This window comes from Paracoccus luteus, from assembly GCF_004522155.1.
Taxonomy (GTDB): Bacteria; Pseudomonadota; Alphaproteobacteria; order Rhodobacterales; family Rhodobacteraceae; genus Paracoccus; species Paracoccus luteus.
The window spans coordinates 54,350-111,308 of the sequence record NZ_SDEA01000007.1 but is presented as its reverse complement, the minus strand read 5'-3'; the positions used below and the strand labels follow the sequence as shown (position 1 = coordinate 111,308).

Below are 56,959 nucleotides of genomic sequence, written 5' to 3'. Positions count from 1 at the left end.
GTGGGTGGACCGGAACGCCTCGGTCAGGCCATACATCAGGTGGATCGCCACGCCGGGGAAGACCTGCGGCATCAGCGCCAGAATCGGATCGGGGATCTTGCCGCCGGTGTTGGTCACCCGCCGCAGCGTGGGCATCGGCGTCGGATTGTCGGCCAGATGGCGCACCACCTGTCCCCACAGCGGCGGCACGCAGGCAAGGCCGGTCGCGCCGTGGCGGTTGATCGCGGCCACGATCTCGGCCGGCATCGGCACGGGCTGGTGGATGACCGTGCCGCCCAGCAGCAGCATCGTCGTCAGCTGGTTCAGCCCGTAATCGAAACTATAGGGCAGGACGCTGACCAGCCGGTCGTCGGGGCCGAGCCCCAGGTATCGCGCGACGGCCCGCGCCCCGGTCAGGACGTTGTGGTGCGTCAGCATCACGCCCTTGGGCTGCCCGGTGGACCCCGAGGTGTAAAGGATCATCGCCAGATCGCTGTCCAGCACCGGCGCGACCGGCGGCGGCGGCCCGGCGTCGGCCCAGCCCTGCGCGCCGCGGACCAGCACCGGCGGGGCACCCTCGCCCAGCCGCCCTGCGGGCACGGGGCCGGTCAGCACCGCCGCCGCCCGGCTGTCGGCGATGACATAGGCCAGCTGTTCGGCCGTCCACTGGGCGTTGACGTTGACCACCACCGCGCCGATGCGCGCCGCGCCCATCATCGCCGCCACCTCGGAGGCGGATTTGCGCAGATGCACGATCACCCGGTCGCCCCGCGCCACGCCCTGCGCGGCCAGCCAGCCCGCGACGCCCGCCGCCTCGTCCATCAGCGCGGCATAGGTGACGGTGCGGTCGGGTTCCACGATGGCGGGGGCGTCGGCGCGGTCGGGCAGGTTGTCGGCCAGCAGGTCGTGCAGCGTCATTGCAAGCGGCGTCATCGTCACGACCCCCGGCTCAGCGGGCCAAGCCGCGGCATGATGCGCGCGGGCGATCCGACCGCGATGCAGTCGTCGGGCACGTCGGTCGTGACGGCGGTGTTCGCCCCGATGCGGACCCGGTCCCCGATGCGGACGGCCCCCAGCACGCACGAGTTCACGCCGATGAACACGTCGTCCCCGATCACCGGCGCGCCCGGTCCCATGTTGGTGCCGATGGTGGTGTTGTGCATGATCCCCAGCCGGTCCCCGATCACCGCGTCCGGGTGGATCGAGATCGAGCCTTCGCAATGGACGATGTGCAGGTCGCGCCCGATGCGGGTCTGCGGCGGCAGGAACACTCGCGTCCAGGGGGCCACGAAAAAGTTCAACAGCCCATAGGTCTTACCCGCGATGGCGCGCGACCAGCGCCCCCGGCGCGAGATCGCCCACTGGCCGTAACGGAACGTCGCCATCGCCAGGAACGCGGGCTCTGACAGGCGGCGGCCATGCACGACCCAGTCGCCACGGATCGCCGCGCGCAGGTCGGACAGGTCGGGCAGCGGGCGATAGGGCGGCGCGGCGCCGGGCCGCAGGGGGGCTGTGTCGTGGATCGGGCCTGTGTCGTTCATGCTGCCTCGGCCATCAGATCGAAGGTCGCCATCAGCTCGTCGCCGTCCACCGCGAAATGCCGGGCCGAGCCGGTGCCGATCAGGATGCCGTAATCCTGCAACCGCCGGTCCGTCATCAGCTTCAGCCCGCCGTTCACCCGGTCGGGCGGGTGGATCGTCAGCAGCCCGGTGCCGGGCGCCATCGCGACCAGGGCGTGGGCCAGCTGGCTGCCTTCGTTGCCGATGGCGATCCGGGCGCCCGCGCAGGCGGCGATGATCGTCGCCGCATCGTCGCGCCGGGGGTCCAGGATGGTGACGCCGCGTTCGCGGGCCAACCGGTCGGCCAGCGCCTGTTCGTCGGCCAGGATGCGCTGCATGCCGGTCGTGCCGCGCAGGACGAACACGCCCGGATGCGGGGTCGCGTCGAACCCCGCGATCAGCCGGCGGCGCTGTTCGGCGGCGCGGGCCTGCTGGCCGGGGTTGGCGCCGTGGTCGTCGAACAGGACCATTTCGTCGAACCGGCCGGTGGTCAGGTGGGCGGGGTCCATGCCCAGCCGCGACTGGTAATCGGACATATGCCCCACGGGCGGGGGCCGGGTGGTGACGATGGGGCTGTCGGCCACGCGTTCGGCCAAAAGCCAGGTCACGCAATCCTCGGCCAGCCAGTTGCCGAAATAGGTGTTGCCGATCCAGCTTTCGAACAGCGTCGCCCGCCCGGCGTCGGGCGGCGCGCGGTGCCATGCCGGGTGGCCGCGCTGCGCCTGCAGGTGCCGCGCCGCGGCCCCGGCATACAGCACGCCGCCGACCAGATCGACGTCGGTCAGCCGCATTGCCAGCGTCGGCGGCTGGGGCGAATCGAACCCGCCGGTGAAATGCTGCGTGACCTCGGCGGCGGAGGCGAACTCGGTCCCGCGCATCCGGTCCAGCATGCCGGGCAGGCACAGGACCGGGGGCACGGCCAGATCGCCGCCGGGTTCGACGGCGGTGATCTCGGCCATCGCGGCGATGTCGGGGACCGGCCGGCCCAGCCTGGACCGCAATGCGTTCAACCCGGGACGGAATGAAATCACGCAGCGTCCTCCTGCCTGTCGGGGCCAGTATGGTGGCGGCGGACGCTTTTGTCGAATGCTAAGCCCGGTGCAAAGCCTGCGACGGTCCGGTCCGCGCCGCATCAGGGAAAGGGCGGCGGCGCCGCGGCCAGATAGGCGGCAATCGTGGCCGAGATGGCGGCGTGGTCGGCCGCGGACGGGTGCCAGCCGCAGGCGGTCTTGTCCATGCGCGGCAGGCTGACCAGCGCCACGGCGTCGTCGCCCGCGTCTTCCCGCAGGTCCAGCGCGGCGCGGTGGGCGCGCATATAGGGGCGCCCGTATTCCGGCCAGACCGCCAGCAGGATCGCGGCATCCGGCGCGCGGTCGCGCAGACCGGCCAGGAAATCCGCCAGCGCCGGGGCAAAGTCGCGGGCGATGGCGCGGGGGCCGTCCCACCGCTCGTCCGGTTGCAGGGGCGAGGCGAAGTCGTTGGACCCGATCGCCACCACGATCAGCTGCGGCCGCCACGCGTCGGCGGGGTCCGGCGGCGCGACCGTGTCCGCCCACAGCGTGCGCGGATAGATCGCGGGCATGGTGCGGTCGGGCGCCGCGCCGCCATAGTTGCGGATCAGGCCCACGCCGGTCGCGGCGTGCAGCCGCAGGTCGGCCCCCAGCGTGCGCGCCAGTTGCGCGGGCCAGGCGGCGGTGCTGTCGCTCGACGCCTCGGTCGTGGCGGCATCGCAGTCGCGGCCGTCGTGCAGGATGCCGTGGCCGGTGCTGTCGGAATCGCCGATGACCTCGATCCGGCGCGGCGGCGGTGGCGGTGGCGGGCGGACGGCGGCCGCGTCGGGCACCAGCAGGCGCGGCAGGACGCCGGGTTCGCCGGGCGTCTCGCCCAGCGTCTCGATCAGGAGGCGGTGGGGGCCGGGGCCGGGGGCGTCGAGGTCAAGGGTGCCGGTGGCGGGGCGGTCCAGCGTGACCACGCGAGGGGCCGGGCCGCCGCCGTCGATGGTCACGCGATAGCGCGCCGGGCTGTCGGTCAGGGCCAGCGCGGCGGCGGGGCCGGCGAACTCTGCCTCGGCCCGGATGGCGGGCCACTGGTGCAGCAGCTTGCCGTCCCGCGCGGCGACCCGGCCCTGGATGCGCATCGGCGCCTCGGTCCAGCCCTCATGCCGCGCCGCCTGGGCGCGGGCCGCAGATGGCAGGGCCACTGCCAGCGCCAGCGCGAGCCGGATCGCGATCCCCCCGCGTCCCCGCGCGGCAGGCCGGGCCGCAAAGTCCGGGATCGCGCGCGGGACGATCATGCCACGGGCGGGACGACCAGACGCCACGAATACCACGCGCCCGCGGCAAGGACGGCGACGGTCAGGGCAAGCCGCGCCAGCCCCGCGGCCCGTTCCGCCGGGGTGGGCAGGCGGCGGGACACGGCGATGGCGCCGGTGCCCAGGGCCTTTTCCAGCTGGCGCGGGGTGCGCAGGATCGGGCGCGAGAACTCCAGCAGCAGCGCCAGCAGCAGCGCCGCGCCGCCGGTCGCGGCGACGCCCAGCACCGCCACCCGGCGGCGGTTGGACGACTGCGGCCGCTCGGGCACGGCGGCGCGTTCCAGGATCACCATGCGCTCGCCGTGTTCGTCCGAGATGAGGCCCTGGTCCAGCCGGGCCGCGGCCAGCCGCGCGGCCACGGCGTCGCGCTGGGTTTCCAGCCCGCGCAGCTGCCGGTTCAGCACGTCCAGCCGCTGCGCCACGTCGGGCATGCGGGCGATGGCGCGGTCGATGTCGGCCAGCCGGGCATCCAGCGCCGTGCGCTCATCCTCCATCGTGGTCAGCTGTTCGTCGATCAGCGCGACCTGCCGCTGAAGGCCGGGCGACAGGTTGCTGGCCCCGCCCCGCTGCAGTTCGGCGATGCTGTCCTGCAGGCGCTGCACCTCGGGGTGGTTGTCGCCCAGCCGTCGGCGGGCCTGCGCCAGATCCACGCGCAGCCGCCCGATCTGTTCGGACAGCGACACCGTGGTCGTGCCGCCTTCGGGGCCGCCGTCGCTGACCTCGATCGTCAGGCGCTCACGCTCCAGCGCCTGGATGCTGCGGGTGGTGGCCACGCGCTGGCCCTGCAGGGTGGTCAGTTCGGTCTGCAGCAGTTCCTGGTTCTCGGGCAGGGCGTCCATCTCGCTGCGGCGCACGGCGTCCACGTCGTCCTGCACGGCGTTGACCTGCGCCAGCAGGCGCTGATCCTCGTCGTTGAGGGCCGACACCAGGTCGCCCAGACGGCGCACGATCACGTCGCGGTTGCCCGCCACGATCTGGTCGGCGATGTCGTTGGCCAGCGCCGCGGCGACGGGCGCGGAACCGGCGTTGGCCGTCACCATCAGCGCCGAGACGCCGCCGTCCGGGCCCGGCACGCCGCCCGCCGACGGGATCAGGTCGATGCGCATGTCCTGCCGGAACCGCCACAGCCGGTCGGCGTCGGTCATCTGGGGCGTATCCTCGAACAGGTGATGGCGGGCGATCATCTCCATCACGTTGCGCCGCGTCATCACGCGCTGTTCGATCAGCCGCAGCCGCGCCGGCGCGTCGGCGGTCTGGGTGCCCAGCCCCGCCGCCTGCATGGCGGACGGCTGCAGCTGGATCGCCGTGATCGCCTGATAGGTGCGCGGCAGCGAGGTCGCGTGGGTCAGCGTGGCGACGATGCCCACCGCCAGCACGACCGCGATCAGGGGCGCGCGGCGCACCAGCATGGAAATCAGTTCGCGCAGTCCGACGATCGGTCCCATTCAGCCCTCGGCATCGTAGAGAAACAGGCCCAGCACCGGCCGCCGCGCGGCGACCAGCCGTTCGGCGCCGCGCACGGTCGCCGCGGTGTCCTGGGTGCCGTCGACGGCGACCAGCACGGTGTCCACCATCTCGATCGCGGCGATCCCGGCGTCGCCGGCCAGGATGGGCGGGACGTGGACGACCACCAGATCGGGCGCCAGCCCGGCCAGCAGGTCGGTGACATGGCGGTGGAACTGCGGCGCCAGCAGCGTCTCGGACCCGCGTCCGGGCGCCGAGGCAAAGCTGAGGATCGCGAGGTTCGCCTGCAGCCGCGACCGGCTGCTGCGGGTCGCGCCATCCGGCGCGGCCACGGTCTGGCCCAGCAGGCCAAGCACGGGCCGGCGTTCCAGGTCCAGGTCCACCAGCGCGACCCGCTGGTCCGGCCGCCGCGCGGCGGCCAGCGCCAGGTTCAGCGCGGTCGCGGCCGAGGCCGGGCCGGGGCTGGACTGCGCGACGCCAAGCCGCGTCCAGCCCGCGTCCGCAAGCGCATACAGCGCCCGCGTCCGCAGCACGTCATAGGGGTGGGTCGAGGCAAGGCCGCGGTGCGCCTGCGGGCCGCCGGCCAGCCGCCGCCGCAGGTCCGCGGCGTGGGGCCAAGGCAGCGGGGACAGCGTGGCCCACGCGTCGCCGTCGGGTCCATGCGCCCCCGTCGCGTGCAGGGCCGCGGCGCCCGGCGCCCCGGCGGAATCGGGCGGCGCGGCGGCGCGTGCGGGCGCCAGCGTCCGCGGCGTGCCGGAGGGCAGGGCGCGCGCGGTCGGGCGCTGATCCGCCCCGTCCTGTTCGGTCCCGCGCCGGTCCGTCCCGCCGCGGCCCGCGTCACCCCCGGCCACGTCGGTCCTATCCGCTGCCGGATGGGACGGGACAGCCTGCGCGGCGGCGGCCGGCGCAGGACGCCCCGGTTGCGGATCTGCCGCGCGATGGTTCTTTACGGTGCCGTCCACGATGTCCCCGGTCTGTTTCGTCTGGAATATTACGCGTCTTTGCCGCCGTCTCAACGACGATTGCGTGAATGCGGCCCCGCTTGGGGCGTTTATGTCGAACAAATGCTGGGCATTTTCGCCCGGCCTGTCTTTTCGGACAGGCTTGCCGCCGGGCCTGCGGCCCCTATGCTGCAGGCTTCGGAAAAAGGGGGCACGGGTGCATTCGCCGCTGGGCTTGATCGTCCTGACATTGTGGCCGGCGGTGGCGGCGCTGCTGTTTTCGCGGCTGGACCGCGCCAATGCGGTCATCTGGACGATCCTCGGCGGGTATCTGGCGCTGCCGCCGCTGGTCGGGATCGACCTGCCGATGGTGCCGCTGCTGGACAAGAACTCGGTCGCGGCGCTGGCGGCGCTGGCGGGGGTGCTGACCGTGGGCACGGGCGACGCCGGTCCCGCCCCGGCCATGCCCGCCTGGGTCAAGGCGATGCTGGCGATGGCGATCCTGTCGCCCGCGCTGACCGCGATGGCCAACACCGAGCCGCTGGTCGAGGGCGTCAGCTATCGCCGCGCGATGGGCCCCTATGACGGGTTCACCGGCTCCATCGCGGCGGCGATCGAGATGATCCCGTTCATCCTTGGCTATCTGGTGCTGTCGTCGCCGCGGGCGTTGCGGGCCTGGCTGCGGGCGCTGGTGCTGGGGGCGCTGGCCTATGCGCCGCTGATGCTGCTGGAAATCCGGCTGAGCCCGCAGATCAACGTCTGGGTCTATGGGTTCTTTGCCCATGATTTCGGCCAGATGATGCGCTATGGCGGGTTCAGGCCGATGGTGTTCCTGTCGCACGGGCTGTGGGTCGCGATCTTTGCGTCCTCGGCGGTGCTGGCGGCGGCGACGCGGCTGCGCGACCGCGCGGCCGACGCCCTGCGCGGGCGCCGCCTGTGGATTCTCGTCGGGCTGCTGATCCTGCTGGTGCTGTGCAAAAGCCTTGCCTCGATCCTTTATGCGTTCCTTCTGGTGCCGCTGATCCTGCTGGCGCCGCCCCGCGTCCAGTTCCGGGTGGCCGTGGTGCTGGCGGTGGCGGTGCTGTTCTATCCGCTGCTGCGCTGGCTGGATGCGATCCCGGTCCGGGCGGTCAGCGACTTTGTCATGGGGCTGGACACCGACCGCGGCGGATCGCTGGAGTTCCGCCTGATGAACGAGGACGTGCTGCTGGCCCGCGCCGCCGAAAAACCGCTGACCGGCTGGGGCGGGTGGAACCGCAACCACGAGGTCGATCCCTTCAGCGGCCGCGTCACCACGGTCACGGACGGGCGCTGGATCGTGCAGATGTCGGCCGGGGGGCTGATCAGCTTTGCCGCGACATTCCTGCTGCTGACGGGGTCGGTGGTGCGCGCGGCACGGGCGGCGCGGGCGACGGCCTCGTCGTCGGACGCGGCGGCGGCGGGGCTGGCGCTGATCGTGGCGGCGAACATGGTCGACCTGATCCCCAACTCGACCCTGACCTCGCTGACCTGGATCTCGGCCGGGGTGCTGGCCGGCTGGGCCGCGCGGCGGCAGGCCGAGGGCGGACCCGCCGCCGCGGCCGCCACCCCGCACGCGCGGCCCGCGCCGATGCGGGTGATCCTGTCATGATGCCCGCCCCGGCGGCGGCCCCCCTGGGCAGAGCGTCCGCGTGAATCCGGCATCGCTGACCTATCGCCCCGAGATCGACGGGCTGCGCGCCGTCGCGGTGCTGGCCGTGGTGCTGTATCACTTCGGCGTGCCGGGGCTGGGCGGCGGGTTCGTCGGCGTGGACGTGTTCTTCGTCATCTCGGGCTATCTGATCGGTGCGATCCTGTGGCGCGAGGCCGCGGACAGCGGCCGCATCTCGCTGGGCCGGTTCTGGCTGCGCCGCTTTCGCCGTCTTGCCCCCGCCTGGTCGGTGATGGCGCTGGCGGTGTGGGCGGTCGGCTATGCCGTGCTGCTGCCCCATGATTTCCGCGAACTGGGCAAGTCGCTGATCGCGGCGACGGTGTTCGCCGCGAACATCCACCAGTTCCGGCAGGCGGGCTATTTCGACGCCTCGGCCGAGGAAAAGCCGCTGCTGCACATGTGGTCGCTGTCGCTGGAAGAGCAGTTCTACGTCGTCCTGCCGCTGCTGCTGCTGGCGCTGGCGCGCCGGCCGCGCATTGCGCTGGCGGTGCTGGCGGGCTTTGCCGTGGCATCGCTGGCCGGGTCGGTCATCGCCACCCGCAGCCATCACGTCGCGGCGTTCTATCTGTTCCCCTTCCGCGCGTGGGAGCTGTTGGCCGGCGTCCTGCTGGCGGTGCGCGACCAGCACGCGCGCCCGGCGCGGCTGGGCTGGCCGGTGTCGGCGGCGGGGCTGGCGCTGGTCGTTGCGGCGGTCGTGCTGATCCGCCCCGGCGCGGGCTTTCCGGGCTGGGTGGCGATGGTGCCGGTCGCGGGGACAGTGCTGCTGATCCTGAACGGGCGCGACGACAATCCGGTCAACCGCCTGCTGGCGACGCGGCCGATGGTGATGGTCGGGCTGATCTCGTATTCGCTGTATCTGTGGCACTGGCCGGTCCGCAGCCTTGCGCTGTTCGTGCTGGGGCCGGATCTGTCGGCGCCGACCCGCGCCGGGCTGATCGCCCTGTCCTTTGCGCTGGGGTGGCTGTCGTGGCGGTTCGTCGAACGCCCGGCGCGCGACCCCGGCCTGCTGCCGCGCCGGGCGCTGGTCGCGGGCGTGGCCGCCAGCATGGCGGGACTGGTCGCGCTGGGGGCGTGGCCCTATCTGCGCGCGGGTCTGCCCGGCCGCTGGTCCCCGCAGGTGCTGGTCCATGCCGCCGCGGCGCAGGATTTCATCCAGGACTGGTCGCGCTGCACCACGCAGGCCGATGGCCCCTGGGCGGGGGTCGAGGTCTGCGCCCTGGGACCGGACGGCCCGCCGCAGGTGCTGGCCTGGGGCGATTCGCACCTGCGCGCCATCAAGGAGGGGCTGGACGACGCCGCCCACCACGCCGGGGTTCCCACCCTGCTGATCTGGCACGCGGGCTGCCCGCCGCTGTTCGGCGTCGACAAGCGCGAGACGGCCGCCACCCGCGCCGAGGATGCCGCCTGTTCCGCCGACAACCGCCAGATCGCCGAGGGGATCGCGGCGACCGACATCCCCACGATCCTGCTGGTCGGGCGGTGGAGCTATTACGCCACCGGCGCCGGCAGCGGGGTGGACGCGCATAACCGCATCGTGCTGTCGGCGCAGTCGGAAGGGCAGGCAGGGACGCAAGCGGACGGGCAGGCGGCGGCACGGCCGGGCGCGCTGGCGCGGGCTGAAGGGCAAACGGGCGCGCAAGCGGACGGGCAGGCGGCGGCGCAGGCAGAAGGGCCGGCCGGTGCGCAGGCAGGGGCGCAAGCGGACGGGCGGGCAGAGGCGCAGGCGGGCGGGCAGGCGGCGGAGCAGGAGAGGGCGCAGGCGGACGAACAGGCGGCGGCGCAGGAGAGGGCGCGGGCGGACGAACAGGCGGCGGCGCAGGCGGACAAGCAGATGGACGGGCAGGCGGGCGACGCGCCCTATCCCGCCGCCGTCGCCGGGACGCTGGATGCGCTGGCCGCGCCGGGGCGGCGGGTGTTCGTCCTGCGGCAGGTGCCGGAACTGCCCCGCTATCGCTCGGCCGAGGTTGCGCGCGCGATGGCGCGCGGTGCCCCCGTGGCGCCCGACGCGCTGTCGGTGCAAAGGCCCGAGGCCGAGGCGCGCGACGCCGCCGGCTTCGCCCCGTTCCGCGCGGCCGAGGCCGCGGGGCGGGTCGCGATCCTGGACCCGTGGTCCGGGCTGTGCGATGCGCAACAATGCCTTGCGCTGGGCACCAGCCCCGACCCGGAACAACCCTCGCCCGTCTATTTCGACAACAACCACTTGACCAACACCGGCGCGCGCGGCCTTGCCGATATTTTCGCGCCGCTGTGGGTGCAAAAGGATATTCCTGAATGAACACCGCCGCGGAAGACCGGATCTGGGACGTCGTCGTGATCGGCGCCGGGCTGGGCGGCGGCCTGTGCGGCCGCGCGCTGGCCGAGGCGGGGTTGTCGGTGCTGTTCGTGGATCGCGGCCGCGAGGGTCCGCGTCAGGCGGTCAACGGGCTGGACTGCCCCGAGGGCGATCCGTTCGCCCGCACCGCCTATGGTTGCTGGCCCACGCGGCTGCGCGGCAGTTTCGACGGCAAGCCCGTCACCGACTACGCGATGCAGGGGACGGGGCCGGGGGGCACCTCGGTCTTTTACGCCGCCTCGCTCGAGCGGCCCGAGCGGCACGACCTGGAATCGACCCCCGCGATGCCGCATCCGACCGGCGGCTGGCCCGTGGGCCATGACGAGTTCCGCCCCTGGTTCGATCGCGCGCAGACCCTGATGGCGCTGTCGGGCACGCCAGACCCGCTGCGCCCCGACCCCGTCGCGCCCCTGCGCCAGCCGCCGCCGCTGTCGCCGGCCGAAACCGGGCTGGTGGCACGGATGCAGGCGGGCGGGCTGCACCCCTATCGCACCCATCTTGCCATCCGGGGCGGGCCGGGCTGCATGGAATGCATCGGCCACAAATGCCCGCGCGACTGCAAGCAGGACGGGCGGTCGGCCGGGGTGGAACCGGCTCTGGCCACCGGCCGGGCGGTGTTTCTGGGCGACACCGTCGTGCGCCGCATCTGCGGCGGCCCCGACCGCGTGACCCATGTGCAAGCGGAATGCGAGGGCGAACCCGTGACCCTGCGCGCCCGCGCCTTTGTGCTGGCCGCAGGGGCGCTGGGGTCGCCGCATCTGCTGCTGGCCTCGGCGTCGGAACAGTGGCCGCAGGGCTGCGCGAACGACAGCGGGCTGGTCGGGCGCGGGCTGATGTTCCATCTGGGCGAGCGGGTGGCGCTGTGGCCGCCGCGCGGGCTGGACCGCACCGGCCCGGCCAAGACGCTGTGCCTGCGGGACTTTTATTCCCATGACGGCCGCAGGCTGGGGCTGTTCCAGTCGCTGGGCCTGCCGGCCAACTATGGCAACATCGTCCATCTGCTGAACGGGCGCTATGACGGCTCGGTCCTGCGGCATTTCCGGCCGGGGCGCGAGTTCACGCGCATCCCCGCGCTGATCGCCGCGCGCCTGCTGGGCGAGGCGCGGATCTTTGTCGGCATCCTGGAAGACCTGCCGCTAGACGAGAACCGCCTGACCTATGATCCGGCCCACCCCGACGCGTTCACCTTTGTTTATCGGATTTCGGACGAACTGCGCGAACGCCGCGCCCTGTTCCGGCGTTGCATCCGCAAGGGCCTGCGGGGCATCCGGTCACTGTTCCTGTCGCTGCAGCCGGAACTGAATCTGGCGCACCCCTGCGGCACGCTGCGGTTTTCGGACGATCCCCGCCGGGGCGTGCTGGACCGCGACTGCAAGGCGCATGGCGTGGATAACCTTTTCGTGGCAGATTCGTCGTTCATGCCGACTTCGACGGGGGTGAACCCCAGCCTGACCATTGCCGCGAACGCCCTGCGCGTCGCCGATGTGATCGTCCGCAGGCTGGGGCAGCAAGCAGAACGCTAGCAACGAGGTGGAAGCGTGGAGGAGATTCGAGAGAGGAAGCCGCAGACCGGGCCGCCCGCCGCGCGCAGCGTGACAAGCCGGACCCCGCCTGCGGCTCACAGGATCGCCGATGGTCGCGTCGCGATCGTGACGGGCGCCAGCGCCGGGCTGGGCCGGGCGCTGGCGGTCGAGCTGACCGACCGCGGCGTGATCGTCGCCGGCATCGCGCGGCGGGCCGACGCGCTGGCCGCGACGGGCGCGCTGTGCGCCGACGGGCGGTTCCACGACCTTGCAGGCGATGTCCGCGACGCGCAGCGGATGCGCGACATCGTGGCGGACGTGGAACAGCGCATCGGTCCCGTCGCCATCCTGATCAACAACGCCGCCGTCTATCCGCGGCATGATTTCCTGTCCGCCCCGGCCGAGGACGTGATCGACGAGATCGCGATCAACCTTGACGGCTATGTCACCACGACCAGCGCGGTCCTGCCGGGAATGGCGGCGCGCGGCACCGGCCGGATCGTCAACGTCAGCAGCTTTGCCGGCGACGAGCCGCTGACCGGCAGCCTCGGCTATAGCGTCAGCAAGGCGGGGGTGCGCGCCCTGACCCGCGCCATCGCCGCCGAGACGCGGCACCGCCTGCCCGGCATCGTCGTCAGCGAATGGCTGCCGGGGGTGATGAACACCCGCATCGGCGTGCCCGGCGCGCTGGACCCGGCGGTGGCGGCGGTCTGGGGCGCAAGGCTGGCGATGGACAACGACCCGGCGCTGCACAACGCGGTCTTCGTCCGGGACGAGCAGCGTCTGCCCCCGCGCGGCGCGGCGCAGCGGATCAAAGATTTGCTTTTGATGCGTTTCCCGGCGCCGCCGCGACGGTTGTGATGGCAGGACCGGGCCCGGCCGTGCTATCGGGGGCCGACATGGATGGACAGCCTGCGATGGGGGTCAGATGCGACTGCCGCGACTGCGCCGCGTGATCGCGGCGATGATGCTGATGGCGGCGGCCGCACCCGCCGCAGCCGACCCGTGGCCGGTGCGCGACCAGGCGCGGGTGCTGTTTTTCGGCAACAGCCTGATCCATCACCTGACCGACAGCGACACGACCGCCGTTCCGCACTGGCTGGCGCTGATGGCGCGCCATGCGGGCAAGTCCTTTGCGGTGGACGGCGTCTGGGGCTTTCCGCGCCAGTTCTCGGCCGACCTGCCGCCGGTGAACAACTGGGGCTTTGCCGAGGCGGCGCGCGTCAGTTCGGGCGAGGGCCGGCTGGACGCCGCCAGCTATGACCTGGTGATCCTGAATACCGAGAACTTCGTCCACTATCAGTCGCCCGAGCGTCCCTATCAGGGCGACAACCCGTCCGGCGAATCGCCCGTCGATGCGGTGCTTGCGGTCACGGACTGGGTGGCCGCGGCCAGCCCCGCCACGCCGTTCTGGATCTATGAGGGGTGGCCGGACATGACGCCGCTGGTGCGCCGCTTTCCGCCGCGCCCGCGCGAGATGGCGCGCTATCACGGCTTTGCCAAGGGCGATTACCACGACTGGAACCGTGATCTCGTGGCGGCGCTGCAACGCCAGCGGCCCGACCGCGACATCCGGCTGATCCCGGTCAGCCGGGTGATGGCCGACCTGCTGACGCAGCCCGACCTGGCGGCGCTGCCGGTCGAGGCGCTGTATTCCGACATCTCGCCCCACGGGACCGCCACGACCTATCTGCTGGCGGCGATGGTGACCTATGCGGCGATCTATGGCGAACGTCCGCCCGCCGGGTTCGCCGTGCCCGACGGCATCGATCCGGTGGTCGCGCAGGGTTACGAATCCATCGCCGACCGCATCTGGGCCGCCATGTCCACGGGCGCCGACTGATCCATGCGCGCCGCACTGACCCGGCTGAGCCAGGGCCAAAGCCTGCTGCACCGCGCGGCCCGCGGGTCGGCGTGGACGATCGTCGGCGTCTTCGGGGGGCAGGGCATCCGGCTGGCGTCGAACCTTGTGCTGACCCGCCTGCTCTTCCCCGAGGTGTTCGGCGTCATGGCGCTGATCATGGTGATGATCCAGGGGCTGAACAACTTTTCCGACGTGGGGATCACGCCCGCGGTGCTGCAAAGCAGGCGCGGCGACGACCCCGATTTCCTGAACACCGCCTTCACCCTGCAGGCGATCCGCGGCGTGGCGCTGTGGCTGGCCTGTTGCGCGCTGGCCTGGCCCGCGGCCCAGTTCTATCAGGTGCCGGAACTGGCGCTGTATCTGCCTGTGGCGGGCTTCACCTCGGTCATCTGGGGGCTGCAGACCACCAAGATCGAGGAGGCGAACCGGCACCTGCAGCTGGGCCGCCTGACCCGGATCGAGATGCTGTGCCAGCTTGTCACGACGCTGGTGACGGTGGCGCTGGCCGCGGTGATGCAGTCGGCCTGGGCGCTGGTCATCGCGCTGGTGCTGGGCGCGGTCATCAAGATCGTGGCCGCAGACCTGATGCTGCCGGGCAACCGCAACCGCTTTCACTGGGATCCGTCGGCCGCGCGCGAGATGATCGGCTTTGGCAAGTGGATCTTTCCCAGCACCATCGTGGGCTTTGGCCTGGCGCAGGGCGACAAGGCGATCCTGGGCAAATACCTCAGCCTGACCGGGCTGGGGATCTATAACATCGCGTTCTTTCTGGCCAGCTTCGCGCTGCAGATGGGGATGACGGTGATCTGGCGCGTGATGATCCCGATCTATCGCGAATCCCCCCCGGTGCCAGCCGCGACAATTTCCTGCGCGTCCGCCGCATCCGCATGGCGCTGACCGCCGGGTTCCTTGGGGCGCTGGCGGTCATGGCGGCACTGGGCCCGTGGCTGGTCGAGGTGCTGTACGACGACCGCTATGCCGCCGCCGGCGGGCTGGTGCGCCTGATCGCCTGCGCCACGATCCCGCAGCTGATCCTGATCACCTATGACCAGTCGGCGCTGGCCGCGGGCGATTCGCGCCGGTTCTTTGCGCTGACCGTCATCCGCGCCGTGCTGTTCCTGACGCTGTTCTGGCTGGGCGTGCGCGAATGGGGGCTGGCCGGCGGGCTGGCCGGACAGGCGCTGGCGGCGGTGCTGGCCTATCCGGCGACGGTGTGGCTGGCGCGGCGGCACGGGGCATGGGATCCGCTGCACGACATCCTGGCGGCGGCGGCCGGTCTGGCCATCGCCGCAGCCTTTGTCCGCCCGGGCCATGTTGCCGGATTGCTGTGACGAACCTGTCCAAACAGACAGTTGTGCGGTTTCTTGCCGACCCTAGAATCGGAACACTGCGTTTCTTTACCCCGAGGTGATTCCCCGATGCATCGTCTTGTCGCAACCTCCGTGGCCGCCGTCGCGGCCCTGTCGACCCCCGCAATGGCCCAGTCGTGGTGGCCGTGGCCGCCCCGCCCGCCGGTCCATCGCGTCCCCGAGATCGACCTTTACAACGGCGTCGGCGCGGCGATGGCCGTGGTCGCGCTGGGCCTGCTGCTGTGGGACCGCCGTCGCCGGTCGGTCCGGTCCTGACCTCCGATCTCTCTGCGACCCACCCGGCGGCCTTGTCCGCCGGGTGGACCAATTTGCACCGGCTGGCAGCGATGACCGCGCTGCTGGTGGCGCAGCTGGTGTTTGTCGCCATCGTTTATCAGTTCCTCCGCGACATCGACTGCACCAGCTTTGGGCAGCAGAAGGTGTGCGACGTGGTGCGCGACGGCATGGGCCGCGCGCTGGCGCTGCTGGCGGTTCTGGCGCTGGCCATTCCGGCGCGGCGCCGGTCGTTCGGTTTTCTGTGGCGGCGCCCGGGCGATGATCTCGACGGCGCGCTGATCCCCCGGCGGTCCGCCGGGATGGCGCTGGCGGGCTTTGCCATCGCGCTGCTGCCGGCGCTGGCCCCGACCTCGGCGTTCGAGCCGATGCTGCCACTGTTCGCCCTGATGTGGGCGGTCGGGTTCGGCCTGATGGCGGTGGCGGTGCTGGCCGCCACAGGCAGCGCGCGGGACTGGCTGGCCGCGCTGCGCGACGCCGGCCCGGTCATGGCCGGGGCGCTGCTGCTGGCCCTGATCTCGCCCGAGCTGACCGCGCTGGCGGAACACGCCTGGGATTGGCCGGCGCTGACGCGGCTGACCTTTGACCTGGTGGCGCGGCTGTTGGCGATGGTGCCCGGCGCGCTGTATGTCGAAACCGGAACGCTGATCCTGGGCTTTGACGAGTTCTATGTCGAGGTCGGCGGCCCCTGTTCGGGCCTTCAGGGCTTTGCCCTGATCACCCTGATGCTGACCGTCTATCTGACGCTGTTCCGCGACCGCCTGAGGCTGCCGCAGGCGCTGGTGCTGATCCCCATCGGCATCGCCGCCAGCTTTGTGCTGAACGTGCTGCGGATCGCCGTGCTGGTCTGGATCGGGGCGCGCATCTCGCCCCAGCTGGCGGTGGACGGGTTCCACAGCCACGCCGGCTGGCTGACGTTCACGCTGCTCAGCTTTGCGTTGATCGGGGTTGGCCATCTGGTGTTTGCCCGGCCGGTCACCGGACCGACCGCCGCGCCCTTGCCGCCGGTGCGCCGCGATCCGGCGGCGGCGATGCTGGTGCCGCTGATCGTCATGCTGCTGACCGGGCTTGCCGCCGCGACGCTGGTCACGGTTCCGGCGCTGGCCTATCCGGCGCGGGCGCTGGCCATCGCGGCCGCGCTGGCGCTGTTCGCGCCCTATTGGCGCGGCATGGACTGGCGGCCGGGCGCGGTGCCGCTGGGCGCGGGTCTGCTGGTCGGCGCGCTGTGGCTGATCACCGCGACGGCGCCCGCGGACCCGGCGCTGACGGCCGGGCTGGATGCGCTGTCGCCGGCGATGCACGGCCTTTGGGTGCTGTCGCGGCTGGCGGGTGCGATCCTGCTGGTGCCGCTGGTCGAAGAGGCGGCGTTCCGCGGCTTTCTGATCGGAACGCTGGGCGGGGGCAGGTGGGGGCGGCTGGCGATGCTGGTCGTGGGCGCGGCGCTGTTTGCGCTGTTGCACGCGCACCCGGTCGCCTTTGTGGCCGGTCTGGCGTTCGGGCTGGTCTTTCTGCGCCGCATGCGGCTGGCCGATGCCGTCTGGGCGCATGCCGCGGCCAATCTGGTGACAGCCTCGGCGGCGGCGCTGTCAGGCAACTGGGCGGTGGTCTAGGCAAGCCCTGGCGCGCGGCCCATGCCGCGCCGCGCGCCAAGGCTTGCCGGCCCCGGCCTGCGTGATAGCGTTGCGCCAAGTTTGCACAGGACGCAGCGATGCCCGCCCCCCGCCCCCTCTGCCTGCCCGCCGCGGTGGTCATCGGCCGCAACGAAGGGGCGCGCCTGTCGGCCTGCCTCGCCTCGCTTTCGGGGCGGGCCGATCCGCTGGTCTATGTCGATTCCGGTTCCACCGACGACAGCGTGGCGCGCGCGCAGGCGGTGGGCGCGGATGTCGTGACGCTGGACATGACGCTGCCCTTTTCCGCCGCGCGCGCACGCAACGCCGGGCTGGCGCGGGCGCGGGCGATGGGCGCGTCCGATCTGGTGCAGTTCGTGGACGGCGATTGCATCGTCGAGGCGGGGTGGCTGGCCACCGGCGTGCAGGCGCTGGCCGCCGACCCGGGGCTGGCCTGCGCCGCCGGACGCCGGGCCGAGATCGCGCCCGGCCGCTCGATCTATAACCTTGCCTGCGACGTGGAATGGGACACGCCGGTCGGCCCGGCGCTGGCCGTCGGGGGCGACATGCTGGCCCGGATCGACGCGCTGGCGCAGGTCGGCGGCTTTGACCCGACCCTGATCGCCGGAGAGGAGCCCGAGCTGTGCCTGCGCCTGCGCCGCGCCGGCTGGCGCATCGCGCGCCTGGACGCGCCCATGACGCGCCACGACGCCGCGATGGACCGCTTTGGCCAGTGGTGGCGGCGGATGCGCCGCGGCGGCCATGCCTTTGCCGAGGTGTCGTGGCGCCACCGCACGGACGCCGGGGCGTTCTGGCAGGCCGAGACGCGCCGCGCGCTGGTCTGGGGCGCGGGACTGCCCGCCGCCGTGGTGGCGGCTGGCGTGGTTCACCCCGTCGGCTGGGCTCTGGCGCTGGCATGGCCCGCGCAGTGGCTGCGGCTGGCGCGGCGCGACACCAGCGGCCGCCCGCGTCGCCTTGGCCGCGCGGGGCTGACCGTCCTGGGCAAAAGCGCCGAGACGCTTGGCATCATGGAATATCACCTGCGCCGGCTGGCGGGCCGCCGCCGCGACCGGCTGATCGAATACAAATGATCCCGCTGAGCATCATCATCCCCGCCCATGACGAGGTCGACTGGATCGGCCCGTGCCTCGACAGCCTGCTGGCGCAGGATCACGCGGGCGCGGTGCAGGTGGTGGTCGTCGCCAACGGATGCCGCGACGACACCGCCGCCCGGGCGCGGCAAAGCGGCCCGGCTTTCGCCGCCCGCGGCTGGGCGCTGCGGGTCGAGGATCTGGCACAGGGCGGCAAGCCCGGCGCCCTGAACCACGGCGACGCCTGCGCCACGCACGAAGGGCGGGTCTATCTGGACGCCGACATCACGCTGGGGCCGGGGCTGCTGGCCGGGCTTGCGGCGGCGCTGGACCGACCGCAGGCCGCCTATGCCAGCGGCCGGCTGGTCGTGGCGCCCGCCCGCACCGCCGCGACGCGCGCCTATGCGCGGTTCTGGTCGCGGCTGCCGTTCGTGGCGCAGGGCGTGCCGGGCGCGGGCCTGTTCGCGGTCAATGCGGCGGGGCGGGCGCGCTGGGGCGGGTTTCCGGGCATCATTTCGGACGACACGTTCGTCCGGCTGCATTTTTCGCCCGACGAGCGGATCCTTGTCGACGCGCCCTATCTGTGGCCCGCCGTCGAAGGGCTGGGCCGTCTGGTCGTCGTCCGCCGCCGCCAGAACGCGGGCGTGGACGAGATCGCCCGGCTTTATCCCGCGCTGGCCGGCGGCACGACCGAGGCGCGCCCGTCGCGTGCGACCATTTTGGGGCTTGCGCTTTCCGATCCTGCCGGTTTTGCGACCTACGCCGCGGTTGCGCTGGCCGTGCGGCTGAAACGCCAGGGTTCCGGCTGGACGCGGGGGCGCTGAGGCTTTCGTAACCGGCTGGAAGGTCAGCCTAATTGACCCGACGTCACGAATGATCCGGTTTGGTTAACGGCGTCCGTCAGCGGCGGCCCTGACCAAAATGGCAGGCTGTCTGAAAAATATGCAATATAATCAATCTGTTAATCCAGCTATCATAGAAAAAATTGCCCGCAGGACAGACCAATCAATCAAATTTTCCCTTTATTTCTAAGGGCTGCCGGATGAGTGTCACTCAACCGCTGGAGGGACAATGATGAAGCGAATCGGGACCATGGACGGGGCAGAACTGGAGGCTGTGGCAGCCGCGGCGGACCAGTCCCCGGCGGACGGGTTCTATGCGCGCCGCGCCAAGCGAGTGCTGGATGTCTCGGCCGTTGTCGCGGCCCTGCCGTTTGTCCTGCCGCTGATTGCGATCCTGTCGCTTGCGATCCTGCTGGGCGGGGGCAAGCCGTTCTATACCCAGCTGCGCGCCGGCCGGAACGGCAGGTCGTTCCGCCTGTTCAAGATGCGCACGATGGTTCCCGACGCCGACGCCGCGCTGGAACGGCACCTGGACCGCAACCCCGCCGCGAGGGCCGAGTGGAACCGCGACCAAAAGCTGAAAAGCGATCCCCGCATCACCCGGGTGGGTGCGCTGCTGCGCAAAAGCTCGCTGGACGAGCTGCCGCAGCTGTTCAACGTGCTGATCGGCGACATGAGCCTGGTCGGACCGCGCCCGATGCTGCTGTCGCAGGCGAAACTGTATCCGGGCACCGACTATTACCGGCTGCGGCCGGGCGTCACGGGCATGTGGCAGGTCAGCGACCGCAATGATTCGGCCTTTGCACAGCGCGCCACGTTCGATGCGCAATACGCCGCGCAGCTGTCGTTCATGACCGACATCCGCATCATGTTCCGCACCGTGGGCGTCGTGCTGCGCTGCACCGGCTATTGACCGCCGCCGTTACCGGGCCGCGCGGCTGACGCGACCGGACTGATCATGGCGGGTGACGCAGGCCGCATGGGCCAGCGAAACCGCCACCATGACCACAGCGCCAACCACCATATAAGCAAGGATTCCGCCCAGGACCGATCCGGTCCAAAGGATTGTCGCAACGCTGGCGACCACGGCCCCAAAGGCCGACAAGATCAGGGTGCCGATCATCCAAGCCTCCGCTGGTTCGGGTTGTGGGGCAAGTCGTTCACCTTAAGCAAAGTCCCAGTTGCGCTTGCTCACAAGAAGGACGTTCGTTCAACGAAAGCATCTGACCAAAAGTTGCCTAACGAAGTATGAAGGTGGGCGGAAACCGGCTGTTTTTCAACTTCTACGTGTTCACAAGGTTTTTGATGCAACGAATAGGCTACGTCGTCAACACTTATCCGCGCGGCTCGCACAGCTTTATCTGGCGCGAGATCCAGGCGCTGGAACGGGCAGGGGCCACGGTCACGCGATTCGCTGCCCGCCCCCCGGACGAGGCGCCGGCCGATGCGATCATCGCCGCGGAACAGGCCCGCACCGTCTATCTGAACGCCGGCCGCGCCGCGCTGTCCCGCGCGGCCCTGCGCAGCGGGCGCGCGCTGCCGCTGGCCCGCGCACGCGCGCAGGCGGCCGAGGCGCCGCTTGCCCGGATGATGGCCTATGCGGCGCAGGGGCGGCTTTTGGCGGATGAGTGCCGCGCCCGGGGCATCACCCATCTGCACGCCCATTTCGGCACCAACCCGGCCCGTGTGGCGGCGTTCTGCAGGTCTTTTGGCGGGCCGCCCTTCAGCATGACCGTGCATGGCCCCGAAGAGTTCGACCGCCCCGAATCGCTGGATCTCGCCGGCAAGGCGGCGGCGGCCGCGTTCACCGTCGCCGTCAGCCGCTTTGGCCGGTCGCAGCTGATGCGCTGGGTCGATCCGGCGCACTGGGACCGGCTGCACGTCGTCCATTGCGGGCTGGCGCTGGATGAGTTCGCCGAACCCGCGCCGCCGCCCGCCGGTCCGCCCCGGCTGGTGGCGGTGGGCCGCCTGGCCGAGCAGAAGGGCTTCGGCCTGCTGGTGCCTGCACTCGTCGCGGCGCGCAGGGTCCACCCCGACTTGTCGCTGACGCTGGTGGGCGATGGCCCGCTGCGCGAGGCGATCGAGGCTCAGGCGCGGCAGGCGGGTCTGGGCGATGCGCTGCGGCTGACCGGCTGGCTGTCCCCGGCCGAGGTGCGCGCGCAGATCGCGCAGGCCGATGCGCTGGTCGTGCCCAGCTTTGCCGAGGGCCTGCCCGTCGTCATCATGGAGGCGATGGCCCTTGCCCGCCCGGTGCTGGCGACCTGGGTGGCGGGCATCCCGGAACTGGTGTTGCCGGGTCAGACCGGCTGGCTGGTCGCGCCGGGCGATGCCGGACCGCTGGCCCGCGCCATGATCGCGGTCGCGGATGCCGGACCGCAGGCGCGGGCGGCGATGGGGCGGGCGGGGCGCGCCCGGGTGACGGCGCGCCACGACGTGGACGAATCGGCGCGGCGGCTTATGGCGCTGATCGCGGAAACCACGCCAGCGCGATGATCCGGCCCCCCGCGCGCAGCAGTTGCCCCCGCGCCACCCCGGCGGGCATCCGCGCCGCGAAACGCTGACCCGCCGCGGCCAGCGCGACGTCCGAGAACTCCAGCAGCGCGCCGGTTTCGGGGAACTGCGCCTTGAACGCGGCCTCTTTGGCGACAAAGGCCGTCAGGCCGTCACAGCCATCGAAGGGGGCCACGGCGGCCGCCAGATCCGGCGCGGCGGCGTCCAGCGGCTCGACATCCACGCCCGGCCAGTGCGCGCCCACCGGGCCTGCGACGGCGATGGCAAGGCCTCGGTCATGGGCCAGGCTAACGGCGACGTCAGGGGGCAGGACCGGGCGCCGGTCGGGACCGGGCAGGATGGGGCCGGGGACCGGCCGGCCGCTGGCCGCAAGCGCCCGCCGCAGGGCCGCGCGGCCGGCCGCGAACTCTCGCCGCCGCTGCGGGACGGCCTGCGCGACGGCCGCGGCCTCGGCCGGGTGCAGGCCGTGCGGATCGGCCAGACGGCAGACCTCCGCCGCCCAGCCGGGCGGCAGCAGCGCGGCAAGCGCCGCCTGCACGGCCGCCGCCAGCGCCGGGCTGGCGGCGTCGCCACCGGGCACCGGCGGCTGGCCTAAAGCCCGCGCCTGAACTGTTCGCGCAGGGCGCGCCGCCGGGCCATCGGGTCGTCGCCCGCGTCAGCCTGCGGAACGGCGGGGGCGGGTTCGGCCGCTGCCGGCGCGGTCGAAGCCGGGGTCGTCGCAACCGCATCAGCCGCTGGTGCCGGCGCGGGCGCGGGCGCGGGGGCCGGGCGCGGGACCAGCGATTCCGCGTGGCGGATGAAGTCGCCCAGCACCGGAAAGCGGAAGATGTCCGTCACCGCCAGCCGCGACAGGCCCAGCCCGTCGCGCAGGGTACGGTGCAACTGGATCGCCAGCAGCGAATGGCCGCCCGAGGCGAAAAAGTTGTCCGAGGCCCGCGCCTGCGCGACGCCCAGCGTCTCGGTCCAGATGCGGCGCACGCCTTCGGCCACCGCGCCGGGTTTACCGGGCGGGGCAGCCACTGCAGCCACCGGCGCCGCAGGCGCGCTGACGGGCGCAGCCACCGCCGCAGGCGCGGCCCGCGCCGCCAACGCCTCGGGCGCGGGCAGGGCCTTGCGGTCGGTCTTGCGGTTGGGCGTCAGCGGCATCCGCGGCAGCGCCACGATCCGGCCCGGCAGCATGTGCGCGGGCAGGTCGGCGGCCAGCGCCGCACGCATCGTGCCCTCGTCCGGGGCGTCCGCGCCGCAGACATAGGCGACCAGCCGGCGGTCGCCGGGCGCGTCCTCGCGCACCACCGCCACCGCGTCGGTCACGCCGGGGATCGCGGCCAGCCGCGATTCGATCTCGCCCAGTTCGATGCGGAAACCGCGCAGCTTGACCTGATGGTCGGCGCGCCCGACGTAATCCAGCAGCCCGTCGCCGCGCCGCCGCACCAGATCGCCGGTGCGATACATCCGCGCACCGCCCGGCGCCGCGGCATCCGGGGCCACGAACGGGTCGGGCCGGAACGCCGCGTCGGTCAGTTCCGGCCTGCGCCAGTATCCGCGGGTGACGCCGTGGCCGCCGATCCACAGCTCGCCCTCGGCCCCCGGCGGGACCGGCGCGCCCTCGGCGTCCAGAACGTAAAGCTGGGTGTTGGCGAAGCCGGGCGCCAGCACCGGGGTGCCCGTCACCTCGGCCACCGCCGACCAGATCGTCGTCTCGGTCGGGCCGTACATGTTCCAGATCGCGGCGGGCGAGACCGCGCGCAGCCCGGCGACCAGCGACGGCGGCAGCGCCTCGCCCCCGATCATCAGGCAGTCCAGCCGCCCCAGCGCCCGCGCCGCGACCGGGTCGTCCAGCAGGATGCGCGCCATGCTGGGCGTGCATTGCAGATGGGTGACGCCGTGGCGCGCGATCTGCGCGGCGATGCTGAAATCGTCGTCGGCAGGGCCTGCGGCGACACCCACCGCCTGGCGCAGCGCGGCCAGCCGGGGCAGCCCGTCGATCACCACGTCGGGCGCGATGCCGTAGTCGATCAGGCAGGCCACCTCGGTCACGCCGATGGCGCGCAGCTGCTCGACGCGGGCGGCGCCCTCCTCGACGGTGCCGAACAGGCCCGAATCCTCGAAATAGCGCAGGAAGGCGAACTCGAGTATGCCGTCCATCTCCTCCTCGGTCAGGCTGCCCAGGTCGATGGCCATCGGGTTGGTCATGCCCGCCGGGCGGCGGAAGACGGGGAAATCCCAGGCGAACTGTTTGACCAGCCCGGCGGCGCTGCGCAGATAGGATTTCATCGGCTCGCGCGCGATCTCGCGCGCCGTTTCGCGGTCCTCGGCCAGATAGCTGTGCAGCATCAGCGTGACGGTAAAGTCGCGCGGATCGTGCCCCGCCTCGCGCAGTGCGCCGTGGTAATCGCGGATGCGCGCGGCGACGATGTCGATGCTTTGCCCCAGCAAATGGGTCAGGACGTTGGTGCCCAGCCGCCCGGCCTCGATCCAGCTGTCGGGGTTGCCGGCGATGGTCAGCCACAGCGGCAGTTCCGCCTGCACCGGGCGGGGCTGGGTCACGACGCCCTGCGTGCCCTTGGCGGACGGGAAATCCACCCGCTCGCCCCGCCACAGGCGGCGCAGCTGGTCGATGCCCTGGATCAGCGCGGCCTTGTTGCCGGGGGGCGTGTTCTCGGGGCGCAGCACGAAATCCTCGGGCTGCCAGCCCGACGCCACGGCCAGCCCGGCGCGGCCTGCGGTCAGGTTGTCGATGACCGCCCAATCCTCGGCCACGCGAGCGGGATGGTGCAGCGGCAGCACGCAGCTGCCCGCCCGGACCGCGACGTTGCGCGTGACCGCCGCCACCGCCGCGCCGCTGACGGCGGGGTTCGGGTAGGGGCCGCCAAAGGCGTGGAAATGCCGTTCCGGCGTCCAGACGGCGGCAAAGCCATTCTCGTCGGCAAAGCGCGCCCCGTCCAGCAGCAGGCGGTATTTCTGCGGCCCCGGCCCGTCGTCGTTGCCCCAATAGAACAGGCTGAAATCCATCTGCCCGCCGTGGGTGCCGCCCGATACGGCAAGGCGCGAATCCTCGGCCGCGATCACCAGCTTCAGCCCGCGCGCAAGGCTCCAGAAGATTTCCAGCACCGAGATGTCGAAGGACAGCGACGTGACCGCCAGCAGGCAGTCGTCGTCGCCTGCCGGGATCGTGTCGTCGATCCCGGCGAAAAAGTTCACCACGTTGCGGTGTTCGACCATCACCCCCTTGGGGCGCCCGGTCGAGCCAGAGGTATAGATCAGATAGGCGAGGTTGTCGGGCCGCGCGGTCGCCGTTGGCACGGGAGCGCCGTCGGGGATTGCCGTGGGGATCGGCATCAGGATCGCGTCGGACGCGGGCAGCGACGCCGCCAGCCCCTGCTGGACCAGCACCAGCCCCGCGCCGCTGTCGGCCAGGTAATGCGCCAGCCGGTCGGCGGGATAGTCGGGGTCCAGCGGCAGATAGGCCCCGCCCGCGCGCAGGATCGCCAGCGCGGCGATGACCAGTTCCGGCCCGCGGTGGGCGAACAGCCCCACCGGCTGGTCGGGGCCGACGCCAAGCGCCTGCAGCCGCACGGCCAGTGCCCCGCTGGCGCGGTCCAGTTCGGCGCGGGTCAGGCTGCGGTCCTGGAACACCAGCGCGGTGCGGTCGGGATCGCGCGAAAGCGTGGCGGCGATCAGGTCGTGGATGGTGGCGTCGGGCACCGCGCGGGCGGTGTCGTTGCCGGTGGCGCTCAGCGCGCGCGCGGTCGCGTCGTCCATCAGCGGGCGGCCCGCCAGCGCCGCATCCGCGCCCCGGTCCAGCAGGGCGGCGATGGCGCGCGCGGCCAGCGCCGCCGTCTGCGCGGGCACGCGGCCGGGGTGCAGCGCCCAGCCCGCCGGGCCGCGCGTGATCCACAGGTCCATGCCCGCGCCCGTGGTGCGGCCGGTCAGGTCCACGCCCAGCCGGGGCTGCGCCTGATCGCGCAGTTCGGGCGCGCGGCGGTTGAGGTCGCCCATCGGGAACGCGCGGGCGGCGATCTGCGCCTGCGCGGCGGCGATCTGGTCGGCCAGCGCCCCCAGCGTCGGCGCCGCGGTCAGGTCCACGCCCAGCGGCAGCCACTCGGCGACGGCCGGGTCATCGGGCAGGTCGTCGGGACGCAGGGCCAAGTCGATGCGGTCGCGCCCGTCCAGCCGGGCCAGCGCCCAGACTGCGGCCGCCAGCGTCAGCGGGTGGTCGGGCAGGGGCAGCGGGTCGCCGCCGTCACCCTCGGCCCCGTGCCAGGCGGCGGGGACCAGCCGGTCCAGCCGCCCCCGCCACCAGCCGTCGTGCCGCGCGGCCCGCGCGGCCAGATCGGTCAGCGCCGCGCGCGCGGCGTCGTCCGCGACAGGCAGCCGGTCGCCGGGGGCCAGGCCCTGCGCGGTCCCGTCCAGCGTCACGCGCAGCGCGCCCTCGCCGGTGGCGACGGTCAGGCCCGCGTCGTCCACGGCCAGCACCTCGCCCGGGGCGCCCGTGCCCGCCGCCGGCTGCGCGGCGGTGACAAAGGCGCGGCCTTCGGGCAGTGCGATCCACGGTGCGACCAGCGGGTTCCAATAAGGGCCGTGGTCCAGCCCCCGCACCAGCGCGTCCAGCCTGGCCGCGGGCGCGCGCCAGTCCAGCATCCCGGCGGCGTCCGGGCGGCGGTCGCGGGCGTAATAGGCGCGCTGCGACAGATCCTGCGCCACCGGCGACAGCGGGCCGGTTTCCAGCATCGCCATCACATCCTCGAACCCTTCGGCGGCGGCGGCATAGGCCTTGGCGTTCAGCGTCAGGGCGGTTTCGCGCGGGTCCAGCGCGATGTCGCGGGTGACCAGCAGATCGCCCTCGTCCACGCCGCCGGCGATCAGGTGCCAGCTGATCCCGTGGCGGGCGTGGCCCTGCATGATCGCCCAGACCGGGGTGTTCAGCCCCGCCATCGCGGGCAGGGGGCCGTCGTGAAAGTTGATGGCCCCGTTCGTGCCCCGCGCCAGCATGGCGGGCGACAGCATCGACAGGTTGGCGATCGAGAACAGCCAGTCGGCGGTGGCGTCGCCGGGCGCGTCCTGATCCTCGACCGTCAGCCCGGCCTCGGCCGCCCAGCGGGTCAGGTCGGGGTCGCGTGTCACGACGGCGCGGACGCTGTGCCCGCGCTCGATCAGCCGCTGGGTGCAGTGGCGCAGCAGGCTTTCATTGCCGACGACGATAGCGGAAAAGTTTTTCATTCAGGACGGCTCCTCGGGTTCGGCCGCAGCGCGTGGGTGACAAGCCGGCGCAGGTGGTCGGGTGGCGCATCGACCGGGCGGCGGGTCAACGCGCAGCGCAGCCGCCACAGCGCGCCGCCGCCCAGATGGGCCAGCGTTGCGGTGACGGCGCCGCGGCGGCCGTGATGCTTGAGAAAATAGTGGCGGCGGGAATCATACCAGTAATCGGGGACGCGGGACCACTCCTTCATCCCGGTGCTGGCCGACCCGATGTGGACGACCAGGCTTTCGACGACGTAATGCGTCTGCCACCCGGCAAGGGCCGCGCGGCGGCACAGGTCGGTCTCCTCGAAATACAGAAAGAACGTCTCGTCGAACAGGCCGATGCGGTCCAGCACGTCCTGCCGGATCATCATGCTGGCGCCCGCCGACCAGTCCACCCGCAGGGTTTCGGTCGGCTGCGGCATGGCCACGATGGACCGCCGCAGCAGACGCGAGACGGGGCCGCTGCGCGCCGCCGCCTCGAACTCTCCGGCGGCGGTGGGAAAGCGGAAGGCGGTCGAATGGGGCGCGCCGTCCGGCCCCTGCAGGCGCGAACAGGCGATCCCCGCCTCGGGGTGGCGATCCAGATGGTCGATCAGCGCCCGGATCGCGTCGGGCCGCGGCATCGCGTCCGAGTTCAGCAGATAGGTCAGTTCGGGCCGCCCGCCGCCCGGCAGGCCGCGGCGGATGGCAAAGTTGTTGCCCGCGCCGAACCCGCCGTTGCGGCCGCTGGGCACGACCGCGATGCGGTCCCAGCCCGGCTGGCCGGCGCGCGCCGCGACGGCGGCGGCCATCCGTTCCAGGCTGCCGTCGCCGGAATCGTTGTCGACGATGGTGATCGCGCCGTCGATCCCGTGCATGGCGGTGACTGCGGCGGCCGCCGCGTCCAGCGTCATATCGGCCGAGCGCCAGTTCAGGATGATCGTGTGCAGCACCGTCATTCGGCCGCCTGCGACATGCCCGCGCCCGTGTCCGCCGCCGCAAGCGTGCGCCCCAGCCGGGCCGCCAGAACGCGGACGTTGGGTTCCAGCACCATGCTGTCGTGGTCGCCCGGCACCTCGGACACGGTCAGCCGTGCCATCCAGTCGCCCCAGCCGTTGTCCTCCAGCAGGTATTCGCGCGCCTCGGTCACCCAGCGCCCGCCGCCGACCCGCCAGCGCCGGTCCAGCGGCGGGCGGAACAGCGTGACCGGCCCGTCCCAGCGCGCCAGTTCCATCCGGGGCAGCGCGGCATAGAACGCGGCCTCGATGGTGCGGTCGTGAAAGCTGGTCTGGTCCGGCCCCGCGTCCGCCGCCCGCGCCGCAAGCGAGGCGCGATAGGCGCGCTTGTCCGCCAGCCACTTGCCCAGAAAACCGGTGCCCTGCTCGCGGATCTCGCCCCAGCGGATCGCCAGCCGGTCGCGGCGGGTCAGGCTGGCGCGCATCGGCAGCGGCGTGTCCAGCATGACCAGATGGGCGACGCCCTGCCCTCGGCGTTCCAGCTCGCGCGCGATTTCCAGCGCGATCAGCCCGCCGCCCGAAAAGCCCGCCAGAAGATAGGGGCCGTCAGGCTGGACCTGCGTGATCTCGTCCAGATAGTCGCGGGCGGCCTCGGCAAAGGTCTCGTGCGGGGGCTCGCCCCCGAACAGCCCGCGCGCCTGCAGGCCATAGAACTGCCGGGCCGTGCCCAGCCGCTGCGCCAGCGGGCGCAGGTTCATGACGTTGCCGAACATCCCCGCGACCATGAACAGGGGCGTGCCGCCCCCCTGTTCCGGCGCAAGCCCGCCCATCGGCACGACAAAGCGGCGGGCGGGCGCGGCGGCGGTGGCGACGGCCGGGGCGCCCGGCGCGGCAGCGGCGCGGGGGCCGGTCTGCTGTTCGATGCGCGCGGCCAGTTCGGCCACGGTCGGCGCCTCGATCAGGGCCGAGATCGGCAGGTCGGCCCCCAGCTGCTTGCGGATCTGGCCGAACAGCCGGACCGCGATCAGCGAATGGCCGCCCAGGTCGAAAAAGCTGTCGGTGGCCCCGATCTGGCGGATGCCCAGCAGCTCGGCCCAGATCGCCGCCAGATCGGCCTGCGTGCCGGGGGCGGGGGCGATGAACTCGCCCTCGATGTCCGGCCGCTCGAACGTCTGGCCGGCGGCGCGGTCGTCGCGCTGCCCGGCCTGCGCGACCAGCGCCGGCAGGTCCAAGGGCGAGACGTGGACCTGCGACAGCCCCTGACGCTGGGCAAGGGCCAAGGCGCGGTCGAAGGCCTGCACGCCCTCGGCCGCGGTGATGCCCGCCGCGACGGCGCGGCGCAGCCGTTCCTCGGGGGCCGAACGGTGGGGACGCGCGGCGGCAGGCAGCCCCTGGGCCATGCGGCGCAGCGACAGGCCGCGCAGATCCACCGCCAGATGCCCGTTCGCGAACAGCTGCACGTCGAACGCCGCCTCATCCTCGGACGCGCGGGCCAGCGTGACGCGGCTGACCGTCTCGGACCCCAGGGGCGCGTGGACGGTCAGCGCGTCATAGCCGGTGGGCACCCACAGCGCCGCCGGGTCATAGCCGGGGATCAGCGCCATCGCCCAGCCGGTGGCGATGTCGAACAGCCCCGGATGCAGCACCATGCCGGCGGTGTCGAAGCGCGGGTCCAGCGACAGCCGCGCCGTGCCGCCCTGCGCGTCGATGCGGCGGGCGCGCAGGACGCGCCATTCGGGGCCGAAGCGCATCTGCCCCTCCTGCGCGGACGCCATCCCGGCGGGGTCGGCGGCGTCCCAGCGGCCGGTGTCGGGCACCGCCGAGGGCGCGGGCCGCGCCGCCTGCGCCAGCCGGGCGGTGGCGTTCGGGCCGTCGCCCGCACCATCATCGACGGCGATCAGCCCGTCCGGTTCGATGCGGACGCTCAAACGGGTTGCAGCGCCATCCGCGACCAGCGCCGGGCGCAGGAACCGCAGATCGGCCAGCGCCACGGGCGCGCGATGACCGGCGGCCGCCAGCGCCTCCAGCATCAGTTCGGCGATGCCGGTGCCGGGCAGCAGCGCCTGTCCCTGCGCGGTGCGGTGGCCGTCGACCAGCCAGTGCGCCGCGTCCAGTTCAGCGATCGCGCCGGACGGCCCGGCCACGGTCAGCAGCGCGGCATCGGTCGCGCCGCCGGTGACGGCCGCCAGCCCCAGCGCGCGGGCGGCCATGCCGGTGTCAGCCCAGACCCCCCAGTTCAGCGCCACCGTGCGCCCCAGCGCGGGCGGCTGCGCGGCGGCCAGCGCGTCCAGCCAGGCGTTGGCCGCGACATAGTCGGCCTGCCCCGCCGCCGCGATCGCGGTCGAGGACGAGCTGAACAGCACCGTCATGGCAGGCGGCGCATCGGCCAGCGCCGCCATCAGCGCGCGCGCGCCATACAGCTTGGGGGCCAGCACGTCGGCCGCCGCCGCGTCGGTCTTGGACGCGATCAGCGCGTCGTCCACCGTGCCTGCGGCGTGGATCACAAGGTCCAGCCGCCCGTGCCGCCGCCGCGCCTCGGCCGCGGCCGCGCGCAGGGCGCCCGCGTCGGTCGGGTCGGCGCTGAAGGCCAGCGCGTCCGGTCCCAGCGCCGCCGTCATCGCGGCGATGCGGCGGGCGGCGGGGCTGTCGCCCGAAACCGCGCCGCGCGTGGTCAGCACCAGCCGCGCGCCGCGTGCGGCCAGCCCGCGCGCCAATGCCTGCCCGATGCCGCCAAAGCCGCCGGTGATCAGCACCACCGGCCGGTCGGGCAGTTCGGGCGCGGCCTGCGGCAGCGCCACCGGGCGCAGCACCTGCCGCCAGCGCCGCGCGCCGCGCAGGGCGATGGTGTCCATCGCGGGGCCTTCGGGCGGGCTGGCCAGTTCCTCGACCAGCCGGGCGGGCGAGTCGGCGTCGCGGCGCAGGTCGATCCAGCGGGTGCGCACCGATCCAAGCTCGCGCGGCAGAACGGCCAGCGGACCGGCGACCGTCGCCAGTTCCGGCGCGGGCGCGGGTTCGGCCGCCACGCGCAGCGCGCCGTCGGTCACCACGGTCAGGGTCAGCGGATGGTCGGGCAGTTCCGATTCGATCCCCTGCGCCAGATGCAGCAGGCTGTAAAAGCCCCGGTCCAGCATCGCGTCCAGTGCCGACAGCCCTGCCCGCGCGCTGCTGTCCAGCGTGCCAAGGTGCAGGATGTGGTCGGGGCGCAGGCCGGCCGCCTCGACCGCGGCGAACATCAGGCCGAACCCGTCGCGGTCGCTTTCGGGCGGCATCACCCAGCGCCCGGGCGCAGTCTCGGCAAAGCGGTCGCCGGGGCGCACCAACGCCACGCGCTGCCCCGCCGCCGTCAGCGCGGCGGCCACCCGGTCGCCCAGACCGGCGGCATCCGACAGGATCAGCCAGTTCTGCGGCGCGGCAAACAGCGGCGCGCCGGTCGCGTCCAGCTCGACCGCCGGGGCCGACAACTGCCAGCCGGGACGCCAGCCCCAGTCGGCCATGTCCGCGATCCGGTCCAGCGCGGCATCCACGGGCGCGGCCGTCGGGGCCTCGGCCTCGATGAAATAGCGGCGGCGCTGGAAGCTGTAGCCGGGCAGGCGCAGCCGCTTGCGCGCCGCGCCGCCCCACAGATCGGCCCAGTCCACCGCGACGCCCGCGGCGTCGATGCGGGCCAGCGCGCCCAGCAGATAACGGTCGTCCGGCGTGTCGTGCTGCGCGTGGCGCAGCACCGACACGACCTGATGGGCGGCGACGGCGGGGTTGATCTTGACCATCGCGCTGGTCGCGCGGCCCGGCCCCACCTCGATGAACAGCGTGTCGGGGGCGGCCAGATGCGCGATGCCGTCCCCGAACCGCACGGTGCCGCGCAGATGCGCGACCCAATAGGCCGGGTCGGTCGCCTCGGCCGCCGTCAGCGGCTTGCCGGTCCGGTTCGAGATGATGTCGATCTGCGGGGCTGACAGCGGGATCGACCGCAGATACGCGCCAAAGCGGTCGAGAATGCCGTCCAGCATCCGCGAATGGGCGGCGATGGCGATCGGGATGTCCTGCACCTCGACCTCGCGCGCGGCCATGCGCGCGGCGAACGCGTCCAGCGCCGCGCGCGGCCCGCTGACCACGCTGAGGCCGGGGCCGTTCAGCGCCGCGAGATCAAGGTCGGGGCCGAGGTCGCTAGCGAAATCCTCGGGCGGCAGGGGCACGCTGACCATGCCGCCGGGCGGCACCGCGTCGAACAGCGTGCCGCGCAAATGGACCAGCCCGATGCAGTCCTGGAACCGCATCACGCCCGCTAGGCAGGCGGCGGTGTTCTCGCCCATCGAATGGCCGATCAGCGCGTCGGGGCGCACGCCCCAGCCGATCAGCGTCTGGGCCAGCGCGTATTCCACGATCATCAGCAGCGGCAACTGGACCGAGGGTTGGCGCAGGGCGCGCTCGGCCGCCTCCTCGTGGCCCGGTTGCGGCAACCAGATGGCGCGGGGGTCGGTCCCGGTCAGGGTCTGCAGATGCGCAAGTCCCCGGTCCATCCAGTCGCGGAACACGGGTTCGGTGGCGTAAAGGTCGCGCGCCATGCCGGCGTGCTGCGCGCCCCCGCCGGGCAGCATGAAGACGACGCGCGGCGGCTCGCCCAGCGGGCGGTGGTCAAAGACCTGCCGCGGATCGGGGTCGCGCAGCAGGGCCGCAGCCTCGGCGGGGGTGCCCGCGACCAGCACGCGGCGGCGGTCGAAGACGTGCCGCCCGGCCAGCGTGTGGGCCACGTCGGCGACGTCGGCATCGGGATTGGCATCCAGCCAGTCGGCCAGCGCGGCCGCGTTGGCGTCCAGCGCCGCCTTGCTGCGCCCCGACACGACCAGCGGGTGCCACGGCCAGACCGCATCGGCGGCGGCGGGCGCGGGCGGCGGCTGCTGGATCACCACATGGGCGTTGGTGCCCCCCACGCCCAGCGAGTTCACGCCCGCGCGGCGCGGCGCGCCCAGTTCCGGCCAATCCATCCGCCGGTCCGCCACGCGGAAGGGCGAGGATGCGAAGTCGATGGCGGGGTTTTCCCGCTCGAACCCCAGGGTGGGGGGGATCTCGCCGTTCTCGACGACCAGCGCGGCCTTGATCAGCCCGGCGGTGCCCGCAGCGGTGTCCAGGTGGCCGATGTTGGTCTTGACCGACCCCAGCCGGCAGGGCGCGGCGCGTTCGCCGTCGCCGCCCGCCATCTGGAAGGCGGCGGTCAGGGCCGCCACCTCGATCGGGTCGCCAAGGGCGGTGCCGGTGCCGTGGCATTCGACATAGCCGACGGTGGCCGGGTCGCAGCCCGACACCGCCAGCGCCTCGGCGATGGCGCGGGACTGGCCGCCCACGCTGGGCGCCAGATAGCCCGCCTTGCCCGACCCGTCGTTGTTGATCGCCGTGCCCTTGATGACGGCGTGGATCGCGTCGCCTGCGGCGATGGCGTCCGACAGCCGCCGCAGCACGACGACGGCCGCGCCGCTGCCGAAGACGGTGCCCTGCGCCCGGTGGTCGAAGGCATGGCAGTGGCCGTCCGGCGACAGCACCTCGTTCTCGCGGAACAGATAACCCACGCCGTGCGGCATCTCGATGGTGACGCCGCCGGCCAGCGCCAGGTCGCATTCGCCGCCCAACAGCGCGTTGCACGCCTGATGCACCGCCACCAGCGAGGTCGAGCAGGCGGTCTGCACGTTCACGCTGGGCCCGGTCAGGTTCAGGATGTGGCTGACCCGCGTCGCCAGGAAATCCTTGTCGTTGCCGGTGTGGCGCAGCAGGAAATGCCCCACCCCGTCCACAAGGTCGCGGTTCGACAGCACGTGCTGCCAGTAATAGGTGCCCTGCCCGCAGCCCGCGAAGACGCCCACGGGACCGGCAAAGCGGGCGGGGTCGATGCCCGCGTCGTCAAAGGCGTGCCAGCAGGTTTCCAGCAGCTTGCGGTGCTGGGGGTCCATGATCGCGGCTTCCTTGGGGTTCAGGCCAAAGAACTCGGCGTCGAAGCCGTCGAACTCCTCCAGCTCGGCCGCGGCGGGGACATAGTTCGGATCGGCCAGCCGCGCCGCCGGTTCGCCCCGCGCCAGCAGGGTTTCGCGCGGGATGCGGCGGATCGATTCGATCCCGTCGCACAGGTTCGACCAGAACTGCGGCAGCGACTGCGCGCCGGGCACCTGCAGCGCCATTCCGATGATGGCCACGTCCGTGGCGCAGACCGCGTGGTCCTGCATGATCGTGCAACCCTCTGATTCGGCAACGCCGGGCAATGATCTCGATGACCGGCGAAAGTTAGCCTAACGGCCGGTCCAAGTCTTGCCCGAGTTGCTCAAACTGTCCCTTTCTACAGGTCGCGCGGGTTGTGGCGCGAGGTTTTCCGTCGCGCAAAGCGGGTGGCGCGCGCGACGGGAAAGGCGGTTTTCCCCGTCGCGCCCGCCGCGGCGCGGCGCTAGCGTGGGACGGGCGCGGCGGATTGGCGCAGGCGGGTGGCTGACGGCAACGGGCAGGGGGCAGGGGTGCGGTTCCAGTATCAGGACGGGACGGCGGTGACGGTGAATTGCGCCGACGCGGGGTCGCTGCTGGCGCAGGTGGCCGCGCGGCTGGCGGCCGGGCAGGGGTTCGCGCTGGCCACGATCAACGTCGATCACCTGGACCAGCTGCGCCGCGATGCGGCGTTCCGCGCCGCCTATGCCGCGCAGGATTTCGTCGTGGCCGACGGCAACCCCATCGTGTGGCTGTCGCGGCTGGCCGGGCGGCCCGTGTCGCTGGCGCCGGGGTCCGACCTTGTGCTGCCGCTGGCGCGCGTGGCGGCGGCGGCCGGGGTATCCGTGGCGCTGATCGGATCGACCGGTCCCGCGCTGGACCGCGCCGCCGAGGCGCTGCGCGCCGCCGTGCCGGGCCTGCGGGTCGCGCTGACGCTGTCGCCCGGATTTCCCTTCGACCCCGACGGCGACGAGGCGGGCGCGGTTCTGGACCGGCTGGCCGCGTCCGGCGCGGGGCTGGCGTTCCTGGCGCTGGGCGCGCCCCGGCAGGAACGGCTGGCGGCGCGGGGACGGGGCCGGGTGCCGGGCTGCGGCTTCGCCTCGGTCGGGGCGGGGCTGGATTTCCTGGCGGGCACCCAGCGGCGCGCGCCCCGCATCGCGCGGATGGCCAAGGCGGAATGGCTGTGGCGGATGCTGTCCGACCCCCGGCGGCTGGCGCGCCGATACGGCCGCGGCTTTGCGCTGCTGCCGGCCGAGGCGGTTCGCGCATGGCGGCTGCGGCGCAATGGCGGCCCGGATGCGCGGCCCTGACGGAGGCAGCCGCGCGCATGGCCGCGATGCGCAAAGGGCAGGGCGGGGCATATTCCCCCGGCGGGCGGGTTGTGGAACTGTCGCCCGCGACCGGGCGGCACAGGGGGGGCGGCATGACGCAACACGGCATCTATGATCGGGGGCTGGACCGCGGCCCGGCCAACCACGTCGCGCTGACGCCGCTGACGTTTCTGGAACGCACCGCGGCGATCTGGCCGCAGCGCACCGCCGTCGTGCATGGCGAGGTGCGCCGGACCTGGGCCGAGACATATAACCGCACCCGTCGTCTGGGCAGCGCGCTGGCCCGCCGCGGCATCGGGCGCGGCGACACGGTGGCGATCATCGCCGCCAACATCCCCGAGATGTTCGAATCGCATTTCGGCGTGCCGATGGCGGGCGCGGTGCTGAACGCCATCAACACCCGGCTGGACGCCGAGGCCATCGCCTTTATCCTGCGTCACGGCGAGGCGCGGGTGCTGATCGTCGACCCCGAGTTCAGCGGCGTCGCCGCCGAGGCCGTGCAGATCGCCGCCATCCCCGGCCTGCTGGTCGTGGACATCGTGGACGCGAGCTTTGCCGGCGGCGGGCCGGTCGGCGCGGTGACCTGGGACGCGCTGCTGGCCGAGGGCGACCCGGCGTTCGACTGGCTGATGCCCGGCGACGAATGGGATGCCATCGCGCTGAACTATACCTCGGGGACCACGGGCGATCCCAAGGGCGTCGTCTATCACCACCGGGGCGCCACGCTGAACGCGCTGTCCAACATCGTCACCTGGGGGATGCCGCAGCATGCGCATTACCTGTGGACGCTGCCGATGTTTCACTGCAACGGCTGGTGTTTCCCCTGGACCATCGCGGCCAATGCGGGCGTCGCCGTCTGCCTGCGCCATGTCCGCGCCGACGCGATCTTCCACCAGATCCGCAACGAGAAGGTCAGCCATTTCTGCGGCGCGCCCATCGTGCTGTCGATGCTGGCGAACGCGCCCGGCCACCTCAAGGACTTTGACCACACGGTCAGGGTGATGACCGCCGGGGCCGCGCCGCCCGCGTCCGTCATCGCTGCCATGGAGGCGATGGGGATCGAGGTCACGCATGTCTATGGCCTGACCGAGACCTATGGCCCGTCGGTCGTGTCGGAATGGCAGGCCGACTGGAACGACCGCCCGCCCGCCGAACGCGCGGCGCTGAAGGCCCGGCAGGGCGTGCCCAACATCGCGCTGCAGGGGCTGATGGTGGCCGACCCCGAAACGCTGGCCCCGGTGCCGCGGGACGGCGAGACGATCGGCGAGATCTTCATGCGCGGCAACGTCGTGATGAAGGGCTATCTGAAGAACCCCGAGACCACCGAAAAGGCGTTCCGCGGCGGCTGGTTCGCGTCCGGCGACCTGGGGGTCGTGCATCCTGACGGCTATGTGGAACTCAAGGACCGGTCCAAGGACATCATCATCTCGGGCGGCGAGAACATCTCGTCGATCGAGGTCGAGGAGGTGCTGTATCGCCACCCCGCCGTGCTGCTGGCCGCCGTGGTCGCCAAGCCCGACGAGAAATGGGGCGAGACGCCCTGCGCCTTTGTCGAGCTGAAGCCCGGCGCCGAGGCCAGCGCCGACGAGCTGATCGGATTCGCCCGCGACCGCATGGCCCATTTCAAGACGCCGCGCCGGGTGGTGTTCGGGGAACTGCCCAAGACCGGCACCGGCAAGATCCAGAAATTCGTGCTGCGCAGCATGGCGCGCGACATCGACTGACCGGGGCCGACCGTGGCGTGCGCCGGCCGCGCGCGGGGGCGCATCACGCAGGCGTGCGCCCTGACGCCGCGTCGGTCATTGTTCCGCGGCGGGGCGGGCTTATCTTGCCGGCAGGGAGGATGCGTTTGACAAGGATCGCATCGACATGCCGGGCACGACCCGCGCCTATTTCCGCCGTCTGTTCCCGTGGGAATCCGACCGCTATGCCGCGCATCTGCGGACACTGACGCCGCAGGGCCGCCGCTGGCGCTTTTGCGGCCTGCTCAGCGACGATGCGCTGGACGACCATGCCGCGCGCGCACTGGACACCGGCCATGTCGAGGGCTGCTTCCTTGACGGCCGGCTGATCGGCGCGTTCGAGCTGTTCGTCGATCCGCACCCGCCGGGCCACGCGCAGGTCGCGCTGTCCGTCGAGCCCGCCCACACGGGGCAGGGTCTGGGGACCGAGATGATCGAGCGCGCCCGCCGCCGCGCCAGCCTGCTGGGCGTGCCGGACATCGCGCTGATGATGCAGGGCGACAACGCGGCGATGATCGCGGTCGCCCGTCATGCGGGCGCCTCACTCGTGCGCGCCGGGCCGGAACTGGGCGCGACGCTGGCGGTGCCGCCGCGCGACCTGCGCGCCCTGCCGGCGGCGCTGGCGCTGGACGAGGCGAGCCTTGTGCAAAGCGTGACGTCGGCGATGCTGCGTGCAGGCCGCGCCGCCGCCGCCCGCGCCATGCTGGCCCCCGCCGCGATGCGCCGCGCCGGGCACGAGGGCGGGCGGGCGACCGCCTGATCGCGGCGACCGGGGGGCGCTGACCGGCTGGTGGGGCGCAGGCTGGGTGGCGCAGGCTGAGGGGCTGAGGGGCTGAGGGGCTGAGGGGCGCAGAGCGAGTGCTGCCTGCCGCGCCGGGGGCTTCGCGCCCCCGGACCCCCGCGGGATATTTCGACAAGGAAGAAAGACATGGACGATGCGAGGCCTGTGAGGATCGACCTGCGCGCCGCCTGCGGGGACCTGGGCGTCCGCAAGGTGCTGGACGAGCTGGACCGTGATCTGGTCGGGTTGGCGCGGCTGCGGCAGGCAAACCGGCTGGTTTCACGGGATCGGCCCGTGACGGCGGACGATCTGTGCATTATCAGCGGCCCCGACATCCGCGCCGGCCGCGTCTTTCACGGCGGGCTCGGCCCCGACGGCAGCCCAAGGAAGGACCGCCCCGATGAGTTTTGACCGTTCCATCAAGATCGCCCCTTCGATCCTGTCGGCCGATTTCGCCGATTTCGGCCGCGAGATCCGCGCGGTCGAGGATCAGGGCGCCGACTGGGTGCATGTGGATGTGATGGACGGGCATTTCGTGCCCAACATCACCTTTGGCCCGCCCGCGGTCGCGGCCTTTCGCAAGCACGTCACGACCGTCATGGACGTGCATCTGATGATCGCCCCGGTCGATCCCTATATCGACGCCTTCGCGCGCGCGGGCGCCGACATCATCACCGCCCATGTCGAGGCGGGCGCGCATATCCACCGCACATTGCAGGCGATCCGGGGGGCGGGGGCGCGCGCGGGCGTGGCCCTGAACCCCGGCACCCCGGCCGAGGCGGTGGAACATCTGCTGGACCTGGCCGACCTGGTCTGCGTGATGACGGTCAACCCCGGTTTCGGCGGGCAGAAGTTCATCGACATGACCGCCAAGGTCCGCCGCCTGCGCGCCATGATCGGCGACCGCCCCGTCCATATCGAGATCGACGGCGGCGTCGATCCCGCAACCGCGCCGGCTCTGGCTGCTGCCGGGGCGGACGTGCTGGTCGCGGGATCGGCCGTGTTCCGGGGCGGGTCGGTGTCGAACAGCGCGCCTTACGGCGAGAACATCGCCGCGATCCGGGCCGCGGCGCAGGCGGCGCTGGGGTGACGCCGCAGGCGATCATCCTGGACGCGGAAGGCACGCTGGCCGAAACCGAAAAGCATCGCCCTGACGTCCGGGATGCGGCGCCCGCGTGGCCGCCGCATCCCGGACGCGCACGCGTCAGATAAAGTCGAACACGTTGCTCAGCAGCACGCTGTCGCCGCCGCCAAAGTTCAGCAGCGTGCCGGCGTTCGTCTCGGTCGCCGTATAGTCGCGGCCGTCCACGCGCAGGATGTCGACGCCCACGTCGAAGCCCAGCACCGTGTCCGCCCCGTCGCCGCGGCGGAAGATCAGCGTGTCCACGTCCCCGTCGCCCGGCGCCTGCAGGTTGTAGAACTCTCCGTTCGCCGAGATCAGGTCGTTGCCGCGGCCGCCGGTGATGGTGTCGCGGCCCTCGCCGCCTTCCAGCGTGTCGTTCCCGCGCGAACCCACCAGAACGTCGTCGCCCCAGCGGGTGTTGAAACGGATGCCCTGCTGATTGGCCGCAATGACGGCATTCGCGGCGCTGACGGTATCATTGGCCTGATGCGTCCAGCCGTTTTCGAAATCGAAGAAACGCAGCGTATTGGTCACGCCGCCCATCGTCGAAACGGCGGTTCCGTTTTCGGCGGTGGTAAAGTTGACGCGCGCGCCCGTCGTGCCGTTGCCGGCCACGACCCAGATATTGATCAGGTCGCCATTCGCCTCGCCGTGGGCGCCGCCCCAGATCGTGTCATTGCCGGGCGCGACGTTGTCGCCCAGGCCCCAGCGGATGTTTTCATTGCCCGCGCCGCCGTTGATGTGGTCGCTGCCGGTGCTGGACTGGATGAAATCGTCGCCCCCGCCGCCGAAGATCGTGTCGTTCCCGGCGCCCCCGTCCAGCACGTCGGCGGCCTTGGACCCGGTGATCAGGTCGCGGCCGGCGCCCGAATAGATGGACAGACCATGTTCCGGCGTGTTGCCGTGGGCGGTGTTGACGATCGCGTTAGCCGCTGAAATCGTGTCGTTTCCACCCGTTCCGTGGACGCGTTCCACGCCGAAGAACCGCAAGGTCTGGTTGCCGATCTGCGCGGTGCCATTCTCGGTCGAGCCGAAGCGGATGTTGGCCCCGACCCAGCCGTTCAGGTAAAGGCGGTCGCCGCCGGGGTTGCCGGTGTTATACGGGTCGGCGTCATATCTTTCGTTCAGATCCCCGGCGTAAAGCGTCGTGCTGCCGTCGGCCTGGCCCCAATAGATGCGGTCGTCGCCGCCATAGGCATAGATCGCGTTGCCATTGTAATGGCCTCGGATGATGTCGTCGCTATGAGTAGGCATTCTGTTCCCTCTTCATCTTTTTGCGGACAGCCGAGCCGATGCCCCGATTTCTGTCTGGTTCTGCATCGACCGGCGGCGGCGTGATCGCGGCGCTGGCGGCATTTGACAACCCAGATGTTAACATTCAGCAAATCGTCGGCATGTCCCGGCCCGGTTCGGTGACATATCGGCGGCTTGGTGCCGAATGGCCGCGCGGTCGGACTGACCTGCGCGCGCACCGCGAGGGTCTGGCGGCGCGCAGGATTTGCGCGGAGAACGCGCCGGAACTGCCCGCGCAGCATCGGAAATCCCGCGCCGTGGCCATTGGGGCCGCAACTTCCCGGCGGCGTCTTAGATGGCGTTCCTGTCCTGGTTGCGGCGGATTGTCGCCAGTTCGGACTGCCCGCCCATATCCAGATCCTGCACCCGAATCGCCTGGCCCGCGGCGACCCGGCGAATCACCCTGCGGCCAGCGGCAAGGTAATAGGGCACCGCGGCGCCGTCCCCCAGCGGGCCGGCAGGGGTCATGCGGCCGCTGACGCCGTGGATGCTGTGGTGATGCCCCTGGGCTGTCAGCAGGGTGCCGGGTTCCAGCGCGATGTCGGCCCAGGCGGTCAGGTCGATGCGGGGCCGCGGCCGTTCCGCGCCCGAGGACCGGCCCAGCAGCGCGGCCTCGAATACGCTGGTCGCCACCTCGACGCCCAGCAGGTGGCGGGGCAGGGCGATGGCGGCGCTGCGCCCGTCGGCCGACAGGATGTGGCCCTTGTCGCCCAGCATCCGCCAGGTCGCCGCGTCGTCGCAGGCGACGGTGACAAAGACGCCGCCGGCAAAGCTGGCCTCGCCCGACAGGCGCAGGCAGTGGAACACGTCCAGCCGCCCGGCCCCGGCCAGCAGCCCGCCCCGGTCGGCGGTGGTCAGCGCGCCCGCGATTTCCGGGATGCGCAGGATCGGGGCGTGCAGGTCGGGGCGGTCGGGCGACAGGCCGGTGGCGTTGGCGACCAGGGTCAGTTCGCACAGATCGGGCACGGCGCGCTGGGGCAGGGCGGCGGCGGCATCCGCGCGCCCCGCCGCGACGACGGCCCAGGGGCGGCCGGCAGGGTCCAGCCAATCCGCCAGCCCCGGTGCGGGAACGGTCCGCCCGTTCGACGTCACCTGCCCGGTGGCCGGGTCGAAGACGAAGTCGTATTCGCTGGACTTGCCCGCGCACAGGATGGTCAGGCCCAGCACCTCGGCCCATGTCACCAGCCCGATCAGCAGGCTGGGCTGGTCGCCGTCCGCGGGCGTCACGACGACGCCCCGCGCCGCCGCCATCCGCGCCAGTTCGGGGCCGATGACGCTGTCGGTTTCCTTGGTCACCATGACGACGTGGCGGCCCGCCGCGATCGCCATGCGGGCGTGGCGGGCGCCCGCCTCGGGGCTGCCGGTCGCCTCGATCGCGACCTCGAACGGCAAGGAGGCTATGGCGGCGAAATCGCCGGTGGCGACCAGCCTGCCCGCGTCCCACGCGGCCAGCGCCTCGGCCGGGGTGTCGCATTGCGCGACCTGCGCGGGGTCGGCGCCTGCGGCGACCAGCGCGGCGCAGGCGCGGCCCGCGTCCACGTCCACGGCCAGCCGGCAGGACAGGCCCGGCACCCGCGGCACCTGCGCCAGATAGCTTTGCCCGAACCCGCCGGTCCCCAGGATGCAGGTTTCCACGACCCGTCCCCGAGGCCGGGCGAAATAGCTGTGATGGTTCATTCCACGACCTCGGGCGGGTTGCGTCGCCGGCGCAGCCCGCCCAGCCGGGGCAGGATCAGCAGGGCCAGCGCGATCGCCATGATCGACGCCACCAGCGGGTTGGAAAAGAAGATGCCCAGCGACCCGTCCGACAGGATCATCGACTGGTGAAAGGCGTTTTCCGCCTTGTGCCCCAGCACCATCGCCAGGATCAGCGGGGCCAGCGGATAGTCCAGCCGCGTCAGCAGATAGCCGACAAGGCCGAAGACCAGCGCCAGCCACAGGTCAAAGCCGGCCGACGACACGGTATAGGCGCCCACCAGGCAGATCGCGACGATGATCGGGCCGATGATGGCAAACGGGATGCGCAGCAGCGCGGCGAACAGCGGCACCGTCGCCAGCACCAGGATCACGGCGACGACGTTCGACACATACATGCTGGCGATCAGGCCCCAGACGAAATCGGGCTTGGTGGCGAACAGCATCGGGCCGGGGGTCAGGCCCCAGATCATCAGCCCGCCCATCATCACCGCCGCGGTGGCCGACGACGGCACCCCCAGCGCCAGCATCGGCAGCATCGCGCAGGTGCCGGCGCTGTGGTCGGCGGCCTCGGGGGCGACGATGCCTTCGGGGCGGCCGGTGCCGAAGGCGGGGCCGGACTTGCCGGACGCCTGCCGGGCCACGCCATAGGACATGAACGACGCAGCCGTCGGCCCGCCCGGCGTGATGCCCATCCACGTCCCCACCACGCCCGACCGCAGCAGCGTGGCCCAGTATCGCGGCAGTTCCGCCATCGTGGCCAGCACGTCGCCCAGCCGGATGCGCGAGGCGACGCCGCGGAACCGCAGCCCTTCCTGCACGGTCGCAAGGATCTCGCCCAGGCCGAACAGGCCGATCACCACGACCAGAAAGCTGATTCCGCCCAGCAGGTCGGTGAACCCATAGGTCAGCCGCACCACGCCGGTCACGCTGTCCATCCCGACCGTGGACAGCAGCAGGCCCGCGGAAAGCGAGGCCACGATCTTCAGCGGCGCGCCGGTGCCCATGCCGATGAAGGCGGCAAAGGCCAGGAAATACACCGCGAAATATTCCGGCGCCCCGAAGCGCAGCGCAAAACGCGCGGCCCAGCCGGCCAGCAGGGTGATGACCACGACGCCCAGCAGCGCGCCGAACCCCGCCGACATAAACGCCAGCGTCAGCGCGCGCGTCGGCTGGCCCCGTCGCGCCATCGGATAGCCGTCAAAGGTGGTGGCGACGGAACTCGGCTCGCCGGGGATGTTGAACAGGATCGAGGTCGTGGACCCGCCGAACAGCGCCCCCCAATACATCGACGACAGCAGGATGATCGCCGATGTCGGGTCCAGGCTGAAGGTCAGCGGGATCAGCAGCGACACGCCGTTGGGCGCGCCCAGTCCCGGCAGCACGCCGACGACCAGCCCCATCAGCACGCCGCCGATCATCAGCGCGATGTGCAGCGGCGTCAGCGCGGTGCCGAAGCCCCCCATCAGCAGGCTGAAATTGTCCATCCGCGAGGGTCTTTCCGGTCAGTGGATGCCAAGCAGCGGTTCCAGCGGGCCTTTCAGCAGCGGAACCTTGAAGGCCATCTCGAATACGACATACAGCAGCACCGTGAACGCGGCCCCGATCGCCACCGCGACGACGCCGCGATAGCCGCCGCGGAAACGGGCGTTGAAGGCGACATAGACCGCCGAGGCGACGTAAAGCCCCAGCCAGACCGACCCCGCGACATAGGCCAGCAGCGGGACCAGGAACCCCAGCAGGCGGCGCGACTGTTCGGGTTCAAGCCACGCCTCGTCCTGCGCGCCCCGCGCCCGCAGCGCCATGACGCCGTTGCCAAGCGCCGCCGCGATCAGGATCAGCCCGACATAAAAGGGGAAATACCCCGGCTCGGGACCGCTTTCGGTCCACGAGGCCCCCAGCTCGGCCGAGCCCAGCACCCCGGCCAGCCCCAGCCCGCCGGTCAGCGCGGCGGCCAGCATCTCGGCTGGCAAACGTCCGACCCTCATGTCGCCTCCTCCACGGTCGATGGCGGGATGGGCCGGCGCGCGAACGCCGGCCCCTTGCGGTCAGTTGGCGGTCCAGCCCTGCGCCTTGAACACCGCGACGGCCTTGCCCTCGGATTCGGTCACGAACTTGTCCAGGTCGGCCCCCGCCATATAGACGCCGCTTTGCGAGGTCTTGGCGACATAGTCGGCCCATTCCGGCGTCTCGGACACCTTCTTCAGCAGGTCGGCATAGAACGCCGTCGCCTCGGGCGGGACGCCCGCCGGCAGCCAGACGGTGCGCGGCATCTGATAGCTGTCGATGGCGACGCCCTGTTCGGCGCAGGTCGGGATGTCGCCCCAGCCCTTGCCGTCGAACACCGGCTCTCCGGCCGCCATCCGCCGGGGCGAGAACACGCACAGCGGCCGGATCGCGCCGGCCTGCCACTGGCCGATGTTCTCGTTGGGGTTGTTGACGTTTCCGGCCACATGGCCGCCGGCCAGCTGCACGCCGACCTCGCCCCCGCCGTTGAAGGGGACATACTTGAAATCGGCCCCGGTCGTATCCTCGATCAGGGCGACCAGCGTCTCGTCGGTGTCCTTGGACTGGCTGCCGCCGAACGGAATCGTGCCGGGCGCGGCCTTCGCGGCCTCGATCATCTCGGGCAGGGTCTGCCAGGGGGCGTCGGCCTTGACCCAGACCAGGAACTCGTCCAGCGCCAGCGAGGCGACGGGCGTCAGATCCTGGAACGAATAGGCCATCTTGCCGACATGCGGCAGCAGATAGGCGTTGTTCGTGCCGAAGATCAGCTTGTGGGGGTCGCCCGCGTTCTGCTTGGCGTAAAGGAACGCCTCGGCCCCCGATCCCGCGCCCTTGTTCAGCACCACGACCGACTGGTCCATCAGCTTGTGGGTGGCGATGACCGACTGGATGGTGCGCGCAAAGTTGTCGGTGCCGCCGCCTGCGCCGGACGCCACGACGAACTCGACGGGCTTCTCGGGCGCCCAGCCCGTTTGCGCCAAGGCGGTGCCCGCGACCAGCGCCGCGGCGACCGACCCGGCAGCGATCCGAGTGACATAGGACATGGTTTCTCCTCCCATTGATGTTGGTTCGGCGCGGCCCCTCCCCGGACCGCGCCACGGTTCATGGCGCGGCGGCGAATGCCCCCAGCGGTGCCGCGGCCGCGGCGGTGCCGGGCTGGCGGGGGTTCAGCCGGGCCAGGTCGCGGCCCAGCCGCGCGGCCTGCAGCGTCGCGCCCGGATCGGCGCGGCCCTGCCCCGCGATGTCGAAGGCGGTGCCATGCGCGGGCGTCACCACCGGAAAGTCATAGCCCGCGATCAGCGTCACGCCGCGGTCAAAGCCCAGCAGCTTCATCGCGATCTGGCCCTGGTCGTGATACATCGTCAGCACCGCGTCGAACTCGCCGCGCAGCGCGCGGACGAACACCGTGTCGGCGGGGACCGGCCCCGTGACCCGGTGCCCCGCGCCCCGGCTGCGTTCCACGGCGGGGGCGATGACGTCGTCATCCTCGTCCCCGAAATTGCGGCCGTCGCCCGCGTGGGGGTTCAGCGCCGCGACCCCGATGCGGGGGTCGGGCGTGCCCGCAGCCCCCATCACCTGCGCGGTCAGCGCGATGCTGTCCACGATGCGGTCGGCCGTCAGCGCATCGGCCACCGCCCGCAGCGGGATGTGCGAGGTCACGCGCGCGTTCCACACCTCGTCCAGCACGTTGAACTCGCGCCCGCTGCGGTCGCTGGCCAGCACCGCGTCGATGAACCCGATCTCGTCCACGTAATCGGCCCGCGCCAGCCGCATGGAATGCTTGTTGAAGGGGGTGAACATCACCGCGTCGGCCAGCCCGGCGGCCCCCAGGCGCAGCGCCGTGGCAAAGTTCTGCAACGAGGCGCGCCCGGCCGTGGCGCTGCTTTGCCCCATCGGGGCGGCGTCGGGGTCGCAGTTCGCCAGGTCGAACAGCACGTGCCCGGCGGGCAGGGCGGCGGCGTCGGCGTCCACGGACGGCAGGTCCAGCGCCACCCCCGCGTGCCGCGCCCCCATCGCCAGCACCGCGGCCGATCCGATCACCACGATGTCCTGATCCGCCATTTCCGGGTGCGACAGCAGCCTGGCCGCCAGTTCCGGCCCGATCCCGCCCGCGTCGCCCAGTGCCAAAGCTATCCGCATCCCGACCTCGCTGGTGTATACTGTATACGGTATATAATTGGAGGCTGGCTCGACAACAGTTTTCTGCGTTAATCTGCCGTCATTCGCGGAGGCCCCATGAACATCGCCGGCGACACGACGCTTCGCATTGAAAAGGCTACACTTTACCAGCAGGTGCTGACCCGGCTGCGCGATCTCATCATCGAGGGAGAGCTGGCCGCCGGCGAGCGGATCGACGAATCGGCCCTGATCGAACAGCTGGGCGTGTCGCGCACCCCCTTCCGCGAGGCGCTGCGCACCCTGGCCGCCGAAGGGCTGGTCGAGACGCGCCCCGCGCGCGGCACCGTCGTGCGCGCGCTGACCGCGCCCGAGGTGCGGTCCATGCTGGAACTGCTGGCGGGGCTGGAACGGATGGCCGGGGACTGGGCCTGCCAGCGCGCCGACGACGCCACCATCGCCGCGCTGGTCGATCTGCACGACCGGATGATGGCGCACTACGCCCGCCGCGACCGGATGCCGTATTACAAGCTGAACCAGGCCTTCCACACCGGCCTTGTCGCCGCAGCGGGCAACCCCGCGCTGGCCGAGGTGCATGGCAACATCCAGGCCCGGCTGAAGCGCATCCGCTTTGTCGGCCACCGCCTGCCCCAATTCTGGGCCGAGGCCGTGGCGGAACACGCCGAGATGGTGCGCCACCTGACCGCCCGCGACGGCGCGGCGCTGGGCGAAACCATGTCGCGCCACCTGACCCGCACCTGGGACCGCGTCAGCGAGGTCGTGATCTAGGCGCGACGTTGGTGAAAACCGGGAAAACTGGGGAATCGGGAAATGGTCGGAGCGAGAGGATTCGAACCTCCGACCTCCCGGGTGCGTCGATTTCAAACAAGTGATTGGCTGACTATGAGTTTGCTGCGAATGACTGTTCCGTGGGCAGGTGTGCCGGTCTCGAGGATTGGGGACGGATCATCGCGCATCTCCAGCAGACGCGGTTCGGTCTATTATGCTCGGATCGATGTGCCCACGAATCCTGTGCAGATCGTGGGGACTCAGACGATGAAGAAATCGTTGGGAACCAAGAACGCGACCCGGCGCGGGATGAACGCCGACCAGCCTTGACAGCCGGTGCGCCGCCGTCGCAGAACCCGATCGTCGAGGTGCCGCGAGAGCGGCATAATATGGGAACCGGGTGCGCCTTCAGGCAAATCCCGGACTGCCCCCGCAACTGTAAGCGGCGAGCGCCGGCCAATACGCCACTGTGCCCCCGGGCATGGGAAGGCTGGCCGGAGTGTTGACCCGCAAGTCAGGAGACCTGCCCCGACGATCACCCATCCACGGCGCGGGGTGCGTCCGAGGAGCGGCTATTCCGCAGCGGTGACGATTGGAACCGTCTGCGGGGCATGAATCCCCCACAGGCAGATTGTCATGTGGCCCATCGGGCCCAGGCGGGGGAGGGAACCATGCGGTTCTCGTCACTATCCATTCTGGCCATCGCGGCAGTGATGCCGGCCATGTCCACCAATGCGCAGGACCCGGTCCTTCTGGACGAGATCATCATCTCGGGCGGCATCACGCCGATCGAGCAGGCGCGCTATGGCCGCGCCTATTCCGTGCTGACTGCCGAGCAGATCCGGCAGCGCGGCATCACCTCGGTGCAGGACGCCCTGCGCGCTGTGCCGGGCGTCGCGGTGAACGGCTCGGGACGCAGCTTCACCAAGGTCCGTATCCGCGGCGGCGAGGGCAATCATGCGCTGGTGCTGATCGACGGGGTCGAGGCGGCGGGTGGCGGCGACGAATACGGCATTTCGGGTCTCAGCGCGCTCGACATCGAGCGGATCGAGGTGCTGCGCGGGCCGCAATCGGTCTATTACGGCTCGAACGCGTCGTCGGGTGTGATCAACATCATCACCAAGAAGGCCAGCGGAACCGGCTATGGCGGTCAGGTCGAGTTCGGCAACGGGCATATCGCCAATGTCTATGCCCAGACGCGAACTGATCGTGGCGGGCTTCGCCTGTCCTTCGGCGACAGCTACGACAAGGGCGTCGACGAAAGCGGCAGAGGCGGGGAACGGGACTTCATCGACCGCCAGACACTGCGCCTGAATGGCGACTGGCAGGCGTCCGAGGCGCTGTCGTTCCGCACCATCATCACCGCCGCCCGCGAGAAACATGCCTATGACCGTCAGGACGACACGGCCACCGGCGCAGCACAAAGCGTGGTGGACGACCCGAGCCTGTTCACGTGGAAGCGCGAGCAGATCCTGTCCTTTGGCGCCGTCTACGAGATGATGGGCGGGCGGCTTGTCCACGACCTGAGCCTTGCGCGGACGATCAGCAGGTCGCGCAGTGACGAGTCCGACCCGTGGACCAAGGGCACGACCGACAGCCTGAAATACCGTGCGCAATACGGCGTCGACGGTGCCGTAGACTCGGCCGATCACATCGTGAATTTTCTGGCCGAGCGGCAGGAGGACTATAACCGCTCGGACACCGCCTATTATCGGCGCGAGATGAACTCTTATGCGCTGGAATACCGGGGCGAGTTGCCGCGGGGCATCAGCCTGCAAGCCGGGCTGCGGTATGACGACAACAAGGTCTTCGACGATTTCCTCGGCTTCACCCTTGCCGCCGCCTGGCAGGTCAATGACGGCGTGCGGCTGCATGGTTCCATCGGCCGCGCCTCGGTCAACCCCGGCTATTACGAGCTTTTTGCCGACGACGGCTTCACCGTCGGCAATCCGGGACTGAAGCCCGAACAGAACCGCAGCGTCGATCTGGGCGTCGAACTCACCTCGGCCGATGGACGCGGACAGGTCGACGTCACGGCCTTCCACGAAGTCCTGCGGGACGAGATTTCCTACCTCTACGGCGCGGCCCCGGACGGCAGCGGGCGGGCCAGCTATGTCAACCAGCCCGGCAAAAGCCGCCGCAAGGGTCTCGAGGTCAGCGGAGGCTGGGATCTCACCGATCAGCTGCGCCTGGGCCTGAACTACACCCACCTGCGCGCGACCAACCCGGACGACAGCGTGGAAGTCCGCCGCCCGCGCCACGAGCTGGGCCTGCAGGCGACATGGCAGACTGCGGACGAGGGGTTCGCTGTCACCGGCGATCTGCGCCATGTCGCAGGCAACCGCGACACGCAGTATGTCGGCTCTTACCCGGTCGCCAAATTACCCGACTATACCGTGTTCAACCTTTCGGCTCGCTACGCCGTGACGGACCAGGCAATTCTAACTGGGCGCGTGCTCAACGTCTTCGACAAGGAATATTCCGATGTTTGGGGCTATCGGGCGCAGGACCGGGCCGTCTGGCTCGGCCTGAGCGCGGATTTCTGATGCGCAGGAGCGTTTGGCAATGGGGAAGGGGCGTCGCGCTCGCCCTCTCGGGTGGGCTTTGCGCGCTTTCCACGCAGGCCGGGGCGGCGCCCTCGCGCGTCGTCTCGATGAATCTCTGCACCGACCAGCTGGCGATGCTGGTCGCGGCGCCGGGGCAGCTTGTCTCGGTCAGCTATCTTGCAGCCGATCCCATGGCCTCCGCCATGGTGGCCGAGGCCAGGACGGTGGAGGTCAACCACGGTCTTGCCGAGGAAATCGCCTTTCTGCGGCCGGACCTGGTGCTGGCGGGCAGCCATACCAGCCGCGTCACGGTCGATATGCTGAAACGTCTCGGCCATCGCGTCGAGGTGTTCGAACCCGAGAACAGCCTCGACGATATCCGCGCCAACCTGCGGAAGATGGGACACGTCCTCGGGCGCGACGCGCGGGCAGAGGAACTGGTCAGGCGCATGGACGATGCGCTTGCCGACATCGCGTCCTCTCAACCGCCTGTGCGGCGAGACACGGCCATCTATCATGTCTCCGGTTTCACTTCGGGCACCGGGTCTCTTGGCCATGCCATCGTCGAGGCGGCAGGGCTTGAGAACATCGCTCCCAAGCTGGGGCTTGCGGCGGGGGGCGCCCTTCCGCTTGAGGCGCTGATCCTGTCCGGTCCCGATGTCGTGGTGCGCGGACAGAGCCATCAGGGCCACAGCCGAGGCGAGGAGATGCTGCGCCATCCGGCCCTCGAGCGGATGCTGCAATCCTCGCGTGCCGCTGCAGAAACCCGGCCCGAATGGAGTTGCGGAACGCCCCTGACGGTGAATGCCATCCGGGCGCTGCGTCAAGCGGCACAGGAGGGAGCGTGAGGCTGGTCCTGCTTCTCGGCGCACTTTGCGTCCTGCTGTTTTCCGCCTCGCTTTTCGTCGGCTGGGGCAGCGTCAGCTTTCGCGACAGCTTCTGGGCCTATCTGGGAGAGGGCAACCCGCTGGTCGTCATGGTCATGCAGGAACTGCGCCTTCCGCGCGCGTTGCTGGCGGTGCTGATCGGCGCGTCGCTGGGCTTGGCCGGGGCGGGGATGCAGGGTTTTCTGCGCAATCCACTGGCAGAGCCGGGGCTTGTCGGGACCTCGGCCTTTGCCGCCCTGGGCGCGGTGCTTTCCCTCCAGACCGGGCTTGCGGCGGCTTTTCCGATGGCGCTTCCGCTTGCCGCCCTCGGCGGCGCATTTCTGTCGGTCTTTCTTCTGGTGGTGCTGGCCGGTCCGGGCGCGCGGACCACGACGCTGATCCTGTCGGGCGTCGCCTTGTCGGCGGCCGCGGGTGCGATGGTCAGCCTCGCCCTGAACCTTTCCCGGAATCCGTTCGCCGCCAACGAGGTGGTGTTCTGGATGATGGGATCGCTGGCAGACCGCTCTTTCCAGCATGTCATGGTGGCGCTGCCGATCCTTGCACTGGGGGCGGTGCTGATCTGGTCCTCGCGCAAGGAACTGGATGCGTTGTCCCTCGGCGAGGAAACGGCGGCCTCGATGGGCGTGCATGTCCGCAGCCTGCGGGTGAGGCTGATCCTGGGCACCGCCTGCCTGAGCGGTGCGGCGACCTCGGTCGCGGGCATGATCGGTTTCGTCGGCCTCGTCGTGCCGCATTTGCTGCGCCGGGCGACCGGGGGAATGCCATCGCGGCTGTTGCTACCGTCGGCGGTGGGCGGTGCCGCGCTGATCCTGGCGGCCGATATCGCGGTGCGGGTGATCCTGCCGGGGCGCGACCTGAAACTGGGCGTCCTGACGGCGCTGATCGGCACGCCGGTCTTCCTTCACCTGATCTGGTCGTGGCGCGCGCGCGAGGCATGACGGCGCTTCTGACGCTCAGGGATGTATCGGTCGGGCGCAGGCTCAAGCCGTCGAGCCTTTCGCTTTCCGCAGGCGAGTTCGTCGGGCTGATCGGCCCCAACGGCGCGGGCAAGACGACGCTGCTGCGCGCCGGGCTTGGGTTGATGTCTGCAAAGGGGGAAAGCTCGATCGCCCGGCTGCCCGTCTCCGCGCGCCCCCGGCACGTCGCCTATCTCGCGCAGGAACGCGAGGTCGTCTGGCCGATCACCGTCGAGGACATCGTCGCCCTGGGCTGGCGTGCGAACCCGGATCATCGTGGCGAAGGACTGGCCGAGGCACGGGCGCTGCTGGATCGCCTCGGGCTTGGGGCATTTGCGCGGCGTCACGTTCCCGATCTTTCCGGCGGGGAACGCGCGCGGGTTCTGCTGGCGCGTGCCTTGGCGCAGGGCGCGCCGCTTCTCATCGCCGACGAACCCTGCGCGGCGCTTGATCCCGCGCAGTCGATCCGCACCGCAAAGCTTCTGCGGGCGCGGACCGATGCGGGCGATGCGGTTCTGGCGACGCTGCACGACCTGCCCCTGGCCGCGCGATACTGCACCCGCGTCATCCTGCTCGATCAGGGGGAAATCCGCGCCGACGGTCCGCCCGAGGCGGTGCTGACGCCCGGGCTTTGCCGCGAGGTCTTCGGCATCACGCTGCTTCGTCAGGGCGGGGGATGGGCCGTCTCTGAACTGGAGGAAGAGACATGAGAGAAACGCCGGATCGCTGGCTGCGCGACGAGATCACCGGCTGGTCGATGGGCAGCTTCGGCGGCATCTGCGAAGCCATCCGCTGGCCGGGGGACCCGAGCGAAGAAGTGTTCCGGTCGTGATCGCCAGTTAAAACTATCCCGTCGAAGTAGGAGTTAATCTTAACTGGTCGGAGCGAGAGGATTCGAACCTCCGACCCCCTGCTCCCGAAGCAGGTGCGCTACCAGGCTGCGCTACGCTCCGACCGTAGGTGGGGCAGGTAACGCGGGCGTCGGGGGATTGCAAGGGGCGGATTGCAGGCGCTTCGCCAAGGGCTGGCCGCAGGGGCCGCAAAGGCGCAGCCCTAGCGGCGCAGCAGCCGCGCGATGGGGCTGGGGCGGGGCGAGGGCAGGGCGTCGCCCGCGCGGTCGCTTTCCAGCACCGGGCGGGTGGACGACGCGCCCCGCGATTCGCGCCACAGGATGTAAAGGCCGGACGCCACGATCACCGCAAGCCCCACCGCGGTGGGGCGGTCGGGCGTCTCGTCGAACAGCAGCCAGCCATACAGCACCGCCCACAGGATCTGGCTGTATTGCATGGGCGCGACCACCGCCGCCTGCCCTGCGCGATAGGCCAGCACGGACAGCGCCGCCCCGGCCATGCCGAACAGCGCGATCAGCCCGGCCAGCCCCAGTTCCCCCGCGCCCATCGGGCGATAGACCCAGGGCAGCGCCACGGCGGTCACGGCGAGGTTCAGCAGGATCGGCCAGACCACCAGCACCTGCGTCGCCTCGCGCCCGGCCAGGCGGCGGGCGATCACCGCGGCCAGCGATCCCCCGGCCGCCGCGACCAGCGCCCCCAGATGGCCCGCCGACAACGGGGCCTGTCCCGGGCGCAGCACGATCAGCACGCCGACCAGCCCCACGGCGATGGCCGCCCAGCGATGCGGGCCGACACGCTCGGACAGCAGCGGCACGGCCATCAGCGTGATCAGCAGCGGCATGGCGAACAGGATCGCATAGACCTGCGCCAGCGGCAGGGTGGAAAACGCCAGCACCGCGCCCAGCACGTTCACCGTGCCCGCGCAGGTCCGCAGCGCGACCCAGCCGGGGTGGCGCGGACGCAGCGATCCGCCGCCGCGGGCCAGCGCCACCGCAGCGACGACCGGCATCGACAGCAGCGCCACGAAAAAGATCAGCTGGAACGGCGACAGCCCCGCGCCCAGCAGCTTGATCGCGGCGTCGTGGGTCGCATAGGCGGCCATCGCCGCCAGCCCCAGCGCGGCCCCTTTCAGGTTCGCGCCGGGCGCGGTCATGGGGTCAGGCGGCCGAAAGGGCCGCGACGATGCGGTCGCCCATCTCGGACGTGCTGACCGGCGTCCCGCCCTCGGGGCCCATCAGGTCGGCGGTGCGCACGCCGTCGGCCAGCACCTTTTCCACCGCCCGTTCCAGCGCGTCGGCGGCCTGCCCCTCGTCCCAGGAATAGCGCAGCGCCATCGCGAACGACAGGATGCAGGCGATCGGGTTGGCCTTGCCTTGTCCCGCGATGTCGGGGGCCGATCCGTGGACGGGTTCATACATCGCCTTGGGACGGCCGTTCGCCGCCGGCGCGCCCAGGCTTGCCGAAGGCAGCATCCCCAGCGACCCCGTCAGCATCGCCGCCGCGTCCGACAGGATGTCGCCGAACAGGTTGTCGGTCACGATCACGTCGAATTGCCGCGGGCGGCGGACCAGCTGCATGGCGCCGTTGTCGGCATACATGTGGGTCAGCTCGACGTCCGGGTATTCGTTGTCGTGGACCCACTGGACCTCTTCGCGCCACAGGATGCCCGATTCCATGACGTTGGCCTTTTCCATGGAACAGACGCGGTTGTTGCGTTTCCGCGCCAGTTCGAACGCCGCGCGGGCCACGCGCCGGATCTCGCCGCTGGTGTAACGCTGGGTGTTGATGCCGACGCGGCCGCCCTCGTTGTCGGGGTTGTTGTCGTCGGCGTGGATGCCGCGCGGCTCGCCGAAATAGACGCCCGAGGTCAGCTCGCGCACGATCAGGATGTCGAGGCCCGCGACCACCTCGCGCTTCAGCGAACTGAAATCCGCCAGCGCGTCGAAACACTGCGCCGGGCGCAGGTTGGCGAACAGGTCCATCTCCTTGCGCAGGCGCAGAAGGCCGCGCTCCGGTTTCACGCTGAAATCGAGGTTGTCATAGGCCGGGCCGCCGACCGCCCCCAGCAGCACCGCGTCCACCGCCTGCGCCTTTTTCATCGTGGCGTCGGTCAGCGGCGTGCCGTGCGCGTTATAGGCGCAGCCGCCGACCAGATCTTCGGACACGTCGAACTGCATCCCGCGGTTCGTCTGAAACCAGTCGATGACCTTGCGGACCTCGGCCATCACCTCGGGGCCGATGCCGTCGCCGGGCAGGATCAGCAGGGAATATGCGGTCATGTTGGCCTCGCGTCAGGGGCGTTCTGGGGTCACGCCCCGCCTATCCGCGGCGTTCCGCCGGGTCAAGTTCACGGGCATTTGGCTTGCGGTCCGGCCCCCGTCCGGGCGGTATGCGCGCAGCCGCCGCGACCGGCGGCCAGGACGCAAGGAGCCGTGAGATGACCCCGATGAAAGCTGCCATCCTGTGGGCGGCCTGCGCCGGGGCCGCGCTGGCCGAGGGCGGGATGACCGTCCAACTGCCCGACACCTCGTCCCTGCCGCAGGATCAGGCGCAGGCGCTGATGACGGCGCTGGCGCAGGTCAACGTCATCACCTCGAACTGTGCGGGCTATGGGCTGACGGACGGGGAATGGACGCTGGTGGCGGGCACCGGCGACCGGCTGGCGGCGCAGCTGGGGCTGGACGCGTCGGCCTATGACCGCGACTATTACGCGCCCGCGTTCCGGCTGCTGGACGATCCGGGGGCCTGCGACCGCATCGGCCCGACCGCGCGGCCGCTGATCGCGCGGCTGAAGGGGATGGGCGGCGGCACCGCGCCGCTGGACCGCTCGCAATAGAAAGGGACGGCCGCGGCGACGGCAGTTTGCGCGCGGGCGGCCCCGGTCGGGAACCCCGGCCCCGGCGGCGCCGGATCCGAACCGCGCCTGGAACCCGCGCCGCGACGGCGCGCGTGCGACCATGCGGTGAACGTCCTTCCGGGCCGGGGCGGGAAGGGTCGTCTCGTCCCGGCCGAAAGGCGGCGCTTGCGCGGGGGATCGGCAGGAAAAGCCAGCCGAACCACGCCCGCATCCCGAAAGGCGGCGCTTGCACGGGGGATTGGTCATCGGCTTGCATCCTTGGTGCATGGCGGATGCGGGTTGGCCACGCGGCCGGTGTGCCAGCCTGGCGTCGTCCTGCGACGGGTTGGCGGCGGACGCTCAGGGCAGGGCCAGATCGACCCAGACCAGCCGGTGGCGCGAGGCGGCGGCGACCGTGTCGGCCAGCGGCTGCCCCGGCGCGGGCCACAGCACGCCCGCATCGGTGACGGTCAGGTCGGGCGAGGGCAGGACGTAATCCACCCGCAGGTTGCCCGGCCCGTCGGCGTCGGCCCAGTCGGCGGTGTCCAGCGCCGGGTCGCCCTTGTGCGTGGCGTTGGCCCCGGTCTGCGGCGCGGCCGCCCCGCCATCGCTGCGGGGCAGCGGGTCGGTCGTGCGCGCCATCAGCGCGGCCAGCGCCTGCGGGCGCCCGTCGCCGTCCACCGTGTCCAGGTTGGCGTCGCCCAGCAGGACAAAGCGGCCGGCGGGCAGGCGGTCCAGCCAGAACGCGGCCTCGTCGTGGTTGCGGCGGCCGTTCCGATCCTCGGGGCCGTCGAAGACCGGCGGCGTCGCGGCCCAGGCCAGCAGCGTCAGGGGCGTGTCGCCCGCCATCACCGGCACCTGCCAGTGCGCGACCGACGACAGGCGCTGCGCCCCGGCCACCTCGGGCGGGGCGGGCGGCATCAGGTTGCCGGGCAGGTCGCGCCACAGCGCGGCGGAATGGTCCGTGACCGGACCCAGCGGCAGGCGCGACAGGACCGCCATGCCGCCCTCTCCGGTGAACATCCCGAACCCCTGCGCGTCGTCGGCGGTGCCCAGCCTTCCGTCGCCGTCAAGGTCCAGCCCGCTGGCCACCCCCGCGTTGGGCTGGCCCGCGAAACGGTGCGGATAGGGCGCGCCCGCCTTGCCCAGCAGCTCGGCAAAGGCCGACAGCGCCAGCCCGTCGTGGTCCCAGTCGAACCCGGTCAGCAGCAGCACGTCGGCATCCGCCGCCGCGATCACCTGCACCGCCGCCGCAACCTGTTCGTCCTTGCCCGACCGTATGTCGCGCAGCAGAAGACCCGGCCCCTTGCGGGTCAGGTCGGGCGACCATGTGGCGACGCGCAGCGTCCCGGCCCCGGCCGGGGGCGCGGCAAGGGCCAGCGCCAGCGCCAGCGCGGCTTTCAGACCCAAGGCTGGGACTGGGCGATCTGCGCCTCATACGACTGGATCGCGGCGGATTTTTCCAGCGTCAGCCCGATGTCGTCCAGCCCGTTCAGCAGGCAGTGCTTGCGGTGGGGGTCCATCTCGAACGGCCAGGCGGTGCCGTCCGGCGCCGTCACCGTCTGCGATTCCAGATCGACGGTCAGCCGGGCGTTGGCGCCATTCTCGGCGTCCTTCATCAGCGCATCCACGGCATCCTGCGGCATGACGATCGGCAGGATGCCGTTCTTGAAGCAGTTGTTATAGAAGATGTCGGCAAAGCTGGTCGAGATCACGCAGCGGATGCCGAAATCCAAGAGCGCCCAGGGCGCATGTTCGCGCGATGACCCGCAGCCGAAGTTGTCGCCCGCCACGATGATCTGCGCGTCCCGGTATGCGGGCCTGTTCAGCACGAAGTCGGGGTTCTCGGTCCCGTCGGGGGCATAGCGCATCTCGTCGAACAGGTTCTTGCCCAGACCCGAACGATGGATCGTCTTCAGGAACTGTTTGGGGATGATCATGTCGGTGTCGATGTTGACCAGCGGCATGGGCGCCGCGATGCCGGTCAGGGTGGTGAACTTGTCCATGTCTGTCCTCGCAGGTAATCTTCGGGGGCCGGCCGCGCAGGGCCGGCGATGGGTTACAAGGGCGCCTGGTCGCCGGAAAGGCGACGGCGATGGGATCTGCGGCGACCGTGTGGTCCTGTCTGGGCCAGGGCTGGCAACCGGGGATCGGCGATCCGGGGCTGACGGGCTGGCTGACGGTGGCCGCCTATCTGGCAAGCTGCGCCCTGGCGTGGCGCGTGGCCGCCCGGCGGCCGCGCGTGGCGGGGCGCGGGTTCTGGCTGCTGCTGGTGGCGCTGATGGGGTTCCTTGCGCTGAACAAACAGCTTGACCTGCAGACCGCGCTGACCGCCACGGGGCGCTGCATGGCCCACGCGCAGGGCTGGTACGAGAACCGCGCGCAGGTGCAGCTTGCCTTCATTGCAGGCCTGGTGGCGCTGGCGGTGCTGGTGGTGGGCGGGCTGGCGCTGACCCTGCGCGGCAGCCTGCGCCAGAACGGCCTGGCCCTTGCCGGGCTGGTCGTGGTGTCGG

48 protein-coding genes, 1 tRNA gene and 1 riboswitch (2 of these 50 cut by a window edge) are annotated in these 56,959 nt (G+C 71.5%); of the genes, 27 read left to right on the top strand and 22 right to left on the bottom strand.

The window, feature by feature from the left end; genetic code table 11:
- From EPA64_RS10470 to EPA64_RS10445, 6 genes are all read right to left on the bottom strand, one after another.
- Positions 1-912, bottom strand: the 5' portion of a protein-coding gene (locus tag EPA64_RS10470; protein ID WP_134726301.1) for an AMP-binding protein. Its footprint begins 600 nt before the window's first position; the window shows 912 of its 1,512 coding nt (coding positions 1-912); it begins with the start codon at positions 910-912; the stop codon falls past the left edge of the window.
- A 2-nt stretch (positions 913-914) separates the two neighbouring features.
- A complete protein-coding gene (locus tag EPA64_RS10465; RefSeq protein ID WP_134726300.1) occupies positions 915-1,520 on the bottom strand; it encodes a serine acetyltransferase in 606 nt (201 codons plus the stop codon).
- Positions 1,517-2,569, bottom strand: a complete 1,053-nt coding sequence (locus tag EPA64_RS10460; protein WP_167626646.1) for a glycosyltransferase 61 family protein — start codon at positions 2,567-2,569, stop codon at positions 1,517-1,519. The genes EPA64_RS10465 and EPA64_RS10460 overlap by 4 nt, the downstream gene beginning before the upstream one ends.
- A 101-nt stretch (positions 2,570-2,670) precedes the next feature.
- Complete coding sequence (locus EPA64_RS10455) at positions 2,671-3,831, bottom strand: GDSL-type esterase/lipase family protein (RefSeq protein WP_134726298.1); 1,161 nt, start codon at positions 3,829-3,831, stop codon at positions 2,671-2,673.
- The gene (locus EPA64_RS10450) at positions 3,828-5,294 is read right to left on the bottom strand and encodes a GumC domain-containing protein (protein WP_134726297.1); all 1,467 of its coding nucleotides are present in this window, start codon (positions 5,292-5,294) and stop codon (positions 3,828-3,830) included. The genes EPA64_RS10455 and EPA64_RS10450 overlap by 4 nt, the downstream gene beginning before the upstream one ends.
- Positions 5,295-6,164, bottom strand: coding sequence for a P-loop NTPase family protein (locus EPA64_RS10445; protein ID WP_134726296.1), 870 nt, complete (start codon positions 6,162-6,164; stop codon positions 5,295-5,297).
- 307 nt (positions 6,165-6,471) lie between these two features.
- Between EPA64_RS10445 and EPA64_RS10440 the strand changes: the two genes are divergently transcribed.
- From EPA64_RS10440 to EPA64_RS10390, 12 genes are all read left to right on the top strand, one after another.
- Entirely contained in the window at positions 6,472-7,884 is a 1,413-nt protein-coding gene (locus EPA64_RS10440) for a hypothetical protein (protein ID WP_134726295.1), read from the top strand.
- Positions 7,885-7,924: 40 nt separating this feature from the next.
- Positions 7,925-10,219: an acyltransferase family protein gene (locus EPA64_RS10435; RefSeq protein ID WP_220443743.1), complete on the top strand. Its 2,295-nt coding sequence runs from the start codon at positions 7,925-7,927 to the stop codon at positions 10,217-10,219.
- Positions 10,216-11,799 (top strand): GMC oxidoreductase, encoded by a 1,584-nt coding sequence (locus EPA64_RS10430; protein WP_134726294.1) that lies wholly within the window; start codon positions 10,216-10,218, stop codon positions 11,797-11,799. Before EPA64_RS10435 ends, EPA64_RS10430 begins: the two co-directional genes overlap by 4 nt.
- A gap of 126 nt (positions 11,800-11,925) precedes the next feature.
- The gene (locus EPA64_RS10425) at positions 11,926-12,660 is read left to right on the top strand and encodes an SDR family NAD(P)-dependent oxidoreductase (RefSeq protein WP_246026713.1); all 735 of its coding nucleotides are present in this window, start codon (positions 11,926-11,928) and stop codon (positions 12,658-12,660) included.
- A gap of 67 nt (positions 12,661-12,727) precedes the next feature.
- Entirely contained in the window at positions 12,728-13,642 is a 915-nt protein-coding gene (locus EPA64_RS10420; protein ID WP_134726293.1) for a T9SS C-terminal target domain-containing protein, read from the top strand.
- A 3-nt stretch (positions 13,643-13,645) separates the two neighbouring features.
- Positions 13,646-14,560 (top strand): oligosaccharide flippase family protein, encoded by a 915-nt coding sequence (locus tag EPA64_RS10415; RefSeq protein WP_246026712.1) that lies wholly within the window; start codon positions 13,646-13,648, stop codon positions 14,558-14,560.
- Positions 14,551-14,994 carry an MATE family efflux transporter gene (locus tag EPA64_RS16735; RefSeq protein ID WP_246026711.1) on the top strand — a complete coding sequence of 148 codons (444 nt, stop codon included), beginning with the start codon at positions 14,551-14,553 and terminating at the stop codon, positions 14,992-14,994. The genes EPA64_RS10415 and EPA64_RS16735 overlap by 10 nt, the downstream gene beginning before the upstream one ends.
- A gap of 87 nt (positions 14,995-15,081) precedes the next feature.
- Positions 15,082-15,288: a hypothetical protein gene (locus EPA64_RS10410; RefSeq protein ID WP_134726292.1), complete on the top strand. Its 207-nt coding sequence runs from the start codon at positions 15,082-15,084 to the stop codon at positions 15,286-15,288.
- A gap of 71 nt (positions 15,289-15,359) precedes the next feature.
- The gene (xrtE, locus tag EPA64_RS10405; protein WP_134726291.1) at positions 15,360-16,916 is read left to right on the top strand and encodes an exosortase E/protease, VPEID-CTERM system; all 1,557 of its coding nucleotides are present in this window, start codon (positions 15,360-15,362) and stop codon (positions 16,914-16,916) included.
- 98 nt (positions 16,917-17,014) lie between these two features.
- Positions 17,015-18,004 carry a glycosyltransferase family 2 protein gene (locus EPA64_RS10400; RefSeq protein WP_134726290.1) on the top strand — a complete coding sequence of 330 codons (990 nt, stop codon included), beginning with the start codon at positions 17,015-17,017 and terminating at the stop codon, positions 18,002-18,004.
- Entirely contained in the window at positions 18,001-18,828 is an 828-nt protein-coding gene (locus tag EPA64_RS10395) for a glycosyltransferase family 2 protein (protein WP_134726289.1), read from the top strand. The genes EPA64_RS10400 and EPA64_RS10395 overlap by 4 nt, the downstream gene beginning before the upstream one ends.
- A gap of 250 nt (positions 18,829-19,078) precedes the next feature.
- On the top strand, positions 19,079-19,759 hold the full coding sequence (locus EPA64_RS10390) for a sugar transferase (protein ID WP_134726288.1): 681 nt from the start codon (positions 19,079-19,081) through the stop codon (positions 19,757-19,759).
- Positions 19,760-19,768: 9 nt separating this feature from the next.
- On the opposite strand, the gene EPA64_RS10385 is transcribed toward EPA64_RS10390, so the two are convergent.
- Positions 19,769-19,969 carry a hypothetical protein gene (locus tag EPA64_RS10385; protein ID WP_134726287.1) on the bottom strand — a complete coding sequence of 67 codons (201 nt, stop codon included), beginning with the start codon at positions 19,967-19,969 and terminating at the stop codon, positions 19,769-19,771.
- A gap of 182 nt (positions 19,970-20,151) precedes the next feature.
- Here EPA64_RS10385 and EPA64_RS10380 point away from each other — a divergent pair, with 182 nt between their 5' ends.
- Complete coding sequence (locus EPA64_RS10380) at positions 20,152-21,339, top strand: glycosyltransferase family 4 protein (RefSeq protein ID WP_134726286.1); 1,188 nt, start codon at positions 20,152-20,154, stop codon at positions 21,337-21,339.
- Here the strand turns inward: EPA64_RS10380 and EPA64_RS10375 are convergent.
- From EPA64_RS10375 to EPA64_RS10360, 4 genes are read right to left on the bottom strand one after another with little or no spacing between them, the layout of a single operon-like run.
- Positions 21,302-21,937: a 4-phosphopantetheinyl transferase gene (locus tag EPA64_RS10375; RefSeq protein WP_134726285.1), complete on the bottom strand. Its 636-nt coding sequence runs from the start codon at positions 21,935-21,937 to the stop codon at positions 21,302-21,304. The genes EPA64_RS10380 and EPA64_RS10375 overlap by 38 nt on opposite strands.
- An 11-nt stretch (positions 21,938-21,948) precedes the next feature.
- Positions 21,949-26,577: a MupA/Atu3671 family FMN-dependent luciferase-like monooxygenase gene (locus EPA64_RS10370; RefSeq protein ID WP_134726284.1), complete on the bottom strand. Its 4,629-nt coding sequence runs from the start codon at positions 26,575-26,577 to the stop codon at positions 21,949-21,951.
- Complete coding sequence (locus EPA64_RS10365) at positions 26,574-27,539, bottom strand: glycosyltransferase family 2 protein (protein WP_134726283.1); 966 nt, start codon at positions 27,537-27,539, stop codon at positions 26,574-26,576. The genes EPA64_RS10370 and EPA64_RS10365 overlap by 4 nt, the downstream gene beginning before the upstream one ends.
- The gene (locus tag EPA64_RS10360; RefSeq protein WP_134726282.1) at positions 27,536-33,745 is read right to left on the bottom strand and encodes a type I polyketide synthase; all 6,210 of its coding nucleotides are present in this window, start codon (positions 33,743-33,745) and stop codon (positions 27,536-27,538) included. The genes EPA64_RS10365 and EPA64_RS10360 overlap by 4 nt, the downstream gene beginning before the upstream one ends.
- A 282-nt stretch (positions 33,746-34,027) precedes the next feature.
- On the opposite strand from EPA64_RS10360, the gene EPA64_RS10355 reads away from it, so the two are divergent.
- The 5 genes from EPA64_RS10355 (at position 34,028) to rpe (ending at position 38,438) form a co-directional block, all read left to right on the top strand.
- Complete coding sequence (locus EPA64_RS10355) at positions 34,028-34,804, top strand: WecB/TagA/CpsF family glycosyltransferase (RefSeq protein ID WP_134726339.1); 777 nt, start codon at positions 34,028-34,030, stop codon at positions 34,802-34,804.
- 113 nt (positions 34,805-34,917) lie between these two features.
- Positions 34,918-36,549 carry an acyl-CoA synthetase gene (locus EPA64_RS10350; protein ID WP_134726281.1) on the top strand — a complete coding sequence of 544 codons (1,632 nt, stop codon included), beginning with the start codon at positions 34,918-34,920 and terminating at the stop codon, positions 36,547-36,549.
- A gap of 145 nt (positions 36,550-36,694) precedes the next feature.
- On the top strand, positions 36,695-37,327 hold the full coding sequence (locus EPA64_RS10345) for a GNAT family N-acetyltransferase (protein ID WP_134726280.1): 633 nt from the start codon (positions 36,695-36,697) through the stop codon (positions 37,325-37,327).
- Between the two features lie 168 nt (positions 37,328-37,495).
- On the top strand, positions 37,496-37,759 hold the full coding sequence (locus EPA64_RS10340) for a hypothetical protein (RefSeq protein WP_134726279.1): 264 nt from the start codon (positions 37,496-37,498) through the stop codon (positions 37,757-37,759).
- Positions 37,749-38,438, top strand: a complete 690-nt coding sequence (gene rpe / locus EPA64_RS10335) for a ribulose-phosphate 3-epimerase (RefSeq protein ID WP_134726278.1) — start codon at positions 37,749-37,751, stop codon at positions 38,436-38,438. Before EPA64_RS10340 ends, rpe begins: the two co-directional genes overlap by 11 nt.
- Positions 38,439-38,552: 114 nt before the next feature.
- Here rpe and EPA64_RS10330 read toward each other — a convergent pair whose 3' ends face one another.
- The 6 genes from EPA64_RS10330 to EPA64_RS10305 all read right to left on the bottom strand — a co-directional run bounded on the left by EPA64_RS10330 (position 38,553) and on the right by EPA64_RS10305 (position 45,605).
- Positions 38,553-39,725, bottom strand: a complete 1,173-nt coding sequence (locus tag EPA64_RS10330; RefSeq protein WP_134726277.1) for a calcium-binding protein — start codon at positions 39,723-39,725, stop codon at positions 38,553-38,555.
- Between the two features lie 330 nt (positions 39,726-40,055).
- Entirely contained in the window at positions 40,056-41,441 is a 1,386-nt protein-coding gene (locus EPA64_RS10325) for a flagellar biosynthesis protein FlgA (RefSeq protein WP_134726276.1), read from the bottom strand.
- Positions 41,438-42,946 (bottom strand): tripartite tricarboxylate transporter permease, encoded by a 1,509-nt coding sequence (locus tag EPA64_RS10320; protein ID WP_134726275.1) that lies wholly within the window; start codon positions 42,944-42,946, stop codon positions 41,438-41,440. The genes EPA64_RS10325 and EPA64_RS10320 overlap by 4 nt, the downstream gene beginning before the upstream one ends.
- A gap of 18 nt (positions 42,947-42,964) precedes the next feature.
- On the bottom strand, positions 42,965-43,447 hold the full coding sequence (locus EPA64_RS10315; protein WP_134726274.1) for a tripartite tricarboxylate transporter TctB family protein: 483 nt from the start codon (positions 43,445-43,447) through the stop codon (positions 42,965-42,967).
- Positions 43,448-43,507: 60 nt separating this feature from the next.
- Positions 43,508-44,509, bottom strand: coding sequence for a Bug family tripartite tricarboxylate transporter substrate binding protein (locus tag EPA64_RS10310; protein ID WP_134726273.1), 1,002 nt, complete (start codon positions 44,507-44,509; stop codon positions 43,508-43,510).
- Between the two features lie 58 nt (positions 44,510-44,567).
- Positions 44,568-45,605: a PdxA family dehydrogenase gene (locus EPA64_RS10305; RefSeq protein ID WP_134726272.1), complete on the bottom strand. Its 1,038-nt coding sequence runs from the start codon at positions 45,603-45,605 to the stop codon at positions 44,568-44,570.
- A gap of 96 nt (positions 45,606-45,701) precedes the next feature.
- On the opposite strand from EPA64_RS10305, the gene EPA64_RS10300 reads away from it, so the two are divergent.
- From EPA64_RS10300 to EPA64_RS16920, 7 genes are all read left to right on the top strand, one after another.
- On the top strand, positions 45,702-46,370 hold the full coding sequence (locus tag EPA64_RS10300; RefSeq protein WP_134726271.1) for a GntR family transcriptional regulator: 669 nt from the start codon (positions 45,702-45,704) through the stop codon (positions 46,368-46,370).
- A gap of 42 nt (positions 46,371-46,412) precedes the next feature.
- The gene (locus EPA64_RS17090; RefSeq protein ID WP_425467027.1) at positions 46,413-46,700 is read left to right on the top strand and encodes a DUF6538 domain-containing protein; all 288 of its coding nucleotides are present in this window, start codon (positions 46,413-46,415) and stop codon (positions 46,698-46,700) included.
- Between the two features lie 19 nt (positions 46,701-46,719).
- A riboswitch (cobalamin riboswitch) is annotated at positions 46,720-46,915 on the top strand.
- Between the two features lie 177 nt (positions 46,916-47,092).
- The gene (locus tag EPA64_RS10295) at positions 47,093-48,916 is read left to right on the top strand and encodes a TonB-dependent receptor plug domain-containing protein (RefSeq protein WP_246026710.1); all 1,824 of its coding nucleotides are present in this window, start codon (positions 47,093-47,095) and stop codon (positions 48,914-48,916) included.
- Positions 48,916-49,764 carry an ABC transporter substrate-binding protein gene (locus EPA64_RS10290; RefSeq protein WP_134726269.1) on the top strand — a complete coding sequence of 283 codons (849 nt, stop codon included), beginning with the start codon at positions 48,916-48,918 and terminating at the stop codon, positions 49,762-49,764. The genes EPA64_RS10295 and EPA64_RS10290 overlap by 1 nt, the downstream gene beginning before the upstream one ends.
- A complete protein-coding gene (locus EPA64_RS10285; RefSeq protein WP_246026709.1) occupies positions 49,761-50,741 on the top strand; it encodes a FecCD family ABC transporter permease in 981 nt (326 codons plus the stop codon). The genes EPA64_RS10290 and EPA64_RS10285 overlap by 4 nt, the downstream gene beginning before the upstream one ends.
- Positions 50,738-51,469: an ABC transporter ATP-binding protein gene (locus EPA64_RS10280; protein WP_134726267.1), complete on the top strand. Its 732-nt coding sequence runs from the start codon at positions 50,738-50,740 to the stop codon at positions 51,467-51,469. The genes EPA64_RS10285 and EPA64_RS10280 overlap by 4 nt, the downstream gene beginning before the upstream one ends.
- Entirely contained in the window at positions 51,466-51,591 is a 126-nt protein-coding gene (locus tag EPA64_RS16920; protein WP_281278568.1) for a hypothetical protein, read from the top strand. Before EPA64_RS10280 ends, EPA64_RS16920 begins: the two co-directional genes overlap by 4 nt.
- 44 nt (positions 51,592-51,635) lie before the next feature.
- Here EPA64_RS16920 and EPA64_RS10275 read toward each other — a convergent pair.
- From EPA64_RS10275 to leuB, 3 genes are all read right to left on the bottom strand, one after another.
- Positions 51,636-51,712, bottom strand: a tRNA-Pro gene (locus EPA64_RS10275).
- A 100-nt stretch (positions 51,713-51,812) separates the two neighbouring features.
- Positions 51,813-52,763 carry a DMT family transporter gene (locus EPA64_RS10270; protein ID WP_134726266.1) on the bottom strand — a complete coding sequence of 317 codons (951 nt, stop codon included), beginning with the start codon at positions 52,761-52,763 and terminating at the stop codon, positions 51,813-51,815.
- Positions 52,764-52,767: 4 nt separating this feature from the next.
- The gene (leuB, locus tag EPA64_RS10265; protein WP_134726265.1) at positions 52,768-53,889 is read right to left on the bottom strand and encodes a 3-isopropylmalate dehydrogenase; all 1,122 of its coding nucleotides are present in this window, start codon (positions 53,887-53,889) and stop codon (positions 52,768-52,770) included.
- 158 nt (positions 53,890-54,047) lie between these two features.
- Between leuB and EPA64_RS10260 the strand changes: the two genes are divergently transcribed.
- Positions 54,048-54,446, top strand: a complete 399-nt coding sequence (locus EPA64_RS10260) for a hypothetical protein (RefSeq protein WP_134726264.1) — start codon at positions 54,048-54,050, stop codon at positions 54,444-54,446.
- A 360-nt stretch (positions 54,447-54,806) separates the two neighbouring features.
- On the opposite strand, the gene EPA64_RS10255 is transcribed toward EPA64_RS10260, so the two are convergent.
- Both EPA64_RS10255 and leuD read right to left on the bottom strand, forming a co-directional pair.
- The gene (locus EPA64_RS10255) at positions 54,807-55,856 is read right to left on the bottom strand and encodes an endonuclease/exonuclease/phosphatase family protein (protein ID WP_134726263.1); all 1,050 of its coding nucleotides are present in this window, start codon (positions 55,854-55,856) and stop codon (positions 54,807-54,809) included.
- Entirely contained in the window at positions 55,847-56,452 is a 606-nt protein-coding gene (gene leuD, locus EPA64_RS10250; RefSeq protein ID WP_134726262.1) for a 3-isopropylmalate dehydratase small subunit, read from the bottom strand. The genes EPA64_RS10255 and leuD overlap by 10 nt, the downstream gene beginning before the upstream one ends.
- 89 nt (positions 56,453-56,541) lie before the next feature.
- Here leuD and EPA64_RS10245 point away from each other — a divergent pair, with 89 nt between their 5' ends.
- Positions 56,542-56,959, top strand: the 5' portion of a protein-coding gene (locus EPA64_RS10245) for a hypothetical protein (protein ID WP_134726261.1). 170 nt of this gene lie beyond the right edge of the window; the window shows 418 of its 588 coding nt (coding positions 1-418); it begins with the start codon at positions 56,542-56,544; the stop codon falls past the right edge of the window.

Bases quoted from the DNA above. Each gene is read 5' to 3' on its own strand.
- EPA64_RS10465 (WP_134726300.1), bottom strand. From the start codon at position 1,520: ATGAACGACACAGGCCCGATCCACGACACAGCCCCCCTGCGGCCCGGC.
- EPA64_RS10455 (WP_134726298.1), bottom strand. From the start codon at position 3,831: ATGATCGTCCCGCGCGCGATCCCGGACTTTGCGGCCCGGCCTGCCGCG.
- EPA64_RS10450 (WP_134726297.1), bottom strand. From the start codon at position 5,294: ATGGGACCGATCGTCGGACTGCGCGAACTGATTTCCATGCTGGTGCGC.
- EPA64_RS10430 (WP_134726294.1), top strand. From the start codon at position 10,216: ATGAACACCGCCGCGGAAGACCGGATCTGGGACGTCGTCGTGATCGGC.
- EPA64_RS10420 (WP_134726293.1), top strand. From the start codon at position 12,728: ATGCGACTGCCGCGACTGCGCCGCGTGATCGCGGCGATGATGCTGATG.
- EPA64_RS10415 (WP_246026712.1), top strand. From the start codon at position 13,646: ATGCGCGCCGCACTGACCCGGCTGAGCCAGGGCCAAAGCCTGCTGCAC.
- EPA64_RS16735 (WP_246026711.1), top strand. From the start codon at position 14,551: ATGGCGCTGACCGCCGGGTTCCTTGGGGCGCTGGCGGTCATGGCGGCA.
- EPA64_RS10410 (WP_134726292.1), top strand. From the start codon at position 15,082: ATGCATCGTCTTGTCGCAACCTCCGTGGCCGCCGTCGCGGCCCTGTCG.
- xrtE (WP_134726291.1), top strand. From the start codon at position 15,360: ATGACCGCGCTGCTGGTGGCGCAGCTGGTGTTTGTCGCCATCGTTTAT.
- EPA64_RS10400 (WP_134726290.1), top strand. From the start codon at position 17,015: ATGCCCGCCCCCCGCCCCCTCTGCCTGCCCGCCGCGGTGGTCATCGGC.
- EPA64_RS10395 (WP_134726289.1), top strand. From the start codon at position 18,001: ATGATCCCGCTGAGCATCATCATCCCCGCCCATGACGAGGTCGACTGG.
- EPA64_RS10390 (WP_134726288.1), top strand. From the start codon at position 19,079: ATGAAGCGAATCGGGACCATGGACGGGGCAGAACTGGAGGCTGTGGCA.
- EPA64_RS10385 (WP_134726287.1), bottom strand. From the start codon at position 19,969: ATGATCGGCACCCTGATCTTGTCGGCCTTTGGGGCCGTGGTCGCCAGC.
- EPA64_RS10380 (WP_134726286.1), top strand. From the start codon at position 20,152: ATGCAACGAATAGGCTACGTCGTCAACACTTATCCGCGCGGCTCGCAC.
- EPA64_RS10370 (WP_134726284.1), bottom strand. From the start codon at position 26,577: ATGAAAAACTTTTCCGCTATCGTCGTCGGCAATGAAAGCCTGCTGCGC.
- EPA64_RS10365 (WP_134726283.1), bottom strand. From the start codon at position 27,539: ATGACGGTGCTGCACACGATCATCCTGAACTGGCGCTCGGCCGATATG.
- EPA64_RS10360 (WP_134726282.1), bottom strand. From the start codon at position 33,745: ATGCAGGACCACGCGGTCTGCGCCACGGACGTGGCCATCATCGGAATG.
- EPA64_RS10350 (WP_134726281.1), top strand. From the start codon at position 34,918: ATGACGCAACACGGCATCTATGATCGGGGGCTGGACCGCGGCCCGGCC.
- EPA64_RS10345 (WP_134726280.1), top strand. From the start codon at position 36,695: ATGCCGGGCACGACCCGCGCCTATTTCCGCCGTCTGTTCCCGTGGGAA.
- EPA64_RS10340 (WP_134726279.1), top strand. From the start codon at position 37,496: ATGGACGATGCGAGGCCTGTGAGGATCGACCTGCGCGCCGCCTGCGGG.
- rpe (WP_134726278.1), top strand. From the start codon at position 37,749: ATGAGTTTTGACCGTTCCATCAAGATCGCCCCTTCGATCCTGTCGGCC.
- EPA64_RS10330 (WP_134726277.1), bottom strand. From the start codon at position 39,725: ATGCCTACTCATAGCGACGACATCATCCGAGGCCATTACAATGGCAAC.
- EPA64_RS10325 (WP_134726276.1), bottom strand. From the start codon at position 41,441: ATGAACCATCACAGCTATTTCGCCCGGCCTCGGGGACGGGTCGTGGAA.
- EPA64_RS10320 (WP_134726275.1), bottom strand. From the start codon at position 42,946: ATGGACAATTTCAGCCTGCTGATGGGGGGCTTCGGCACCGCGCTGACG.
- EPA64_RS10315 (WP_134726274.1), bottom strand. From the start codon at position 43,447: ATGAGGGTCGGACGTTTGCCAGCCGAGATGCTGGCCGCCGCGCTGACC.
- EPA64_RS10310 (WP_134726273.1), bottom strand. From the start codon at position 44,509: ATGTCCTATGTCACTCGGATCGCTGCCGGGTCGGTCGCCGCGGCGCTG.
- EPA64_RS10305 (WP_134726272.1), bottom strand. From the start codon at position 45,605: ATGCGGATAGCTTTGGCACTGGGCGACGCGGGCGGGATCGGGCCGGAA.
- EPA64_RS10300 (WP_134726271.1), top strand. From the start codon at position 45,702: ATGAACATCGCCGGCGACACGACGCTTCGCATTGAAAAGGCTACACTT.
- EPA64_RS17090 (WP_425467027.1), top strand. From the start codon at position 46,413: ATGGTCGGAGCGAGAGGATTCGAACCTCCGACCTCCCGGGTGCGTCGA.
- EPA64_RS10295 (WP_246026710.1), top strand. From the start codon at position 47,093: ATGTCCACCAATGCGCAGGACCCGGTCCTTCTGGACGAGATCATCATC.
- EPA64_RS10290 (WP_134726269.1), top strand. From the start codon at position 48,916: ATGCGCAGGAGCGTTTGGCAATGGGGAAGGGGCGTCGCGCTCGCCCTC.
- EPA64_RS10280 (WP_134726267.1), top strand. From the start codon at position 50,738: ATGACGGCGCTTCTGACGCTCAGGGATGTATCGGTCGGGCGCAGGCTC.
- EPA64_RS16920 (WP_281278568.1), top strand. From the start codon at position 51,466: ATGAGAGAAACGCCGGATCGCTGGCTGCGCGACGAGATCACCGGCTGG.
- EPA64_RS10270 (WP_134726266.1), bottom strand. From the start codon at position 52,763: ATGACCGCGCCCGGCGCGAACCTGAAAGGGGCCGCGCTGGGGCTGGCG.
- leuB (WP_134726265.1), bottom strand. From the start codon at position 53,889: ATGACCGCATATTCCCTGCTGATCCTGCCCGGCGACGGCATCGGCCCC.
- EPA64_RS10260 (WP_134726264.1), top strand. From the start codon at position 54,048: ATGACCCCGATGAAAGCTGCCATCCTGTGGGCGGCCTGCGCCGGGGCC.
- leuD (WP_134726262.1), bottom strand. From the start codon at position 56,452: ATGGACAAGTTCACCACCCTGACCGGCATCGCGGCGCCCATGCCGCTG.